Origin of the sequence: Cellulomonas olei (assembly GCF_039548315.1) — a bacterium.
Classification (GTDB): Bacteria; Actinomycetota; Actinomycetes; order Actinomycetales; family Cellulomonadaceae; genus Cellulomonas.
In genome coordinates, this window is the sequence record NZ_JBCLVN010000009.1 from 1 (window position 1) to 52,629 (window position 52,629).

Here is a 52,629-nt window from a genome sequence, read left to right on the forward strand (position 1 = left end):
CCCGCGCGGGTGCCGCGCGAGCCCCGCGGTCGCCAGCGGCGTGAGCGCCCCGAGCGCGAGCCCCGTGACGACCCGCCCGGCGAGCAGCAGCGCGAACCCGCCGGGCGCGGGCGCGGCGACGAGCAGCAGCGCGCCGGCGGTGTCCAGGAGCAGCAGCGCCGCGACGACCCGCCCGGTGCCCGCCCCGGACGCCCGCGCCGCGGTCCGCGGCCGGGCGACCACCGTCATGGCCGCGACCTGCGCGACCCCGTGGGCGGCGAACAGCACCGCGGCGGTCCACCGGGACCCGGTCTGCTCCTGCACGAGGTGGTACCAGGCCGACGGGAACGCCGAGTACGCGCCGGCGGCGGCGAGCGCCACGGCGAGCCGGGTGGTGCCGGTGGTGCCCGTCACGGCCGCACCCCCGGCAGGCACGCGGCCAGCGCCACGTCGCAGACGGCGGAGCCCGCGACGTCGAGCAGCACCGGTCCGCGCGGCCGCTCGACGAGCCCGGCGAGCAGGCGCGGCACCGCGGGGGTCGCGGCGCCCGGCCGCACGTGGTCGTCCAGCACCGGCACGCCCGGCGGCCGGTGCCACGTGCGGGCGCCGTCCAGCGCGACGACGGTCGCGTCCGGCGAGAGCGCCGCCAGGTCCGCGACGGGCGCGTCCGCGCCGGTCGCGGAGAACGCCCAGTCCGCGTCGGCCAGCACCGCCGTGTCGGTCCCGACCCGCAGGTCCGCCACGCGGGGCGCCAGCTCGGCGTGCAGCGAGCGCGCCGACGCCGCCGTCCGCACGAGCACGCGCACGGCCGCCGCCGGCTCCGAGGCGAGCACTGCGTCGAGCACCGCGCGGTTCGTGGACCCGCAGCCGACCAGCGCGACCGCGCCCGGCGGCCGGGTGGCCGCGGCACGGGCCACCGCGACGGCCGTCGCCGCCGTGCGCACCCGCGTGAACGCCATGCCGGTGACGACGGCGAGCGGGGTGCCGTCCGACGCGTCGGACACGACCACGGTCGAGGTGGACGTCCCCGGCCGGCCCGGCGCGCCCGGGGCGTACGAGGCCCACTTGGCGGCGGCCAGCCCCAGCCGCGGCACGACGCCGGCCAGCGAGAGGAAGAACGCACCGGGACCGGTGGGCAGCACGGCCTTCGGCGCCTGCGACGCCGCCCCGGTGCCCAGGTCGGCCAGGCAGCGCGCGACCTCCGCGACCACGGCGGGCAGGCTCACGCGGGCCACGTCCGCGTCCGTCAGCTCACGCACCCGTCGCCTCCCGTCCCGCACGCACGCCACCGCCGGGGTCGGCCCCCGGCAGCACGTCCGGTGCGCCGTCGGCCCCGGCGTCCAGCGCCGCGTCGCGGGTGCGGGCCTCGACGGCCAGCGCGACGACGGCGGCGACGGTCCGCAGGTACGCGGACCGGGCGGGCGGGAACGCCCGGGGCGCGCGGCTGACGAACGCGAGGTCCCCCCACACGCGGCCGTGCACGTGCAGCGGGAACATCACGCACGCGTGCAGGTCCTCCGCGGTGGACATCCGGGCGGTCACCGGGAACCGCTTGGACAGCCGCGTCATGTCGGACATCTGCACGACCTCGCCGCGGGCGTACACCTGGGAGCCCATGAACCCCTCGCTGATGGGGTGCCCGGTCGCGATGGACTGCCGCCACCGCGCGGACATCCCCGCCGACGCCACCAGCCGCGAGACGCCGCGGCCGGCGTCGTCGACGTCGAGCCGGAACACCGTCGCCGCGTCGCCGAAGCCCCGCGTCACGGCCCACTGCACGACCGTCTCGGCGATCGTCGCCGGGTCCTGCGCGGCCGGGAGCGTGTCGATCAGCGCCTGCAGCGCGTCCGCCTGCGCGTTGAGCACCGCGATCGCCTGCCGCAGCCGCTCCTCGCTGCGGTCCTCGCCGAGCTCGGCGACGGGCTGGAGGAACTGGTAGCCGAGGCCGCGCGCGGACCCGATCCACCGCGGCGCGCGCGGCGGGTCGCCGATCTTGCGCCGCAGCCGGCCGACGTGGATCCGCAGGGTGTTGCGGACGTCGCCGTGCCGCCACCCCCACACCTGCTGGGCGATCTCGTGGTGCCCCGCCACCTGCTGGGCGCGCCCCATGAGGTAGGCCAGCAGGTCGAACTCGGTCTGGCTGAGCGGCACCGGCTCGTCGTCGAGCAGGCAGCGCCGGGCCTGCAGGTCCACCCGCATCGGGCCGGCCTGCAGCCACCGCACCTGCAGCAGCGCGTCACCGGCGGCGCTGCGGCCCAGCGCCGTGAGCCGCGCCACCACCTCGCGGGCCCCGGCGCGGGGCTCGACGACCAGGTTCGCGCCCGCCCCCAGGAGCGTGAGCTCCTCGTCGGCGGTGACGTCGGTGGCCACCACGGCGAGCGGGAACGAGCCGGCCCTCCGCAGCTGCCGCACGGCCTGGTGCACCCACGCGAACGTGCTGCCCCCGACCAGCACGATCCGGGTGTCGCGGACGGACGCGACGTGCGCCGCGCGCGTGATGTCGTCGTGCACCGCCGTCGGCCACTCCGCGCGCCCCGCCCGCCCGCGCAGCCGCGACGCGGGCGACCCCGGCTCCGCGCACAGCACGGCCGGGCTGAGCACCGCGAGGTCCTGCGGGGTCAGCGCGCGGCCGAGGCCGGCCTCGAGCGGCGTCGGGGACGTGGCGGCCACCACGGCTCAGAGCACCTTCGACAGGAAGGAACGGGTGCGCTCGTGGGCCGGCGCGCCCAGCACCTGGGCGGGGGCGCCCTGCTCGACGACCAGGCCGTCCGCCATGAAGGCGACCTGCGAGGCGACCTCGCGGGCGAACGCCATCTCGTGCGTGACGACGATCATCGTCATGCCGTCGGCGGCGAGCCCGCGCATCACGTCGAGCACCTCGCCGACGAGCTCCGGGTCCAGAGCGGACGTCGGCTCGTCGAACAGCATGAGCCCGGGCCGCATCGCCAGGCCGCGCGCGATGGCGACGCGCTGCTGCTGGCCGCCCGACAGGCTGCGCGGGTAGGCGTCGGCCTTCTCGGCCATCCCGACGCGCGTCAGCAGGTCCATCGCGGTCGAGACCGCGGCGTCCCGCGAGTACCGCCGCACCCGCATCGGCGCCTCGATGACGTTCTGCAGCACCGTCAGGTGCGGGAACAGGTTGAAGTGCTGGAACACCATGCCGATGTCGGCGCGCTGCGCGTGCACCGCCTTCGGGGACAGCTCGTGCAGCCGGCCCCCGCGCTCCTCCATGCCGATGAGCCGGCCGTCGACCACCACCCGGCCCGCGTCGGGCCGCTCCAGGTGGTTGATGCAGCGCAGCAGCGTCGACTTGCCGGAGCCGGAGGCGCCGATCAGGCACAGCACCTCGCCGGCGCGCACGTCGAGGTCGACGCCGCGCAGCACCTCGTGGGAGCCGAACCGCTTGCGCAGCTCGCGCACCTGCACTAGCGCCTGGGGAGCAGCCACCGGGCCCACCTTCCGTTGCGGGTGACGTCGTCCGGGGTCCGGCGGAAGCCGGCGCCGAGCCGGGCCTCGACGCGGGACTCCACCGCCGTCAGGGCGGTGACCACGGCGAGGTACCAGAGGCACACGACGATGAGGACGGGGATGGTCTCGTACGTGCGGGCGTAGATGAGCTGGCCGGCGTACAGCAGCTCCGGCAGCGCGATCACCGACACGACGGACGAGTACTTGAGCAGGCCGATGGCCTCGTTGGCGGCCGGCGGGACGATGACGCGCAGCGCCTGCGGCAGCACGATCCGGCGGAACGTGTCGAGGCGGCCGAGCCCGAGCGCGTGCGCGGCCTCCGTCTGCCCCTTGTCGACCGAGATGATCCCGGAGCGGATGATCTCGCCCAGGTACGCGGCCTCGTTGAGCGCGAGGCCGAGGATCGCGGCCGTCCACGGGGTGATGAGGTCGTTGGTGCTCGCCGACCACAGCGTGGGGCCGAACGGCACCCCGATGCTCACCGTCGGGACCAGGATCGCCAGGTTGTACCAGAGGATCAGCTGCACCAGCACGGGCGTGCCGCGGAAGAACCAGACGTACGCCCCCGCGGTGCCGCGCAGCAGCGGGCTGGTCGACAGCCGCATGGTCGCGAGCACCAGGCCGAGCGCCGCGGCGATGACCGTGCCGATGAGCGTGAGGAGCAGCGTCGTGCGCAGGCCGGCGAGGATGCGCGGGTCGAACAGGTACCGGGCGACGACGTCCCACTGGTAGTTCGGGTTCGTGACGAAGGACGAGACCACCGCGACCGCGAGCACCGCGACCACGGCCATGCCCACCCAGCGCCACGGCCTGGGCCGCGGGACGACGACGTTGTCGGCGCCCCGCGGCGCCAGGGTGAGGTCCGGGCGCGTCATCAGAACGGCGACCCGTTGACGATCGGCTCGTCCAGGGCCCGGGACGGGATGCCCCAGTCCTCGAGGATCGCGGTGTAGGTGCCGTCGGCCATGATCGCCGCGAAGGCCTCCTCCACCTGGGCGGTGAGCTCGCTGTCCTTCGGGAACGCCGCCGCGAAGTAGCCCTCGTTGAGGTAGCCGCCGGACGTCTTCAGGTCGTCGGGGCTCTGGGACAGGATGTACGCGTTCGCGGCCGAGTCGTTCGGCGTGACGTCGATGCGACCGGACTTCAGGGCCAGCACCGTCGCGTCGAGGTCGGCGAACTCGTTGACGGTGATCGCCGGGTCGCCCGCGTCCGTGCACGCGGTCGAGGCGTCGGCGAGCAGGCCGGCCTCCAGCGCGCCGCCGGGGATGCCGACGACCTCGCCGCACAGGTCGTCCATGGACGCCACGTCGCGGAAGTCCGAGCGGGTCAGGAAGTTGTTCTCCGCGAGCAGGTAGTCGACGAAGTCGACCGTCTGCTGCCGCTCCTTGGTGTCGAACATGCCCGTGAGCGCCATGTCGTACCGGCCGGACGCCAGGCCCGGGATGATCGTGTCGAACCCGGCGCTGGTCATCTCGACCGGCCGGCCGAGCTGCTCGGACAGCGCGGCGGCCAGGTCGACGTTGATGCCCTCCCAGGTCGAGCCGTCCTCGCCGAGGAAGTTGTACGGCAGCAGGGAGGGGTCGGCGGCGGCGACGACCGGGTCGCCGCCGGCGCTCGACGAGGGGGTGTCGCCGGTCGCGTCGGCGGAGCCGGAGCAGGCCGAGAGGCCGAGCACCAGCGCCGAGGCGCCGGCCACGAGGAACCGCGTGCGGGAGGTGCGCATGGGGACTCCGTTCGGGGCGGGTCGAGGATCAGGTGGGGGGAGGGATCCCGGCACCGGGCGCCGTCCGCAGGGGGTCGGCCGGTGCCCGGCGTGCCGTGGTGACCATGAGACGGACCGGGTGTTACAGCCGCGTGACGCTGGACGGTCCGCGCGGTTTCGACCCCGCGGAACCGACACGTTCCCGACACGGAGGGCTTCCTACGATGGCCGGGACGCCCCTCCTCGCGGTCGGGCCGACATGTTCCCGACGCACGAGAGGTCCCTCGGTGCCCCCGACTCCCCCGACGCCGCCCGCCCCGACGCAGCCCCCCTCGCCCGCCGCGGGGGACGCGGTCGCCCGCATGATGGCCACCGAGACCGCCCCGGACGAGGTGGACCTCTCGATCGGCGAGCCGGACCAGCCGCTGCCCGGGGTCCTCGTGGAGGCGGCGGTCGCGAGCCTGCGCGCCGGGCGCACCGGCTACACGCCGAAGCTCGGCCTCAGCGACCTGCGGGCGCTGGTCGCCGAGGACGTCGAGGCCGGCACCGGGTTCCGCCCCGACCCCGCCGACGTCGTCATCACCGTGGGAGGGACCGGCGCCGTCGCGGTCGCCCTGGCGGCGACGTGCGCGCCCGGGGGCGCGGCCGTGGTGCCCGACCCCGCCTGGCCCAACTACCGGGTGCTCGCCGGCCGCCTGGGGATCGCGGTGCTGCCCTACCGGCAGGGCCCGTCCGGCGACGCGTTCGCCGACCTGGACGCCGTGGAGGCGGGGCTGCGCGCGGGCGCCCGCCTGGTGGTCGTGAACTCCCCGAGCAACCCCACGGGCGCGGTGGCGTCGTCCGCGGCGCTGCGGGAGGTCGTCGCGCTGGCGCGGGAGCACGACGCGTTCGTGCTGTCCGACGAGGCCTACGAGGCCGTCGTGTTCGCGGGCGGCCGCGCCCCGTCACCGCTCGCGGACGGCGGCCACGACCGCACGCTCGCGGCCCGGACCTTCTCCAAGACGTGGTCGATGACGGGCCTGCGGGTCGGCGCCCTCGTGGCACCCCCGGCCCTGCGGGAGGCCGTCGCCGCGCTGCACGGCACCACGGCGGGCTGCGCACCGGTCACGGCCCAGCTCGTCGCCGCCGAGGCGCTGCGGTCGCTGCCCGGCCGCGGCGCCGAGCTCGCAGCCGTCTACCGGGCGCGGTCCGAGCGCGCGGTCCGCCTGCTCGGGCCGTGGGCGCCGCAGGAGCCGGTCGCCGCGCTCGGCGGGTTCTACCTGTGGGTGGACGCCCGGCGCACCGGTCGCACCAGCGCCGAGCTCGTCGCCGCCCTGCGGGGCCACGGCGTCGTCACCTCGGCCGGCACCGTGTACACCGCGCAGGACGGCTACGTGCGGCTCGCGCTCACCGCGCCGGACGACGTCCTGGACGCGGCCCTCGCGACGACCCGGCGGACGCTCGACGCGCTCGCCGCCGAGGCTCCGGCGCCGCGCTGACGGCGACGCCGCTCAGCCGGCGAGCCGCACCAGCGCGCCGAGCGCGGCCGTCCCGGCGACGCCGGCCACGGTCCAGGCGACCATGCTCCCCGCCACCCAGCCGGTCAGCCGGGCGCGGCTGCCGGGCGCCCACAGCGGCGCGGGCTCGTCGCGCAGGTGGTCCAGGGCGTCGCGGACCGCGCGCAGCGGGGTGGTGGTACGGGCGGCGGTGGGCGTGACGGTGCTCATGGTGCTCTCCTCGTGGGTGGGCGGGTCGTGCAGGGGGCCGGGGTCACCGGCCGTCACCAGGATGCCCGCGCCCGGACGCCGCCGGGTGGGCTCTTCGGCCCGGGCAGCAGCACCGCGGCGCCCGCGAACCGCCCCGCGCGCAGGTCGGCGAGCGCCGCGTCGGCGCGGTCGAGCGGGTACGGCACGGCGTGCACGCGGACGCCGGCCCGGACGGCCTCCGCGAGGAACGCCCGGCCGTCCTCGCGGGTGTTCGCCTCGACCGACCGCAGGGTGCGCTCGTGGAACAGGTGGCGCCGGTAGTCGAGCGGCGGCACGTCGCTGAGGTGGATGCCGGCGACGGCCACCGTGCCGCCGGGCCGCACGGCCGCGAGCGCCACCGGCACGATCTCCCCGGCCGGTGCGAACACGATCGCGGCGTCGAGCGGCTCCGGCGGGGCGTCGGTCGCGCCGCCCGCGGACGCGCAGCCCAGCTCGAGCGCGAGGCGGCGGGCGTCGGCCCCGCGCGTCAGGACGTGCACCCGGGCGCCGCGGGCGAGCGCGACCTGGGCCGTCAGGTGCGCCGAGCCGCCGAACCCGTACAGGCCGAGCACGCCGCCGGCGGGCAGCTCCGCGCGGGACAGGGCCCGGAACCCGATGATCCCGGCGCACAGCAGCGGCGCGTGCGTGGCCGGGTCGAGCTGCTCGGGCCAGTGGTAGGCGTAGGCGGCGGGCACGGTCGCGTACGGCGCGTACCCGCCGTCGGCGTCCCACCCGGTGTAGCGCGAGGCCCGGCAGAGGTTCTCGCGTCCGGCGCGGCAGTCGGCGCACGTGCCGCAGGTGTGCCGCAGCCAGGCGATGCCGGCCGCGTCCCCGGTCGCCCACCCGGAGACGTCGGGTGCGGCGTCCACGACGCGCCCCACGGCCTCGTGCCCGGGGACGACGGCCGGGCGGTGGGGCGGCAGGTCGCCGTCGAGGACGTGCAGGTCGGTGCGGCAGACGCCGCACGCCTCGACGCGCACGAGCAGCTCCCCCGGACCCGGCGCGGGCACCGGGCGCTCGAAGCGTGCGAGCACGCCGGCCGGCCGCACCTCCCACGCCAGCACGGTCACTCCCCTCCCCGGACGACGGCGTCGCCGGCCGGCTCCGTCCCGCGGGCGGAGCCCCGGGCGGCGACCTCCGCGCGGATCCGGTCGAGCTGGCGGTCGAGCCGGTCGGCACGGTCGGCCGCCGACCGCAGCCGCGCCCGCAGGTCCTCCGGGGCGTGGTCGTCCAGCGACCGCCGGACCGCGTCCCACGCGTCCATGACCGCCGTGAGGACCTGGACCTCCACGGTGCGGGTCCCGGGGCCGCCCGGCAGCGCGACCGGCACCGCGAGCACGGCGTGCAGGGCGCGGCAGCCGGACACCGGCGGGTGGGCGAGGTGGTCGTCGACCGCCAGCAGGCCCGCGCCGGGCCCCGCGAGCAGCGCGCCGAGCACCGGCCGCAGGTCGCCGCGCGACGTGCACACGAGCCGGACCCCCGCGACGTCCGTGACCCCGCGCCGCAGCGCGCCCGGCGACGGCTCCAGGCCCCGGCGCACGGCGGCGACGACGATGCTCTCCGGGCTGCGCACCCACCACGCGACCCGCTCCACCGGGTCCGTGCCGTGCAGCTCGACGAGCCGGGCGCGGACCGCGGCGACGCGCCGGAGCGTCTCGTCCACGGCCAGCCGGGCGTCGGAGCGCAGCAGCGCGACCTCGCCCCGCAGGCGCAGCGAGGCGGCGGGGTCGGGCGCCGCCTGGCCCGTCGCGCGCTCCGCACCGGCGGACGCGGGGCGGTCCACCGGGCACCTCAGCCGCGCACGACCAGCACGGGGCACGGGGAGTGCAGGACCACCGCGTGGCTCGTCGAGCCGAGCAGCATCCGCGAGACGCCGTGCAGCCCGCGGCTGCCGACCACCAGGAGCCGCGCGCTGTCGGCGGCGGCGAGCAGTGCGCCGGCCGGGTCGGTCTCGACGAGCCGCCGCCGGACCTCCAGGCCCGGGTGCTCCTCCTCGAGCCCCGCCGACGCCGCCTCCAGCACGGCGCGGGCGTGCGCGTGCGTCGCGGACCCGAGGTCCGGCGGCACGCGGACCGCCCACAGCACCGAGGCCTCCTGCCAGGCGTGCACGACGTCGAGCACGCCGCCGGTGCGCGCCGCCTCGACCGCCGCCGCGCGGACCGCGGCGGCGCTCTCGGCCGAGCCGTCGGTCCCGACCACCACGCGGTCGGAGGCGGGGCGGGTCAGCGGGGGCACCACGGCGACGGGGCACTGCGCGCCCGCGACCACCTGGTAGGCCAGGGAGCCGGAGAACACCCGCTGGGTGGGTCCGAGCCGCCGCGTGCCGACCACGACCAGGGCGGCGCCCGCCGAGCGCTCCGTGAGGCTGCGCGCGGGGGTCTCGAGGTCGATCTCGGTGCGCGCCTTCAGGTCGGGGACCGCGGCGCAGACGCGCTCCGCCTCCCGCTCGAGCATCTCCCGGACGCCGGCGCGCACGGCCTCCTCCCAGACCTCGCCGTAGCCGGCGCGCGGCCGGCCCACGGCGTGGACGAGCACCAGCTCGGCCCCGCGCGCCGCTGCCTGCTCCCCTGCCCAGTGCACCGCGCGCTCGCTCGACAGCGTGCCCGCGACCCCGACGACGACCTCGGTCATGATGCCTCTCCCCTCGATGCGGGACGTGCGCCCCGGTGCCGCCCCGGCGGACGGCTCAGTGCGACCGGACGACCAGGACGGGGCACGGCGCGTGCAGCACCAGCGCGTGGCTCACCGAGCCGAGCAGCATCCGCGCCACGCCGCCGCGCCCGTGGCTGCCGACCACCACCAGACGGGCGGTGGCGCAGGTCGCGAGCAGCGCGGCGGCGGCGTCCGCCTGCACGAGCGTGCGCTCGACCTCCAGGTCGGGGTACATCTCCCCGAGCCCCGCGGTGGACTCCCCGAGCACGACGCGCTCCTCGTCCTGCACCGCCGACGGCAGCTCGGGCGGCACCCAGCCCACGGACGCCAGCACCGCGGGCTCCTGCCAGGCGTGCACGACCTGGAGCGAGGCCCCGACCCGGTCGGCCTCCTGCGCGGCGGCGGCCACGGCGGCGACGCTGTCCCGGGAGCCGTCGACGCCGACGACGACGCGGTTCTCCGGGACGCGCAGGGAGGGCGGGACGACCGCCACCGGGCAGTGCGAGCCCGCGACCACCTGGTACGCGAAGGAGCCGGAGTACACGCGGTGCGCGGCGGTGGTGCGGCGGGTACCGACGACGAGCAGCCGCGCGGTGCCCGACCGGCGGGTCAGCGCCCGGCCGGGGGTCTCCAGGTCGATCTCCGTGCGCACCGTCAGGCCCGGGTGGTCCTGCGTGGCGACCTCGACCTCGTGCGCGAGCATCCGCTGCACGCCGGCCCCGACCGCGTCGTCCCACACGCTCTCGAACCCGCTCACCGGCAGCCCCAGGGCGTGGACGACCACGAGCGTCGCCCCGCGGGCCCGCGCCGCGTCCGCGGCCCACCGGACCGCCTGCTCGCTCGACGGCGTGCCCGCGACGCCCACGACGACCTCGCCGCTCATCGGGTGCTCCCTCCTCCGGGGCGCGGGCACGACGACCCGGCCGACGGACCCACGGTCCCGCCCGGGAGCCGGGACCGCCCAGGGCCGAACGACCCCGCGCCCCGCCGCAGCCGACCCTCGGGCGCCGTCAGCCGTGCGAGGACAGCACGCGGGCCAGGCCCGTGCCGTGCACGCCGGGGTACTCGACCGAGATCACGTAGTCCCGGCCCCCGGCGCGACGCTGCGCCCACCCCTGCACCTCCAGCACGTCACGCGCCTCGAACACGCGGTGCACCTCGCCGGAGGGCCGGCCGTGCGCGACGAAGTCGACGCGGTAGACGGGCTGGTCGTCGTCCTCGGCGGCGTGCCGGGGATCCCGGGGAAGCGTGCGCACGGCGGTGTCCTCTCTCTGGGCGGTCGGTCCGGTACCACGGTGGTCAGGGGCGGGCACCCGGCCGGCGCCGGCGCGCCAGCCCGCGCAGCCCGCGGCGCCCGTGGTCGAACTCCTCGACCGCCTCGAGCGCCTCGTCGAACGTCCGGAAGATCGTGCCGCGCCCCTCGATGAGCTGCGGCGGCGTCCCGGTCGCGGGCACGAACACCGCCTCCCACCGCAGGTCCCGGATGCAGCGGACCTCGTAGCAGCCGTCGGCCGTCCCCGCGACGTGCGAGCTGCCCACCAGGTGCCACGCGAAGTCCGGTCCCGGACGCGGCCGGCCGACCCTCCCGCCGCCCGGCGTGCCGTCCGCGGGCGTCGTCGTCTGCTCGTGCATGGCTCACGTCCTCCCTGCCCCGGCGCCGTTCCCGTCAGCGCCGCACGACGAGCACCGGGCACGGCGAGTGCAGGACGACCGCGTGGCTCGTCGAGCCGAGCAGCATCCGCGCCACCCCGTGCAGCCCGCGGCTGCCGACGACGAGCAGCCGTGCCGAGGCCGCGGCGGCCAGCAGCGCCGCGGCGGGCTGCGCGCGCACGAGCGTCCTCTCGATCTCCAGGTCCGGGAAGTCCTCGCCGAGCCCGGCGGACGCCTCGGCCAGCACGACCTCCTCCTCCTCGCGCGTGACGTCGGACAGGTCCGGCGGCAGCCACGTGGCGCTCATGATCACGGCGGGCTCCTGCCAGGCGTGCACCACCTCCAGCACGGCGCCGGCGCGGTCGGCCTGCTCGGCGCCCGCGCGCACGGCGGCGACGCTGTCCGGCGAGCCGTCCGCACCGACCACGACGCGGTCCTCCGCCGGTCCGGTCACCGGCGGCACCACGGCGACGGAGCAGTGCGACCCGGCGACCACCTGGTACGCGAGCGAGCCCGTGAACACCCGCTCCGCGGCGGTCATGCGGCGGGTGCCGACGACGACCAGGCGCGCGGTCGCCGAGCGGCGGGTCAGGCAGCGCGCGGGCGTGTCGGCGTCCACCTCCGTGCGGATCTTCAGCTCCGGCAGGTCGTGCCGCGCCCGGCCGGCCTCCCGGTCCAGCATCGCGGCGACCTCGGCCTCGAGCATCGCGTCCCACGCCGCCTCGAGCCCCGGCGAGGGGCGACCCGTGGCGTGCACGAGCACCAGCTCCGTCCGCCGCGCCCACGCCTCCTGCGCGCCCCACTGCACCGCGCGACGGCTCGACTGGGTGCCGTCCACCCCGACGACGACCTCGTGGCCCATGCCGGACTCCCTCCGTCCCGCGCCGAGCGACGGCGTGCTTGCCGTCACCCGTGACGCTAGGACGGGCCCCTGCGGGGCGCAGGTGCCGGTCGTCCCCTCCGCGGTCGCCGACCGTCCCGCGCGCTCAGGGCCCCGCCCCGGGCGGGCGGACCGGCCCCAGCGGCACGCTCCACACCAGCCGCGTCCCGCCCTCCGGGCGCTCCCGGATGCTGAGGCCGCCGCCCAGCTCCGCGGCCCGCGAGCGCATGTTGCGCAGGCCGTTCCCGGGGACGACGGCGCCCTCGGACAGCCCCGCGCCGTCGTCGTCCACCTGCAGGGTGAGGGCGTCCGGCCGGGCGGAGACCAGCACCTGCACGGTGTGCGCCTGGGCGTGCCGCGCGACGTTCGTCAGCGCCTCCGTGAGCACGGACGTCAGGTGCCCGGCGACCGGCTCCGGCACCACGGTGTCCAGCGGCCCCTCCATGCGGATGCGCGGCTCGCAGCCGAGCGCCGGGACCACCGCGCCGACCGTCTCCGTCACCCGCCCCCGCAGCCCCTCCGCCATCCCCGGGCGCTGCAGGGCGAAGATCGCCGACCGCAGGTCGCGGATGGCCTCGTCGAGCTGGCCGACCACCTCGTCCGCCGCGGGACGCAGCTCCTGCGGCAACCGGGGGCGCATGCTCTGGACGGTGAGGCCCGTGCCGAAGATGCGCTGGATGACGAGGTCGTGCAGGTCCCGGGCGATCCGCTCGCGGTCCCGGTAGACCGCCAGCGTGCCGCGCTGCACCTGGGACGTCGCGAGCTCCAGGGCCATCGCCGCCTGCCGGGCGAAGGCGTCCACCATCGCGCTGTCGTGCTCCCCGAGCGGCGACGCGCCCGGCCGGCGGGCGACGAGCAGCACGCCCAGCGCGTGCCCGCGCGCGGACATCGGCACGATCCGCGCCGGTCCGAGCACCGGCGCGCCCCGCAGCGTGGCGGCGCGCGGGTCGGTGCGGAACTCCACGACCCCCTCCGGCGCCCCGGCGCGCAGCACCGCCCCGCTGAGCGACCGCCCGACGGGCACGCGCGCCCCCCGCACCCCGCCGGCGGCGCGCCCGCTCGCGGCGTGCACGACCAGGTCGTCCCCGTCGGGCAGCAGCACGCACACCAGGTCCGCCCGCGCGAGCTCGCGGGCCCGGTCGCAGACCAGCGTCAGCGCCGCGGAGCGGGGCAGGCCGGCGAGCAGCTGCTGCTCGATCTCGACCGACGCCTCGAGCCACTGCTGCCGGTGCCGGCCCGCGTGGTACTGCCGGGCGTTGTCGATCGCGACCCCGGCGGCCGCGGCGAGGGAGACCATGAGCTCCTCGTCGTCCGCGGTGAAGTCCGCGCCGCCCCGCTTGTGGGCCAGGTAGAGCACGCCGAAGACCCGCGAGCGCACGAGGACGGGCACCCCGAGGAACGTGTGCAGCCCGGGGTGCCGGGGCGGGTCCGCCGCGGCGGCCGGGTGCGCCGCGAGGTCGTGCACCCGCAGCGGCCGGGCGTCGTCGACGAGCGCGCGCAGCACGCCCCGCCCGCCCGGCGGCTCCCACGCGCGCTGCCCGGGGACCTCGGGCACGCCGGCCGTGACCGAGGTGCCGATGCTCAGGTCGGGGCCCACCACGGCGAGCGCGCCGTAGCGGGCGTCGGTCAGCACGCACGCGGCCTGCGCGAGCCGGCCGAGCACGTCGCGCAGGTCGCCGTCGTCCTGCACCGCGACCATCGTGTCGATGAGCGCGCGGGCGTGCCGCCGTGCCACGGCGAGTCCGTCGGCCCTCGCCGACGCCGTCCGTCCGCCGACCGTCGACATGCCTGCCCCCACCTGCTCGCTCGCCCGGGGGGGTGCCCCGGGGTGCCGGTGTGCGGTACAACACCAGCATGGCCCAGAGCGGCGCCGCTGCACAGATCCGCGTGTTCGTCCTCGACGACCACGAGGTGGTGCGGCGCGGCCTGCGCGACCTGCTCGGCCAGGAGCCGGACATCGAGGTCGTCGGCGAGAGCGGGTCGGCGGCCGAGGCGACGCGGCGCATCCCCGCGCTGCGGCCCGACGTGGCCGTGCTGGACGCGCGGCTCCCGGATGGCAGCGGCATCGAGGTGTGCCGCCAGGTGCGGTCCCAGGACCCGTCGGTCGCCGCGCTGATCCTCACGTCGTACGACGACGACGAGGCCCTGTTCGCCGCGATCCTCGCCGGCGCCGCGGGCTACGTGCTCAAGGAGATCGGCGGCGGCGAGCTGCTCGCCGCGATCCGGCACGTCGCGGCCGGGCACTCGATGCTCGACCCGGCGGTCACGGGGCGCGTGCTCGCGCGGCTGCGGGCCGGCCCCCCGGAGCCCGACGAGCTGCACGACCTCACCGAGCAGGAGCGGCACATCCTGGCGTACATCGCCGAGGGCCTGACGAACCGCCAGATCGGCGAGCGCATGTACCTCGCGGAGAAGACCGTGAAGAACTACGTCTCGCACGTGCTCGCGAAGCTCGGCGTCGAGCGGCGCACCCAGGCGGCCGTGCTCGCCGCGCGGCTGCTGCGCGACTGACCGGCACGGCCCGTCAGACGAACAGCAGCTGCGCGCCCGCCGTCTTCTCGACGAACTCCGCCGCGCTGATGATCCCCTCCAGGTCCTCGCGCAGGTCCGACTCGTCGAGCGCGAACATGTCCGCCGACATCCGGCAGCCCCACAGGTGCCCGCCGGCCGCGACGATCTGGTCGAGCAGCTCCGGGACGTCCGGGATCCCGAGGTCGCGCAGCTGGCGGCGCATCATGCGGGTCGTCACCGCCGAGACCCCGGGTGCCGGGGCCACCGCCTGGGGCAGCCGCAGGTCCCGCAGCGGCAGGTGCATCGCGGTGTTGGCGACGGGCGAGAACCGCAGGTCGTGCATCCGCGAGCGCACCACCATGTCGAAGCCCCAGAACGTGAAGAACAGGTGCGTCTCCACGCCCTCGCCGAGGGCGGCGTTGGCGATGATCAGCCCCGGGTACGCCATGTCGAGGTTGCCCTTGGAGCAGATGATGGCGATCGTCCGGTCGTCGCCGGCGTCGTCGCCGAAGTCGGGGACGATCGCGGGCCGGGGTGCGGCCGTCGTGTCGGTCACGGGTCCTCCTCAGACGCAGCCGTGCGGCTTGGGCAGTCCCGCGACGTAGGCCATCTTGCGGCCGGGCTTGCGGGGGAAGAGCGCGAACTGCTCCTTGACCGGGACGCCGCCGACCACGTCGACCCGGCGCGTCGTGGGGGTCTGGCCCCGCTCCGCGTAGTCGGCGCGCAGGAAGCGCAGCACCTCCCAGTGCCGGTCGGTCAGGGTGATCCCGATCTGCTCGGCGAGCGCCTTCGCGAGGTCCTCGTCCCACTCCTCGGGGCGGCTGAGGAACCCCTCGTCGTCGACGTGCACCGCGCGCTCGCGGATCTGCACCACGGGCATGGCGTCCTCCTGGTCAGGCCGCGGCACGGGTCGCGGCGGGTTCGCGCCGCGGGGCGCGGCTGGGGATCGGGACCGGGCGGCCGTGCAGCAGCACGTTCCAGTACAGGCGCTGCGTCGCGGCCTTCGCCCAGTGGTTCGCCCGCGTCTCGGCGAGCAGGCTGAGCGGCCCGACCACCGGCAGCGGGTACCGGCCGGGCAGCGGCTCGGCGTCGTAGCCGAAGTCGAGCAGCAGGGCGCGGCCCCGGCCCGACTCGACGAAGCAGTTCGCGTGGCCGTCGTACAGCCGGGTCATGGGCCGCCCGCGGTCGTAGGACACGAGGTTGTCGGCGAACACGTCGGCCTCGAAGTGCGCCACCGAGCCGGCCTTGGAGGTCGGCACGTCCGTGGCGTCCCCGACCGCGAACACCCCCGGGTGGGCCCGCGACATCAGCGTGCCGGGGTCGACCGGCACGTCCTGGAGCACGTCCCCCATCCCGGAGCGCGCCACGAAGTCGGCCCCGAGGTTGACGGGCACCGTGACGAGCAGGTCGAACGGGGCCTCCCGGTCGTCGACGGACACGAGGCGCCCGTCGTCGACCCGGTCGACGACGAAGTCCGTCCGCACCCGGACGCCGCGCGCGTCGAGCATGCCGCCGAGCCGCTCGCGGGCGACCGGCTGGGTGAACGCGCCGTCCAGCGGCGTGACGTACGTCAGCTCCGTGCCGGCCCGCAGGCCTCGGCGGCGCAGCGCGTCGTCGAGCAGGAAGGTGAACTCCAGGGGCGCGACCGGGCACTTGATGGGCATCTCCGTGACGTGCACGACGACCCGCCCGCCGAGCCACCGCTCGAGCCGGCGGTGCAGCGCGACGGCGCCGTCGGGCGTGTAGAACTCGTGCACCCGCCGCCGCCACTGGTCCCCGGCCATGCCCGGGGTCTGGTCGGGCCGGGGCGACGTCCCGCTCGCGACGACCAGGTAGTCGTACGGCAGGACGCGGCCGTCCTCCAGGTGCACCCGGCCGCGGGCCGGGTCGACGCCCTCGACCTCGCCGAGCACCAGCTCGACGCCCGGCTCCAGGTACCGGCGCCGGGACCGGACGAGCTGGTCGGGCGTCGCCGCCCCGAACGGCACGGTGAGCAGGCCCGGCTGGTAGAGGTGCCGGTCGTCGCGGTCCACCACGGTCAGGCGCCAGAAGTCGCGCTCCACCCGCAGCCGGTGCAGCAGCCGGTTGGCGACCATCGTCCCGGCGGTGCCGCCTCCCAGGATCAGCAGGTGCTTCATGGTCGGTCCCTTCGGGGTCGGGCGGCCGGGCGGCGCGGGGCGCGGCCCGGGTCAGGTGCGGTGACGCGGCGGTTCGTCGCCGTGGTGCACGGTCACGCCCGGACCGGGGAAGAACAGGCCCACGTGGCCGGTGTCCGACCAGCGCACGGAGTACGGCGGCGACCCGTCGGGGTGCGGGACGGCGACGATCTCGCCGTCGCGGTCCGGGGCGTCCACCTGCGGTCCGGGGACGACGATCCGGTCCCCCACTGCGGCTCTCATCGTGACCTCGCCGGGGACGGGAGCGAGGTCGTGCGCCGCGCCCCGGTGAGCGGCGCACGACCCGACCGGGGTCAGCGCAGGACGGGCCAGCGGCGGACCGCCGGCGTCTGCGCCCACCAGCGCCCGACGCCCCAGGTGTCGCCCGAGCGCAGGACCGCGCAGACGATGAGCACGAGCGCGAAGATCACGTGCGAGTCGACGGCCGGGTTGGTCGACCCCTGCGTCGGCGGCCACTCCGCGAGCCACATCAGGGCCATGAGGAGCGTGCCGGCGCCGGCGGCCACGTACAGCCCCGCCCCGGTGACGACCGCGATGCCGATGCCCGCGAGCGCGAGCATGAACAGCCAGTCGGCGACGGTCGGGTCGAGCCAGTCGAAGAACCCCTCGGCCGGGCCGGTCACCGACGCCAGGTACCCCGCTGTCGGCGACCCGCCGTCGACCCAGGCCGTCCCGAGCTGCTGCCCGTCGACGACGGCCCCCGTCGAGTAGGTGAGGCCGAACAGCTTGTCCAGGAACGCCCACAGGAAGACGAACCCGATCGCGAGCCGCGTCACGGCGAGCCACCGGCGCGCCGAGGCGGTCGAGACCAGGTCGGTCTCCACGAGGACCGTCGGGTGGACGGTCCGGTGCGAGGGCTGGTGCGCGGTGCTCATGACGTCCCCCTCCGGGTGCGTGCTCTGCCAGGTGGCACCACGCTGCCGCGGGCCGCCCGCCCGCCCCAGGGCCGAACGCCCTCAGCGCCCGGCCGAGCGACCCGTCCGGGCCGGGACCGGCGACCGGCGGTGCCCGGACGAGCCCGGATCGGGACCTTCGGTGCCCGCCGCCCGGACCGTCCGGCTCTGACGTGCGCGCACGTCCTCCCGCCACGCTGAGGCAGCACACCAGCAGCCGCGGCGCACCACCCGGTGCCGCACCGACCCGGAGGGACGACGACCACCATGACGCACACCTGGGACGTGCGGATCGACCTGTTCGAGGCCTCCGACGTCCCCGCCGCGGACCACACCACGACCACCGCCCACGCGATCCTCAGCACCTCCGCGGGCACCCGCATGAGCGGGACCGGCCGGGCGCGTCGCCGTCCGGGCGAGACCGACGTGCCGGAGATCGGCGACGAGCTCGCCGCGGCCCGGGCGCTGCGGGAGCTCGCGGACCGGCTGCTGGCGGCCTCGTCCGCCGACATCTCGGAGATCGAGCACCGCGAGGTGCGCCTGGCTCGGTGAGCCGCGGAGCAGGAGGAGGGCGTCGTGAGCCAGGACCTGTCGCCGGCACCGGGTGCCGGGATCGCGCCGGGGGTGCCGGCGCTGAGCGAGCGCGAGCGCGTCGTGCTGCGGGAGCTCCTCAGCGCGCAGACGCTCGACGAGGTGGCCGGGCGGCTGTACGTGTCGCGCAACACCGTGAAGTCGCAGGTGCTCAGCATCCACCGCAAGCTCGGCGTCACGTGCCGCGCGGAGGCCGTCGCGTGGGCCCGCGCGCACCTGCCCGACGTCGCGGGGTCCGACCGCGCCGGCGGGGGCACGGCCGGCGGGGGCGTCGCGGGCGTCGCGGCACCCCGCGGGGCGTCCGTCCCCGCCCGCCCGCTCGGGGCGCCCCGCCGCCCGGGGGCGTGACGCGGTGTCCGCGCTGGTGGTGTACGAGTCGATGTTCGGCAGCACGCGCGACGTCGCGCACGCCGTCGCCGACGGGCTGCGCGAGACCGTCCCCGTGCGGGTGGTGGAGGTCGGGGCCCTGCTCGCGGAGCCCGGCGGCACCGCGGTCCCCGAGGAGGTCACCCTGCTGGTGGTCGGCGGCCCGACCCACGCCTTCGGCATGAGCCGCGAGTCGACCCGGACGTCCGCGGCCCGGGAGGCGCGGACGGGGGCCGAGGCGCTCGTGTCCCCGCACGCCGGCATCCGGGAGTGGCTCGACGTCGTCCGCATGCCCGCGCACACGCTCCTCGTCGCGACGTTCGACACCAAGCTGCGCCGGCCGAACCTGCCGGGCTCGGCCGCCCGGTCCGCCGAGCGCGCGCTGCGGCACCGCGGCGCGGTCCCCGTCGTGGAGGCCCGGTCGTTCGAGGTGCTCGGCATGGCGGACGGCCTGGCGGAGGGCGAGCTGGCGGCCGCCCAGGAGTGGGGGCGCCTGCTGGCCGGGACGCTGCCCGCGGCCCGATGACCCCGGAGCGCGGCGGGGTGGTCGCCCCGCCGGTGGCGGCCCGCGGGCTGAGCTCCGCGGAGGCGGCGGCGGTGCTGCGCCGCGACGGCCCCAACGCGCTGCCGCCCCCGGCCCGCCCGCACCCGGTGCGCCAGCTGCTCGCGCAGATGACCCACCGGTTCGCCGTCATGCTCTGGGTGGCCGCCGTGCTGGCGCTGCTCGCGGGCATGGCGCCCCTGGCCGTGGCGGTGGGCGTGGTGGTCGTGGTCAACGGCTGCTTCGCGTTCTGGCAGGAGCACCGGGCCGACCGCGCCGCCGAGCGGCTCGCCGTGCTCGTGCCCTCCCGGGCGCGCGTGCGGCGCGACGGCGAGGTGCGCACGGTCGACACCGCGCAGGTCGTCGTCGGCGACGTCGTGCTGCTGGCCGCCGGCGACCGGGTCTGCGCCGACCTGCGCGTGCTGGAGGCGCACGCGCTGTCGGTGGACGAGTCGCTGCTCACCGGGGAGAGCGTCGCCGCGCGCCCCGGACCCGGGGACGAGCTGCTGTGCGGCACGTTCGTGGTCGAGGGCGAGGCGGAGGCCCGCGCGGAGCGCACCGGCGGCGCGACGCGGCTCGCCGGGATCTCGGCGCTGACCCGTGGGACCGGCACGACCCGCACCCCGCTGGCCCGCGAGCTCGACCGCGTGGTGCGCCTCGTGTCGTACACCGCGTTCGCGGTCGGCGTGGTGCTGGCCGGCGGCGCGCTGCTGCTGGGGCTCAGCACCGTCGACGCGCTGGTGTTCGGGCTCGGCGTCATGGTGGCGCTCGTCCCCGAGGGCCTGCTGCCGACGGTGACGCTGTCGCTCGCCCGCTCGGCCCAGCTGATGGCCGGGCGGCAGGCGCTGGTCCGCCGCCTCGACGCGGTGGAGACGCTCGGCGCGACGACGTTCGTCTGCACCGACAAGACCGGGACCCTGACGCGCAACCACATGACGGTGGCGCGCGTGTGGACGCCGCACGGCGAGGCGGCGCTCCCCGGGTCCGACTACGACCCCACCGTCCCGCTGCCCGCGTCGCCCGGCCCGGCCGGGGACGGCACCGCGGACGACGCGGTGCGGCGGGCGGCGCGGTCGGCGGCGCTGTGCGTGCAGGGGCGGGCGGTGCCCGGGCCGGGCGGGTGGACGGCGGACGGCGACCCGATGGAGGCCGCGCTCGACGTGGTGGACCGCCGGCTGACGGCGGCGCCGCGGCCGGTCCCGCTGCGCCGCTACCCGTACACGGCCGCGCGCCGGCGGTCGGCGGTGCTGGTGCCGGGCGCCGGGTCGCCGGGCGGTCCCGCGTCCCCGCCCGGCGGCGCGGGGGCCGGTGCCCCGCCGGACGTGCTGCACGTCCTCGGGGCGCCGGAGTCGGTGCTCGCGGTCTGCCTGCCCGGCGCGGACGCCGCCCGGGCGGCCGCGCGCGCCGACGAGCTCGCCGCGTCCGGGCTGCGGGTCGTCGCGGTCGCGCGGCGCGCGGCCCCCGGCCTGGCCGCCGAGGCCGACCCCGAGCACGACCTGGTGCTGACCGGCCTCCTGGCGCTCGAGGACCCGCCGCTGGACGACGTGGCCGGCGCGGTCGCGGCGTGCCACGAGGCCGGGATCCGGCTCGCGATGGTCACCGGCGACCACCCGGCGACCGCCGGGGCCGTCGCCCGGCAGGTGGGCCTGCTGCGCGGCGACGGCCCGGTGCTGGTCGGTGCGGACCTGCCCGGGGACCCCGCCGCGCTGGCCGCCGTCCTCGACGTCCCGGACGGCGCCGTCGTCGCCCGTGTCAGCCCGGAGGACAAGCTGCGCATCGCCGTGGCGCTGCAGTCCCGCGGCCACGTCGTCGCCATGACCGGCGACGGCGTCAACGACGCGCCCGCGCTGCGCGCGGCGGACGTCGGCGTGGCGATGGGCCGCGGCGGGAGCGACGTCGCGCGCGAGGCCTCGGACCTCGTGCTGCTGGACGACCACTTCGGCACGATCGTCGCCGCGGTCGAGCTCGGCCGGGCCACCACCCACAACATCCGGCGCTTCCTCACCTACCACCTCACCGACAACGTCGCGGAGCTGGCGCCGTTCGTGCTCTGGGCGCTGACCGCCGGGCAGGTGCCGCTCGCGATCGGCGTGCTCCAGGTGCTCGCGCTCGACATCGGGACGGACCTGCTGCCGGCGCTCGCGCTGGGCGCCGAGCCCCCGCACCCGCGCACCCTGCACGGGCCGGTGCGTGCCGAGCACCTCGTGGACCGGCACCTGCTGGGGCGCGCGTTCGGCGTGCTCGGGCTCGCGGAGGCGGTCGGCTCGCTCACGACGTTCCTGGTCGTCCTGCTCGCCGGCGGCTGGACCTGGGGCGCGACGCCCGGCCCGGCGCTGCTCGCGACGGCCTCCGGTGCGGCGTTCGCCGCGATCGTGCTCGGGCAGCTCGTCAACGCGGTCGCGTGCCGCAGCCGCACCCGCCCGGTCACCCGCTCGGGGCTGCGCGGCAACCCCCTGCTGCCCTGGGCGCTGGCGAGCGAGGCCGCCGCGCTCGCGCTCTTCGTGGGCCTGCCCCCGCTGGCGTCCCTGCTCGGCGGCACGTGGCCCGACGCGCGCGGCTGGGCCGGCGCCGTGGCCACCGGGGCGCTGGTCGCCCTCGCCGACGCCACGCACAAGCGGCTGCGCGCACGCCACGACGGCGCGCGCCGCGACGGCGTCGACCGGGGCGGTGCGCCCGCCGCACCGCCCGCCGGCCCCTGACGCCTCGGGTCCGGTCAGGCCCGCACCACGAGAACCGGCCGCCGGGCGTGCAGGATGACGGCGTGGCTCGTCGAGCCGACGAGCAGCCGCGAGACGCCGTGCAGGCCCCGGCTGCCGACCACGACCAGCCGCGCGTGCGAGCCCGCGGCGAGCAGCGCGGTCGCGGGCTGCGCCTTCACGAGCGTGCGCTCGACCTCCAGGTCCGGGAACCGGTCCGCGAGCCCGGCCGTGGCGTGCGCCAGGACCGCGGCCTCGCTCTCGCGCAGCCGCGCCGTCATGTCCGGCGGCACGTACCCCTGCGCGAGCAGGAGCGCCGGCTCCTCCCAGGCGTGCACCACCTGCAGCACCGCGCCGTGACGCCCGGCCTCCTGCGCCCCGGCGGCCACGGCGGCCACGCTGTCCGGCGAGCCGTCGACCCCGACGACCACGCGGTTGTCCGCCTCCACCGGCACCGCCGGGACGACGGCGACGGAGCAGCTCGCGGCCGCGGCGATCTCGTACGACCGCGACCCGGAGAACACCCGCTGCGCCGGCGTCAGCCGGCGGGTGCCGACCACGAGCAGCCGGGCGGAGCCCGAGCGCCGCACGAGGCAGCGGGCGGGCCGGTCGGCCTCCACCTCCGTGCGGATCTTCACGGACGGGCTGACCTCGCGCGCGTGCGCGGCGGCCCGGTCGAGCACGTCGCGGGCGGCGTCCGCGAGCGCGTCGTCCCACTCGACGTCACCGAGCGCGTGCACCAGCAGCAGCTCCGCGCCGCGGGCCGCTGCGGCCTCCGCGCCCCAGCTCACGGCACCCTCGCTGGAGACGGTGCCCTCCACCCCGACGACGACCTCGTTGCTCATCGGACCGCTCCTCCACCTCTCGCCCGGCTCTGCGTCCACCGCCGACGCTACGGAGGCCGGGTGCGCGCCGGGCAGGGGCCGACGGGCCGTCGCGCGCGGGACTTCGGACCCCGCCCGCCCCCGGTGCCCGTCCGTCCCGCCCCGCCCGGCCGTTCGGCCCTTCCGGTGGCGGCGCACGCCCGGTGGCATGGCGGTGCAGCGCACACACCGGGAGGGCACCGTGGAGAGAACCCCGTTCGCCGCCGTGTCCTGGCAGTCGCGCGGGGCCCTGGTCCGCCTCGAGCACGAGCACCCCGGCCGGGCGTACCTCGCGGTGCGGTCCGCGCCGACGCCGCGGGGCGACGCCGCGGCCCGGGACCTGGTCTGCGCGGCGGTGGTGCGGGCGCGGGCGGAGCGCATCAGCCACCTGGTGACCACCCTCGACGCGTCCCGCCCGGTCTGCGGCGTGGTGCTCACCGCGCTGCGGGAGCAGGTCGGCACGCACGTGCGGGACCTGGAGTGCCACCGCAGCGGCGCGAGCGTGCTCGTGTCCGTCGAGCTCCTGCCGCCGGCCGCGGACCAGGCGACCGGCGCGTCGCGCGACGCCCGGCTCCCCCCGGTCTCGCTCGCGTGGCACGTGCGGGTCTACCTGGCGGCGGCACCCGACGTGCCGTCGCGCGGCCACGGCACGACGACGGCGCACGCCGTGCTCACGGTGAGCGACGCGAAGCGCCTCACGGGGACGGGACGCGCGCACCGGCACCCGCACGACGTCGACGTGCGGGAGGTCGGCGAGGAGCTGGCCACGGCCCGCGCGCTCGCCGAGCTCGCGGACCGGCTGCTCGCCGACGCCCGGGAGCAGGCCGGCGCCGCGAGCACCGGCGGGCCCGCGGGCAGCAGCGGCACGGCGGGCACCGGCCGTGCGCCCCGCTGACCCGCCTGCTTGCCCGCCGGATACCCCCGGGGGCATAGTGGCGCAGCACCGCGCCGGCTCGCGGGGCGCTCCCCCGGGCGCTCCCGCCGGCGCCCACCACCCGGGAGGACCCCATGCCCGCCACCACCGACCCCGAGGCCGCCCGCCGCATCCTCAACCGCCTGCGCCGCGCGCGCGGACAGCTCAACGCCGTCATCGACGCCGTCGAGAACGGCGGGTCGTGCCGCGACGTCGTCACGCAGCTCGCCGCCGTCTCCAGCGCGCTCGACCGCGCCGGCTACACGGTGATCGCCACCGCCATGAAGGAGTGCCTCGTCGAGCCCGGCTCCGTCCGCACCGAGGACGGCCTCACGCCCGACGAGCTCGAGAAGCTGTTCCTCACCCTCGCCTGACGCCCGACGCGGTCGCGCGCCGTCAGTGCGTGGTCCAGCCGCCGTCGATCACCAGCTCCGCGCCGGTCACGAACTTCGACTCGTCGCTGGCCAGGTACAGGTAGCCGTACGCGATGTCCATCGGCTCCCCGGCGTGGGGCGGCAGCGGCGTGCGGCCCTGGTCGAACGCCGCCATGGCCTCCAGCGACTCGATCCCGGCCGCCCGGGCCATCCCGGTGAACACCGCGCCCGGGTGCACCGAGTTCACCCGGATGCCGTCGCCGGCGAACCACTGCGCCGCGTGCTTCGTCATCGACCGCACCGCGCCCTTCGACGCGCTGTACGCCGCGCCGTGCCCGTCCGCCTCGCCTCCGATCAGCCCCGCGATCGACGAGCAGTTCACGATGGACCCGCCGCCGCGCGCCTGCATCTGCGGGATCACCGCCTTCATGCCGAGCCAGACGCCCATGGCGTTGACCGACAGGATCCGGTCCCAGTCCTCGCGCTCGGTCTCGAGCACGCCCTTGGCGAGGAACACGCCCGCGTTGTTGACCAGCACGTCCACGCCGCCGTACGCGCGGACGGCGGTGTCCACGACGTGCGCCCACTGATCCGCCCGCACGACGTCGAGCGGTACCGCCGTCAGGTCGCCCGCGAGCCGGCCGACCTGCGCCTCCAGCACGTCCGCGACGACGTCGGTGGCCACCACCCGCGCCCCCTCCCGGGCGAACAGCTCCGCCGCGGCCAGCCCCATGCCGCTCGCCGCTCCCGTGATGACGGCGACCTTCCCGCTCAACCGGTCCATCGTGGTCCTCTCCCTCCCGCGAGCGCCGCACCGTGCGGCACGGGGCCGCGGCCCCGTGCTCGCACCGTGGCAGGGACGGGTGGGCGACCGGCACGGGCGGACGTCACGAGACCGCGGGTCCGACGTCCCGGCACCGGGCCCATCGGCTCGGGGCGACGTGCCGACCGGCCCCTGACCGGGCGCGCACGGCCGCCGTAGCGTGGGAGCACGCGGGCAGGAGGCGCTGCGATGGGTCACGAGGTCGTCGTCGGCGTGGAGGGGACGCTCTCCAGCAGGCGTGCCGTGCACTGGGCCGCCGAGGCGGCGTGGGCGCGCCGCACGGAGCTGCTGCTGGTGCACGCCGTCGGCAAGCCGGCACCCGGGCAGGAGGCCGCCTGGTCGCAGGCCGTGGACGGCGGGGTGCACGAGATGCTCCGCCGCGAGGCCGACCGGGTGCGCCGCGCCGAGCCGGGCCTGACCGTCCGGGCCGAGGTGGACCTCGACACACCCGCCCGGGCGCTCACGCAGCGCTCGCGCACCGCGCAGCTGGTGGTCGTGGGCACCCGCCGCACCACCGCCGCGCAGCGCGTGTTCTCCGGCTCGCTGTCCTACCAGGTCGCCGCCGGGGCCTCCTGCTCGGTCGCCGTGGTCCCGCCGCTGACGGGGCACGCCGAGAACCGCGTCGTCGTCGGCCTCGACCACTCGGCCGACGCCCAGGCCGCCGTCCGCGCCGGTGCCCGCGAGGCCGACCGCGTCGGTGCCCGCCTGGAGCTGCTGCACGCCTGGCAGCCGCCCGGCGAGGCCGGGGACCGGGCGCTGGTCGACGGTGCGGCCGACGACCTCGCCGACGACTTCCCGGGGCTCGCCGTGGACCGGCGGCTCGTGCAGTCCCACCCCGCGATCGCGCTGCTCACGGCCGCCGCCGGCGCGCGCCTGCTGGTCGTCGGCAGCCGCGGGACGGACGGCGTCCCGCGGATCCCGCTGGGCGCCACCAGCCACGCGCTGGTCCTGCACGCCCCCTGCCCGGTGCTCGTGGTCCGCACCTGACCCCGCGCGGGCGAGCTGCCGGTCGCGACCTGCCGGTCACGCGCGGTGCGCGCCCCAGCCGTGCCAGCGCTCGACCTCCACCACCGCGTCCCACCGGGGGCTCTCGCGGTCCGGGTACGGGTGCCCGGTGTAGTGCCGCGACAGCCGGTCGATGCCCGAGCGGTCGACGTCCTCCGTCAGCTCCACGACCCGCCCCACCAGGGTGACGTGCGTGTACCAGTCGTCGCCGTCGAGCACGGTGAGCGTCACGCGGGGGTCGCGACGCAGGTGCCGCAGCCGCACCCGGGAGCCGTCCAGGTTGAGCAGCACCCGGCCGTCCTCCCGCCAGAGGTACCAGGTGGCGGCGGACACGGGCGTGCCGTCGGACCGGAGCGTCGCCATCACGGCGGGGTTCGGGCGCCGCAGCATGGCGACGGCGTCGGGGGGCAGGGGCGGACGGGCCACGACGGGCACCTCCTCCGGGGTGAGGGGACGCGCACCAGTCTGCCGGGCGGCGCGCCGCCCCGCCTCACCAGCCCGAGACGCGCCGCAGCCCGGTCGCCGGGGTGAGCTGGACGAGAGCGGTGCCGCCCGCGTCCTCGACCTCGAGGCTCACGGCCGCCGCCCGGCCCTGCTGGTGGCGCGCCACCCACTCGAGCACCTCGAGCACGTCGCCCGCGCCCACGAGCCGCCAGCGCTCCGCCGGCCGGCCCGCCGAGGTGTGCAGGTCCACGACGTACACGGGGTCGTCGACCTGCACCCACGAGTACCGCGCACCCGCGTCCCGCACCGCCTGCATGGTCGTCCCCTCCGGTCGTCCGCGCCTGCGGCCAGTCTCGGCGCGGGCGGTGAACGCCGGACGACGGCGAGGTGGCCGGGGCGGGGCGGGTGCACGGACGGCGGGCGGACGCCGGGGCGTCGCGGCGCCCGGCGTGGCCCCGCGCTCACACCGCCGCCCGCCGCACCATCCCCGCGAGCCCGGCGCGGGCCGCCTCCTCCCGCTGCCACGTCGCCCCGGTGCCCCGGGCGAGCACCTGCTCCGCGCGCCGCTCGGCGACGGCCCGGTCGCCGGTCGCCTCGAGGGCCGGCGCGACGTGCGCGAGCAGCGCCGCCACGGCGGACCCCGCCGGCACCGGCAGCCCCGAGAGCGGGTGCAGCAGCTCGCCCGACACCCCGGACCGGCTCGCCCGCCAGGCCGCGAGCCGCAGCAGCCCCGTGTCGACGGCCGGCGCCGGCAGGCCCGCGCGCCACTCCCGGGCGGCGGTGTCGACCAGGCCGCGCGCGAGCGCCGCGACCAGCACGGCGTCCTCGACGTCCCGGCACACGTCCGCCACGCGCACCTCGACCGTCGGGTACCGGTGCGACAGCCGGGCGTCGGCGTAGAGCATGCCGGCGTCGAGCAGCACGCCGGAGTCCAGGTACCGGCGCAGCCGCTCGCGGTACGCCGCCACCGAGCCGTACAGGTCCGCCGGGCCGGTCGTGGGCCACCGCCACCACACCTGCGTGCGGTAGCCGGCGTACCCGGTGTCCTCGCCGTCCGCGAAGGGCGAGTTGGCCGCGAGCGCCGCCACGACGGGCAGCCAGACCCGCACGCGGTCGAGCACGGCGACCCCCTCCCGCGCCGACCGCACCGCGACGTGCACGTGGCAGCCGCACGTCAGCTGCTGGAGGCACGTCAGCGCGAACCGGTCGCGGATCGCCTCGTACCGGGCGTCGTGCGTCAGCGAGGGCCGGCCCGGCAGCGGGGCGGTCGCGAGCGGCACCGCCAGCACCCCCGCCGCCCGGGCGGCGCGCCCGGCGCACGCGCGCAGCAGCCGCAGGTCGTCCTCCACGGCACCGAGCGCCGTGCGCGGGGGCGTGGCGGTCTCGACCTGCTCCTGCTGCAGCTCGGAGGTCAGCAGCGGCGCCCCGGCGGCGTCGGCGGCGAGCGCGAGCACCGCCGGCGCCACCGGCACCGCCCGGCCGCTGCGGGGGTCCACCAGCAGCAGCTCCTCCTCGACGCCCACGGTCCGCACGGCGGCGGACCGGTCGGGGAACCGGTCGACGACGTGGTCCGGCACCCGCTGACCCGCGCCGTCCGGCAGCCACGCCGGCGGGCCCGCCGGCGCCTCGGGCGGCGCGTCCAGGCACGGCTCGGGGACCCGGCCCGGGCCGGGCGGGAACGTCGTCGCCGACCCGCCGGCCGTGGACGTCGGCAGCTCCATCGCAGGCCCCCTCGCGTGCGTGGGCGGGCGCGCCCCGACCACCGGGGCGCCGCACCGTCCGCCCAGCGTCACACGTCCGCGCCCGACCCGCCATCGACGTCCGGCCCTGGTCCCGCGCCCTCCTCGGTCCCGTCCTGGAGGGCCAGGTGGGCCACCAGCAGGGCGATGTCGTCGTCGGGGGCGTCGCCGGCCGTGCCGCGGCTGAGCACCGCGTCGGCCAGCCACGCGGCGTCGAGCACGGCGTGCTCCCCGGCCCGCCGGCGGGCCTCGGGCACCAGCCGTGCGACCAGCTCCGCCAGGCGGTCCAGGCCGTCCTGCAGGTGCTCGCCGCGCCGCTCCACCAGGCCGTCCGTGAACAGCAGGACGGTCGAGCCGCGCGGCACGGGCACCTGCGCGTCGGTGCGGCCGCCGCCCGCGGTGACCCCGAGCACCAGCTCCGGCTCGGTGCGCAGCTCGCGCACGGTGCCGTCCGGGGCGACGAGCAGCGGCGGCAGGTGCCCCGCGTTCGTCCAGCGCAGCGTGGTCCGTCCCGCCGCCCGGTCCTCGGCGCCCTGCTCGAGGCGCAGGACGACGGCGGACGCCATCGCCTCCACCCGCAGCCGCTCCATCGTCGTGTCGAGGGCGGTGAGCATCTGCGCGGGCGTGCCGCCGCTCGTCGCCCCGATGCCGCGCAGCAGCGTGCGGACCTGGCTCATCGCCGCCGCCGCGTGGCGGTCGTGGCCCATGACGTCGCCGATCACCAGCACCGTCGCGCCGTCCGGCTGGACGAACGCGTCGTACCAGTCGCCGCCGACCTGCGCCGCGGTCGCGGCGGGGACGTAGCGCACCGCGAGGTCGAGGTCCGGCGGCTGCGCCGGCGCGGTCAGCAGCGCGCGCTGCAGCGTCTCGGCCATCCGCCGCTGGCCCTGGTAGAGCTGCGCGTTGTCGAGCGCGACCCCCGCGCGGTCCGCCACCTGCACCAGGAGTGCGACGTCCTCGTCCGCGAGGTCCGGCTGGTCGTCGTCGAGGAACAGGGTGATGGCGCCGACGGTGCGCCCCCGGGCACGCATCGGCACCGCGTACGCGGCACGCGGGGCCAGGCCGCGCAGCACGTCGCGCGCCTCGCCGCTCAGGAGCACGGAGATCCGCTCCGTCGCGTCCGGCACGACCACCAGCTCGCCGCTGCGCAGCGCCCGGTGCAGGTAGGACCCGGGCGCGAGCGCTCCGAGCCGCAGCCGGGCGTAGCGCGCGACGGCGGGGCGCAGGTGCGGCTCGGCGTGCCAGCCCGCGATGTCGCGCAGCCGGTGCTCCTCGTCCCAGAGCGTCACCAGGCACCAGGAGCCGAACTCGCGGACGAGGTGCCGCGCGAGCCGGCCGACGGCGTAGTCCGTGTCGAGCGTCGAGCTGAGGTCGTCGCTCACGGTGGCCAGGACGGCGAGCCGGTGGGTCGCCGTGTCCGCCGCGGTGCGGGCCAGCAGGCGCTGCTCCTCGGCGCGCCGCCGGCCGGTGACGTCGTGGAAGTACACCGACAGGCCGTCCGGCCCGGGGAACGCCCGCACCTCGTACCAGGCGTCGAGCGGGGGCGGGTAGTACGCCTCGAACGACCGCGGCTCCCCCGCCGCGACCGCGCCGCGGTAGTGCTCCTCGAACGCCGAGCCCGGGGCGGACGGGAAGACGTCCCAGACCACCTCGCCGAGCAGCTCGCCGCGACCGCGGCCCAGGAGCCGCTCCGCCTCGGCGTTCACGTACGCGAACCGCCACGCGCCGTCCAGCAGGAAGAACGCCGTGGACATCGTCTCGAGCACGCGCGCGATCCGGGCGTCCGCGTCACGCTCGGCCGTCGTGTCGTACGCCGCGCCCAGCACCCGCTCCGCCGCGCCGTCCGGTCCGGCGAGCGCCAGGCCCTGCGCCTTCACCCAGCGGACCGCCCCGTCCGGGTGCACCACCCGGTACTCGGCGGTGTAGCGGGCGACGCCGTCCACCGCCTCCCGGAGCGCCGCGTGCACCCGCGGCCGGTCGTCCGGGTGCACGCACGCGGTGAACGCCTCGATCGTCCCGCCGAACGTGCCCGGCTCCAGGCCGAACAGCAGGTGGAGCTGGTCGTCCCACACGAGCGCGCCCGTGCGCAGGTCCCAGTCGAAGCTCCCCACCCCGCCCGCCGTGACGGCGAGGTGCCAGCGCACGCGGTCCGCCTCGTAGTCGACGGCCAGCGCCGAGAGCTCGAGCTCCGCGACCGCCGACGCGGCCAGGTCCACCAGCGCCGCGACCTCGTCGGACGTCCACGAACGGACGCGGGAGTCGTGGACACCGAGCGCGCCGACGACGCGGCCCCCCGACGTCACCAGGGGGACGCCCAGGTACGCGCACCACCGGCCCGCCTCGACCTCGGCGAGCCCGCGCAGCCGGACGTCGTCGCGGGCGTCGGCCACCACCAGCGGCCCGCCCAGCCGCGCGACCACCTCGGCCAGCGCCTCGGGCGCGGCGGGCGACGAGCCGTCCGTGGCGGCCGTGCTGTCCGTGGCGGCCGTGCCGTCGGACGGCACCGGGACCTCGTCGAGCAGCGTGGCGCGGGCGGACGGCGCGGACAGCAGCCGGGCGGCCAGCCGTTCCAGGCGCGCGAGGAACAGGTCCCGGGACGCCTCGGGCCCGGCGTGCGGACCGGCAGGCCTGCTCGCGTCGGCGTCCTGCCCCCGCGGCGGCAGCGGCCGTGGCGGATGCTCGGGCACGGGTCCCTCCATCCGGTCGCGTCCTCGCCCAGCATAGGCGAGACGGTCCTGCGTGCCGCGGCGAGCCGGCCCCGCTCACGACTCACGCGAGGCGCTGACCTGCACGGAGCCATCCGCGAGTACCCTGACGGCGCCCCCACTCGGCCGACCACCGGAGCCCCGCATGACCGACCACGAGGACCCCGCACCGGTCTCGACGGACTCCGCCGCGGCACCCCCCGCCACGGCGGCCACGGCGGTCCCGTCGGACCCCCGCCGGCCGCCGCGGTGGCTGCCGCGCGCGCTGGTCATGGCGGTCGCGGCCGTGTTCGCCGGCATCCTCGTCTGGCGCGCCGCGTCGATGCTCGGCAACGTCTTCACGATCCTGGTGATCTCCTGGTTCCTCGCCCTGGCGATGGAGCCGATGATCCTGTGGCTCGGCCGGCGCGGCGTGAAGCGCCCGCTCGCCACCGGCATCACGATGCTCGGCTCCCTGGTGGTCGGGATCGGCGTGCTCGCGCTGCTCGGCGGCCTGTTCGTCAACCAGCTCGTCGCGCTCGTCCAGTCCATCCCCGGCTACTACGCCGACCTGCGCGGGTTCCTCGACGACCGGTTCGAGGTCACGCTGCCGCGCACCGACGAGCTGCTCACCAACGCCGGCGACTACGTGGACGACATCGCCCCGGGCGTCATCGGCGTCGGCACGTCCATCGCCGGCGGCCTGTTCACCGCCACCGCCGTGCTGCTGGTCGTGTACTACATGGCCAGCGCCGGCCCCCGGTTCCGCGCGTCCGTGTGCCGCTACCTGGCGCCCGACCGGCAGCGCGAGGTGCTGCGGCTCTGGGAGGTCTCGCAGGACAAGGTCGCCGGCTTCATCACCTCGCGGATCGCCCTCGCGGCCATCTCGACCGCCGCGACCTGGGTGTTCCTCGCCGTGCTCGGCATCCCGTACGCGCTGCCCCTGGCGACGTTCACCGGGCTCGTCTCGCAGTTCGTCCCGACGGTCGGCACGTACATCGGCGGCGCCCTGCCGGTGCTCGTGGCGCTGTCGGTGTCCCCGCTGCGGTCGCTCGCCGTGCTGGCGTTCATCATCGCCTACCAGCAGGTCGAGAACCTGTTCCTCACGCCGAAGGTCTCGCAGCGCTCGCTCGCGCTGAACCCCGCCGTGGCGTTCCTGTCGGTGATCGCGTTCGGGGCGGTCTTCGGGCCGCTCGGGGCGTTCCTGTCGCTGCCGGTGGTCGCGACCGTGCAGGCGGTCGCCTCGACGTACGTGCGTCGGCACGAGCTCGTGGACTCCGCGCTGCTCCAGGACGAGCAGCCCGGCCGCACCCGGGCCCCGGAGGCGGAGCTGCGGCCCCCGGTCGCGCCGCCCTCCGACCCGGCCTAGCGTCGCGGCATGACCGACGGCACCGACGACTGGATCCCCGACTCCCCCGCCGACGACCCGGACGCGGTCGACGGCCCGGACGCCCTCGACCTCGGCGGGGTGGACCGCGGCGACGACGTCGCGCAGGACCTCCAGGAGAACCTCGAGGACGGCGCGCTCGGCCGCAGCCCGGCCCCGGACCCGGTCGAGCCCCCGGACTGACGGGCTGACGGGGCCGGGCACCCTCGGGCGCGACCCGACGCCCCCGGGCCGTCAGGCGTAGAACACGGCCTCGACCACCGCCCGGGCGCGGCGCGACGCCCGCAGCCACGCGTCCTCCAGCTCCTGCGCGGAGCCCGACGGGTAGCCGACCACCGCCGCGAGCCCCGTCATCACGCGCCGGTCGTGCGGCAGCACGTCGGCGTGCGCGCCGCCCGTCCGCCCGGTCCACAGCACCAGCGCGTCCCGCAGCCGGGACGCCAGCTCCCACGCCTCGACGAGCACCGCGGTGTCGTCCTCGCCGAGCAGCCCCGCGTCGCGCGCGGCCGCCAGCGCCTCGAGCGTCGAGGGCGTGCGCAGGGCGGGGTGCTCGTGCGCGTGGCGGAGCTGCAGCAGCTGCGCCGTCCACTCGACGTCCGCGATGCCGCCCCGCCCGAGCTTGAGGTGCCGCGTGGGGTCGACGCCGCGCGGCAGCCGCTCGGACTCGACGCGGGCCTTGATGCGCCGGACCTCGCGGACGCCGGCCGGGTCCAGCCCGCCCTCGGGGTACCGCAGCGGGTCGACGAGCGCCACGAAGCGCTCCCCGAGCGCCGCGTCGCCCGCCACCGGCCGCGCGCGCAGCAGCGCCTGGCTCTCCCAGACCAGCGACCAGCGCGCGTAGTACTCGGCGTAGGCGTCGAACGAGCGCACCAGCGGACCGTTGCGCCCCTCGGGCCGCAGGTCCGCGTCGACCTCGAGCGCCGGCTCCGGGCCGACCGCCCCGAGCAGCGCGCGCAGCCGCGTCGCCACCCCGGTCGCGAACGCCTGCGCGAGCTGCGGGTCCGCGTCCGGCACGGGGTCGTGCACGAACAGCACGTCCGCGTCGGACGTGTAGCCCATCTCGCGGCCGCCGAGCCGCCCCATCGCGACCACCAGCAGCGCCGTCGGGTCCGCGTCCAGGTGCCGCGCGGCGCGCTCCTCCCACGCCGCCACCCGCAGCGCGCCGGCGAGCAGCACCTCCGCCGTGACGGTGAGGCTGCGCGAGGCACGCGTGCCCGTCACGACGCCGAGCACGTCGGCGACCGCGGTGCGCGCCAGCTCGCGGCGCCGCATCGCCCGCAGCGCGCCGACGGCCTGCACCGGCTCGTCCGCGCGGGTGAGGATCGCGTCCGCCTCCGCCACGAGGCGCTCGTGGCTGCGCGGCTCCAGCTCGGCGTCCTCGTCCAGCCACACGACGGACTCGGGCGACCGGCCGAGCGCGTCGGCCACGTAGCGCGACGTCGAGAGCGCCCGCGCGAGCCGCTCGGCGGCCGTGCCGGAGTCGCGCAGCAGCTTGAGGTACCAGTGCGTGCCGCCGAGCGTCTCGGAGAGGCGGCGGAACGCCAGCAGCCCGCCGTCGGGGTCGGGTCCGTCGGCGAACCAGCCGATCATCACCGGCAGCAGCTGGCGCTGGATCGCCGCCCGCCGGGACACCCCCTCCGTGAGCGCCGCGATGTGCCGCAGGGCGCCCGCCGGGTCGCGGTAGCCGATCGCCGCGAGCCGCTCCCGCGCGGCCTCCGGGGCGAGCGCGGCCTCCTCCGTCGAGAGCTGCGCGGTGGCCGGCAGCAGCGGGCGGTAGAACAGCGCCTCGTGCAGGTGCCGCACGTCGCGGCGCACCTGCCGCCACCGCTCGAGCAGGCCCGCGGCCCCCTCCGTGCGCATCCCCACCGACCTGGCGAGGCGGCGCAGGTCCGCCTCCGCGGTCGGCATCAGGTGGGTACGCCGCAGCCGGTGCAGCTGGATGCGGTGCTCGACCGCGCGCAGGAACCGGTAGCAGACCGCGAGCTGCGCGGCGTGCTCCCGGCCGACGTAGCCACCGGCGGACAGGGCGGCGAGGGCGGTGAGCGTGTTGCCGCTGCGGATCTCCGGGTCGGACCGCCCGTGGACGAGCTGCAGCAGCTGCACCGTGAACTCCACGTCCCGCAGGCCGCCGACGCCGAGCTTGATCTGCCGGTCCGCCTCCGCCGCGGGCACGTGCCGCTCGACGCGCCGCCGCATGGCCTGCGAGTCCTCGACGAAGTTCTCCCGCCGCACCGCCTGCCAGACCAGCGGGTTCAACGCCGCGACGTAGGCGTCCCCCAGCTCCCGGTCACCCGCGAGGGGGCGCGCCTTCAGCAGCGCCTGGAACTCCCAGGTCTTCGCCCAGCGCCCGTAGTAGGACACGTGGGAGTCGAGCGTGCGGACCAGCGGCCCGTCCTTGCCCTCCGGCCGCAGCGCCGCGTCCACCGGCCACAGCTCCGGCTCCCCCGACGGCCCGGCGCACGCGCGCGCCAGCGCGGTCGCCAGGCGGGTGCCGGCGGCCAGGGCCTCGGCCTCGTCGGCCCCCGCGACGGGCTCGGCGACGTACACGACGTCCACGTCGCTGACGTAGTTGAGCTCCCGGCCGCCCGTCTTGCCCATGCCGATCACCGCGAGCCGGACCGACCGGCCGTGGTCGTCGAGCTCGGCGCGCGCCAGCGCCAGGGCAGCCTCGAGGGCGGCCGCCGCCAGGTCCGCGAGCGCGGCCGCGACGCCCGGCAGCCGGGTCAGCGGCTCCCCGCTCGTCAGGTCGGTCGCGGCGATGCGCTGCAGCCGCGCCCGGTACGCCCGGCGCATCGCGTCGACGCCGCCGGGGCCGCCCGGGTCCGCGACCGGGACGTCCGCGTCGGGGTCCGCGCCGACGGCGCGCAGCAGCTCCGCGCGCACCTCGGCCGCCGGGACGCCGGTCCCGGGCTCCTCGTCCAGCACCACGTCCAGGTGCTCGGGGTGCGCGCACAGGTCGTCCCCGAGCGCCACCGAGGCGCCGAGCACGGCGAGCAGGCGGGCTCGCGGCGCGCCGTCCTCGGTGAGCACGGCACGGAGCCGCTCGCGTCGCGCGGCGTCGTCGAGCACGGCGCCCGCGATCTTCGCCAGCGACAGCAGCGCCTGGTCGGGGTCCGCGGCCTCGGCGAGCGCCGGCACCAGCGCGGCCGGCTCGACCGGGCCGTCGGGCGCGGCACCCGGGCCGGACGACGCCGACGGGGACGTCTCCCGCGCGCCGGCCTCCCCGGCGTCCGCGTCCCGCACGGGGTCGTCCGCGCCGGCGTCCGGGTCGCCGCCCAGCAGCCGCACGAGCGCGGCGTCGGCCAGCAGCCGCTCCGCGCGCGCGGCGTCCGCGAACCCGGCGCGGGTCAGGCGACCCGCCAGCGTGCTGCCCCGACCGACCGACGTGCTGCTCACGCGCTCACGCTACCCAGCGGCAGCGCCCCCGCGCGCCGACCGTCCACCGCCCGCCCGCGTACCCGCGGGTCAGAGCATCGGCAGGAAGCGGCGCAGCTCGTACGGCGTGACCTGCGCGCGGTACTCCTCCCACTCCTGGCGCTTGTTGCGCAGGACGTAGTCGAAGACGTGCTCGCCCAGCGCCTCGGCCACCAGCTCGGACTTCTCCATCACGGCGATCGCGGCCTCGAGCGACGCGGGCAGCGGCTCGATGCCCAGCGCGCGGCGCTCGGAGTCGGTCAGCTCCCACACGTCGTCGTCGGCGCCCTCGGGCAGCTCGTAGCCCTCCTCGACGCCCTTGAGGCCGGCGGCGAGCAGCAGCGCGAACGCCAGGTACGGGTTGGTCGCCGAGTCCACGCCGCGGTACTCGATGCGCGAGGAGTTGGACTTGCCGGGCTTGTACATCGGCACCCGCACCAGCGCGGACCGGTTGTTGTGGCCCCAGCAGATGTACGACGGCGCCTCGGAGCCGCCCCACAGCCGCTTGTAGGAGTTCGTGAACTGGTTCGTCACGGCCGTGATCTCGGCGGCGTGCCGCAGCAGGCCCGCGATGAACGAGCGGGCCGTCTTGGACAGGTCCAGGTGCGCGCCGGGCTCGTGGAACGCGTTGCGGTCACCCTCGAAGAGCGACAGGTGCGTGTGCATCCCGGAGCCCGGCTGGTCGGCCAGCGGCTTCGGCATGAAGGACGCGAAGACGCCCTGCTCCAGCGCGACCTCCTTCACGACCGTCCGGAACGTCATGATGTTGTCGGCCGTGGTCAGCGCGTCGGCGTACCGCAGGTCGATCTCGTTCTGGCCCGGGCCGGCCTCGTGGTGGGAGAACTCCACCGAGATGCCCATGGACTCGAGCATCGTGATCGCGGCGCGCCGGAAGTCGTGCGCGGTGCCGCGCGGCACGTGGTCGAAGTAGCCGCCCTGGTCGACGGGGACCAGCGGCTGCGCCGGGTCGGCGGGCGCCTCGAACAGGTAGAACTCGACCTCGGGGTGCGTGTAGAAGGTGAAGCCCTTCTCGCTCGCCCGGGCCAGCGCGCGCTTGAGCACGTTGCGGGAGTCGGCCAGCGACGGCTCGCCCTCGGGCGTGAGGATGTCGCAGAACATCCGCGCGGTGCCGTGCCGCTCCCCGCGCCAGGGCAGCACCTGGAACGTCGTCGGGTCGGGCTTGGCGATCATGTCCGCCTCGTACACCCGGGTCAGGCCCTCGATCGAGGAGCCGTCGAACCCGATGCCCTCCGAGAACGCCGCCTCCAGCTCCGCGGGCGCGACGGCCACCGACTTGAGGGTCCCGAGCACGTCGGTGAACCAGAGCCGGATGAATCGGATGTCGCGCTCCTCCACCGTGCGGAGGACGAACTCCTGCTGCCTGTCCATGCGGTACATCCTGCCTGATCCGGGGCCGCCGTGGCCGCCGCACCACGCCGCCGGGGGCCGCTGGCTGCGCCCGGTCCACCCGAATAGGCTCGCGGCATGCCCGACCAGCACGACACCCGCGCGCTGCGCGTCGCCCTCGCCCAGATCGACACCTGCGTCGGCGACCTCGCCGGCAACGTCGACGCGGTCCTCGCGTGGGCGCGCCGCGCGGCCGACGCCGGGGCCGACCTCGTCGCGTTCCCGGAGATGACCGTGACGGGCTACCCCATCGAGGACCTGGCGCTGCGCGCGTCGTTCCGGCGGGGCGCGGAGCGGGCGCTGGCCGGGCTCGCGGCGTCCCTCGCCGACGCCGGCCTGGGCGACCTGACGGTGGTCGTGGGCACGGTCGGCGAGCGCACGACGCGCGAGCACGACGGCGCCCCGGCCCGACCGACCAACCAGGCCGTCGTCCTGCGCGGCGGGGCCGTGCTGCAGCGCTACGACAAGCACCACCTGCCGAACTACGGCGTGTTCGACGAGTTCCGCATCTTCGCGCCGGGCGGCGAGCCGTCCGTCGTGGACGTCGCGGGGCGCCGCGTGGGGCTGCTGATCTGCGAGGACATCTGGCAGGACGGGCCGGTCGCGGAGCTGTCCGACGACGACCTGGACCTGCTCGTCGTCATCAACGGCTCGCCGTTCGAGGAGGGCAAGGGCCACATCCGCGCCGAGCTCGCCGCCCGCCGCGCCGCCGAGGTGGCCGCGCCGGTCGCGTACGTGAACATGGTGGGCGGCCAGGACGACCTGGTGTTCGACGGCGGCTCGTTCGTCGTCGGGCCCGACGGGCAGCTGCTGGCGTCGGCGCCGCAGTTCGTCGAGCACCTGCTGGTGTGGGACGTCCCGGCGCCCGGCACCGCGCCGTCGCGGGGCGAGCTCGCTCCCCCGCTGCACCCGGACGAGGAGATCTACCGCGCCCTGGAGACCGGGCTGGCCGGCTACGTCCGCAAGAACGGCTTCCGGTCGGTCGTGCTGGGCATGTCCGGCGGCATCGACTCCGCGCTCGTCGCGGCGGTCGCGGCGGACGCGCTGGGCGGCGACCGCGTGGTGGGCGTGTCGATGCCGTCCCGCTGGTCCTCGGACCACTCGAAGGACGACGCCGCCGACCTGGCGCGGCGGATCGGCGCGGACTACCGCGTGCAGCCCATCAAGCCGATGGTCGACGCGTTCGAGGGCGAGATGGCCCTGGACGGCGTCGCGGCCGAGAACCTCCAGGCCCGGGTCCGCGGCGTGATCCTCATGGCCCTGTCGAACGCTGAGGGCCACCTCGTGCTGGCCACCGGCAACAAGACCGAGCTCGCGGTCGGCTACTCGACCATCTACGGCGACGCCGTGGGCGGCTACGCCCCGCTGAAGGACGTCGACAAGTCCCGCGTCTGGGCGCTGGCCCGGTGGCGCAACCACCACGCCGTCGACCGCGGCGAGCTCCCCCCGATCCCGGAGAGCTCCATCACCAAGCCGCCGTCCGCGGAGCTGCGGCCCGGTCAGGTCGACCAGGACTCGCTGCCGCCGTACGACCTGCTGGACCAGGTGCTCGACGCGTACGTGGAGCACGCCGAGGGCCGCGCCGAGCTGCTGGAGCGCGGGTTCGACCCGGCGATCGTCGACAAGGTGCTCTCGCTGGTGGACCGGGCCGAGTGGAAGCGGCGGCAGTACCCGCTCGGACCGAAGGTCACGGCCCTGGCGTTCGGGCGGGACCGTAGGCTGCCGATCACGACGCGCTGGCGCGAGCCGGTCGACGAGACCGCCTCCCCGGAGGCCGCCGCGCGCACCACCGGCACCACCAGCGACCCCGTGGAGCAGCACTGATGTCCCAGCACCCCGCCCCCTCACCGGTCCGCCGCGTGCGGGTGCACCACCTCGCGGAGGCCAAGCAGCGCGGCGAGAAGCTGACGATGCTGACGGCCTACGACTTCGCGACCGCGCGGATCTTCGACGACGCCGGCATCGACGTGCTGCTGGTGGGCGACTCCATCGGCAACACGATGCTCGGGCACGCCTCGCCCATCCCGGTGACCGTCGACGAGATGATCCCGCCGACGCGTGCCGTCGTGCGGGCCACGCAGCGCGCCCTCGTGGTCGCCGACCTGCCGTTCGGGTCCTACGAGTCCGGCCCGGCCCAGGCGCTCGCCACGGCCACCCGGTACCTCAAGGAGGCCGGCGCGCACGCGGTGAAGTTCGAGGGCGGCACGCGCGTCGCGCCGCAGATCCGCGCGCTCACCGAGGCGGGCGTCCCGGTGGTCGCGCACCTCGGCTTCACCCCGCAGTCCGAGAACACCCTCGGCGGGCACCGGGTGCAGGGCCGCGGCGACGAGGCGGCCGAGCGGCTCGCCGAGGACGCCGTCGCCGTGCAGGAGGCCGGGGCCGTCGCGGTGGTGCTCGAGATGGTGCCCGCGCCGGTCGCCGCCCGGATCACCGAGGTGCTCACGATCCCGACCATCGGCATCGGCGCCGGGCCGGACTGCGACGGGCAGGTCCTGGTCTGGACCGACATGGCCGGCATGTCCGACTGGTCGCCCCGGTTCGCGAAGGTGTTCGCGCCGGTCGGCGAGCTGCTCGGGCAGGCCGCTCGCGCGTACGCCGCCGAGGTGCGCGGCGGGCAGTTCCCCGACGCCGACCACTCGTTCCTCAGCTGAGCGGGACCGCGCCCGGAAGCGCACCCCGGCGACCGCGGGACGACGTCGACGCGTCGGACGCCCCGGCGGCGGGCGGGCGCCCGGACCCTGCCGGCGCCCCGCGGGCGCTCCGGCGGGTGCTCGGTGCGGTGGCCTGCGTCCTGGTCGCGGGCCTCGTCGTCGCGCTCCTCGCCCCGGACCGGCTCGGGATCGCCGGCCGGTCGCCGTGGGTGCAGCTCGTGGCCCTGCGCGGACTGGTCGGCGTCGCGCTCGTGCTGGCCGCGGCGGTGCTGCTCGCCGCGGTCGCGGGCTGGGCCCGGGTCGCCGAGAGGACGGGGCTGCGCCCGCCCGGCAGGCGGCTGCCGCTCGTGCTGGCCGCCCTGCTGGTCGCGGGCGCCGTGGGTCAGGGCGCGGTGCTGGCCGGACGCGGCATCGAGGGCGGCGGGTCCGGCACCGCGCGTGCGGACGAGCTGGTCGTGCTGTCGTTCAACACGTTCGGCACCGTGACGGCCGACGAGCTGGCCGCCCTGGTGCAGGAGCAGGACGCCGACGTGGCCGTGCTCGCCGAGACGTCCGGGCGGACCGCGCGTGAGGCCGCGCGCCTGCTCACCGACGCGGGGCGGCCCACCACCGCCCTCGCCGAGGACGCGGTGGGCCGGCGGGCCGACGGGGTCGCCGTGCTGCTGCGGGACGCGCTGGGCGGGTACCGCAGCACGACGCAGGGGCTGCCGGCGACGGACCTCGGCACGTTCGCGGCCGTCGCGACGGGCACGGGCGCGGGCTCCGGAGCGGGCACGGGCTCCGGTGCCGACGCGGGCACAGGCACCGAGGCTCGCCGCGTCCCGCCCGCACCCGGGGTCGTCGTGGCCGTCCACACCCGCGCACCGTCGGCCCGGGGCTCGATGCCGCAGTGGGTCGCGCACGTCCAGGGCGTCGCCGACGTCTGCCGCAGCACCCCCGGCGCGGTCGTCGCGGGCGACCTCAACGCCACGCTCGACCACCCCGGCCTGGCCGACCTGGGCCCCTGCGTGGACGCGGCCGCGGCGACGGGCGCCGCCGGGCTCGGCACCTGGCCCGCCGACGTGCCCCGCGTGCTCGGCGCGCCGATCGACCACGTGCTCGTCGACGCCCGCGTCTGGCGCGTCACCGGGTTCGGCGTGCTGCCGCGCACCGGCACGAGCGACCACCGCCCGGTCGTCGCGCACCTCGCGCGGCGCTGAGCGCGGCGCGCTGAGCCCGACGCTGAGTGCAGCGCCCGCACCCCCGCCTGCCGCCGGCGAACCGGGTCGGAGGTCCCGGGCGCGGGTCCCCGCGGGGCGCGGCCGTCACGGCGCGCCGCACCGCGCACGCCGGGGTTCACGCCGCGGACGCGTCCCGCCCTCTAGCCTCGTCCGCATGCGCCGCGACACCGCCGTCGACCCCTCGGGGGCGGCTCGCTCCCCCGCGGGCGCACGGACCGCCGACCGCCCGGGCGCACCCTCGGCCCAGCGGCGGCCCGGCGCACCCGCCCCGGGCCGCCGGCCCCCGGGGCCGCCGCCGCTGCGCCTCACGCGCCGCGGCCTCGTCGTGCTGGGCGTGCTGGCGCTGGCGGTCGTCGGCCTGGTGGTCGCCCTCGTGGTCGCGGTCGTGCGGATCGCGGGCGGCAGCGAGCCCGCCCCGCCGGCCGCGGTGGTCGCGCCGTCGTGCGTGCCGGACCAGACCGAGTCGCTCAACTGCTGGCCGGCCGTCGACGAGGGCGACGACCCGAGCCTGGAGGTCTCGCCCTGGGTGACCGGCCGCCTGCTGGCGGGCGACGTGCGGACCGTCCTGGACCACGTCGCGCAGCGGTTCGACACCGAGGTGGAACCCGTCGACGTGGCGAGCTCCTGGGGCTGGGCCTACCGGCCCGTGCGGGGCGAGGACGGCGAGGAGGACCGGCTGTCGAACCACGCCTCCGGGACGTCCATCGACCTGAACGCCACGGAGCACCCGCTCGGCGCCACCGGCACGTTCACCGCGGAGCAGGTCGAGGCGATCCGGTCGATCCTCGCGGAGGTCGCGCCCGTCGTCGCGTGGGGCGGGGACTTCGACGGGCGGGTCGACGAGATGCACTTCGAGATCGTGGGCGACGCCGAGGCGGTCGCGGAGGTGGCCGCGCGGCTGACCGGCGCGGCCCCGGAGGGCTGAGCCGCCGGCGGGAGGCGCGCGACCCGCCGGCGTCCCCGCTGCCGGTCAGGACCGCTCGCGGCGGTCCTCCTCGTCCCACGCCTCGGAGCGGGCGCGCGCCTTCTCGAGCGCGTGCTGCGCGGCGTCGCGCGTCGGGTACGGGCCCATGAGGTGCGCCCACGTCGACTGCTTGCCCTGCTCGACCTGGCCGGTCTGGGTGTTGTAGTAGAACTCGTCGGCCACGGCGGCCTCCCTCGGTGCGCGGGCCCGCGGTCGGCGTGCGGGCCGTCGCTTCGTAGACTGCCAGGCATGACGTCCGTCCACGCGCCGAGGCCGGCGCTCGTCCCGGGCCGCGTCGGCCCGCGGCGCCCGGTCCCCGCGTCCCTCCCGCGCCCCGAGTACGTCGACCGCCCGGCCCCCGAGCCCTACACGGGTAGCGACGTCGTCGCCCCGGAGGTCGTCGAGAGGATCCGGGTGGCCGCCCGCATCGCGGCGCAGGCGCTCGCCGAGGTCGGCCGGCACGTCGCCCCTGGCGTCACGACGGACGAGCTCGACCGCGTCGGGCACGAGTTCCTGCTCGACCACCACGCCTACCCGTCGACGCTCGGCTACCGCGGCTTCCCGAAGTCGCTGTGCACCTCGGTGAACGAGGTCATCTGCCACGGCATCCCCGACTCGACCGTCCTCGAGGACGGCGACATCGTCAACGTCGACATCACCGCGTACACCGGCGGGGTGCACGGGGACAACAACGCGACGTTCCTGGTCGGGGACGTCGACGAGGAGTCGCGGCTGCTGGTCGAGCGCACGCAGGAGGCCCTGGCCCGGGCGATCAAGGCCGTCCGCCCCGGGCGCGAGGTCAACGTCATCGGCCGCGTCATCGAGAAGTACGCGGCCCGCTTCGGGTACGGCGTGGTGCGCGACTACACCGGGCACGGCGTCGGCGAGGCGTTCCACTCCGGGCTGGTCATCCCGCACTACGACGCCGCCCCGCAGTACGACCGGGTCATCGAGCCCGGGATGGTCTTCACCATCGAGCCGATGCTCAACCTCGGCACCCCCGACTGGACGACGTGGGACGACGGGTGGACGGTGGTCACCGCCGACCTGCGCCGCAGCGCCCAGTTCGAGCACACCCTGCTGGTCACCGACACCGGAGCGGAGATCCTCACACTCCCATGAGCGCGCACACCTCCTCCCACGCCCCGAGGGCGTTCGGCATCGACATCGGCGGCTCGGGGATCAAGGGCGCCCCCGTCGACCTGACGACCGGCGAGTTCGCCGCCGACCGGGTCCGCATCCCCACCCCGCAGCCCGCGACCCCCGCCGCCGTGGCGCAGACGGTCGCCGAGCTGGTCGGCCGGTTCGACCTGCCGGACGACACCCCGGTCGGCGTGACGTTCCCGGCCGTCGTGCAGCACGGCGTCGCGCGGTCCGCCGCCAACGTCGACGTCTCGTGGATCGGCACGAACATCGAGCACGTGCTCGGCGAGGCGGTCGGCCGCCCGGTGCTCGCCGTCAACGACGCCGACGCCGCCGGGTACGCCGAGACGCTCTACGGCGCCGCGCGGTCCACGTCCGGCGTGACGTTCATCTGCACGCTCGGCACCGGCATCGGGACCGCGATGGTCGTGGACGGGGTGCTCGTGCCGAACCTCGAGCTCGGGCACCTCGAGATCGACGGGCACGACGCCGAGACCCGTGCCTCGGACGCGGCGCGCGACCGCGAGGGCCTCGACTTCGAGCAGTGGGCCGAGCGGCTGCAGCGCTACTTCGGCGTCATCGAGGACCTGTTCTGGCCGGACCTCATCGTCGTCGGCGGCGGCGTCAGCAAGCACCACGAGAAGTTCCTGCCGCTGCTGCACCTGCGCGCCCCGATCGTGCCCGCGCAGCTGCGCAACGCCGCCGGCATCGTCGGTGCCGCGGCGCTCGCCTCCCGCGCCGCCCGGGCCGCGGCCGGCGCCGCCGCCTCCTGAGCCACCCGCCCCGGCCCCCGCACCACGTGCGCGGGCCGGGGCCCGGCCGTACCGTCCCCGCATGGGACTCGTGGTGAGCCAGCTCTGCATCGACGCGCGCGACCCGGTCGCCCTCGCCCGCTGGTGGCAGCAGGTGCTGGGCTGGCGCGTCGACGAGGACGAGGACGAGGTGGCGCTGGAGCCGCCGGACGCCGCCACGCCGGCGTGGCTGTTCCTCCGCGTCCCCGAGGACAAGCAGGTCAAGAACCGGCTGCACGTCGACCTGCGGCCGCCGGACGGCTCCGACCAGGCCACCGAGCTGGACCGCCTGCTGCGCCTCGGTGCCGTCCCGGTCGACGTCGGTCAGGGCCCCGACGTCACCTGGCACGTGCTCGCCGACCCGGAGGGCAACGAGTTCTGCCTGCTGCGCAGCACGCCGTCACAGCTCGCCGCGCTGCTCGCCGCGGAGGACGCCGCTCGGGATGCGGGCGGAGCGGACCCGGCTTAACGTCGAAGGGCCAGGTCACCGCAGCGCAAGGAGGATCTCATGGGACTCGACGACAAGATCGCGAACGCCGCGGAGAAGGTGTCCGGCAAGGCCAAGGAGGCCGCCGGCCGCGCGAGCGACGACGAGCGTCTCGAGGCCGAGGGCCGGACCGACCAGTCGAAGGCGGACCTCAAGGACGCCGGCGAGAAGGTCAAGGACGCCTTCAAGCACTGACCCCCGCGCCGTGACAGGTGCCCCGCCCCGGTCCCCGGGCGCGGGGCACCGTCGCATCCGGCCCGGTGCCCGGGACTCAGACCGGGTCGTCCCGCAGAGCGGCGGGACGCACCGGTGTGCGGAACCGGGGGGCGCCGTCCTCGCTCGGCTCCGGCGTCCACCGCCCCGTCGCGCTGAGGCCGACGACGTCGAGGTGCACCTGGGCGATGTCCTCCAGCGGGAGCGGGTAGTTCGGCGCCGAGGTGCGGCTCTCCGCGAGCGGCACGTCATCCTCCGCGAGCAGCGTCAGGGTCCACGTCACGGCGTCCGCGCCGGCGTGCACCGGCGAGTGCACCAGCAGGTGCCGTGCGCGGCCCGCCTCGGGTCCGCTCAGTGCCGCGATGCGCGGCAGCCGCCGTCCGGTCGTCATCGGTGCCCCCTGCTCGCTCGAGGCCCGGGATTCTCCAGCCCGGTCCAGGGTGGGTCCCGCTGCGGCGCGCCGCCGGGACCTCCGTCCCTGGTGCACCCGCCGGACGGGTGGGTGGGCGGGCGCCGACCTCGCGCTACAGCCGCTTCTCGAGCAGCAGCACGTCCCGCCACTGCCCCGCCAGCGGCCCGTGGGACATCAGCCCGAGCCGCTCGCGCCGCCCGACCACGCGGAACCCGGCGGCCTCGTGGAGAGCGAGGCTCGCGGCGTTCTCGGGGAACACGCCGGACTGCGCGGTCCAGACCCCGGCCGCCGCCGCGGCCTGCAGCAGCGCGTCCATCAGCAGCCGCCCGACACCGCGCCCGCGGGCCGCCGACGCGACGTACAGCGAGACCTCCACGACCCCCGCGTAGACGCACCGCCCGGACACGGGGCTCGCGGCCACCCAGCCCAGGACGGACCCGGAGCCGTCGACGGCGACCAGCCGGAGGTCCTCCCGGTGGCCCGTGTCGAACTCCTCCCACGTCGGGGGCTCCGCCTGGAACGTCGCGTGACCCGTCGCGATCCCCTCGGCGAACACCGCCAGCACGGCGTCGGCGTGGTCGCCGGTCATCGGCTCGACGTGCACGGTCGCAGCGAGGTGGGTGGCGTTGCCCATGCGGTCCTCCGGTCGTGGTCGTGGCGCGTCCCCATGGTGCCACCGGAGTTCACCCGCACCTCGGCGGCGCCCCGCCGTGCCGCCCCGGACCGCGTGCCGGACACTGCCGCCGTGGACCTCGCGCAGACCGTGCCGGGCGGGCTGTCCCTGCTCCGCGCCGCCGTCCCCCTGCTGAACGCGCTGCCCGTGCCTCCCGGCGAGCACCACGACGTCGACCGGCCCGTCCCCGTGACCGTCACGCTGCGCTGGGCGACCGGGGCCGAGCGGCTCGACACGGTCGCCGTGGAGTGGACGCGGACGCTGGTGCGGGTGCGGATCGCCGACCTGCGCGTGATGACGGGGGCGGTGTGGGTGCCGGCCTCGGACGTGCGGCGGCGGGCGTGCGCGGGAGGGCGCGGCTCACGCGCGGGCTGAGGCCGGCGGGCGCGGCTCACGCGCGGGCCGGCCGCGGCCACTGCTCAGCGCGCCCGCCGGGCGTCGGCCCCGCTCAGGACAGGCGCTCCAGCGTCACGGCCGCGTGGTGCTCGCGCGGCGAGCCCGGACGGGCGCCCCACGACAGCACCCCGCGCTCGACGGCTCCCACGGTGTCCGGCACGGCGCCCTCGTAGCGCGCGCTCGGGTCGTGGGCGAGCCGCTCCGCGAGCTCCGCGACGCCACGGGCGTCCGCCGCCTCGTCCGCCGCGATCCGGGTCATCCGGAAGAGTGTGTCGGTCATCACAGCTCCTTCGTCGGGCCGGTCAGCCCAGGCTACGATCCGGGCGGGCCGGCCGCTCGGCGGCAGCCCCCGCCGGGCGCACCACGCCGGCACGTCCCACCGCACCGCCCCAGCAGACCCCGACCGCCGGCGACCGCCCGGTCGTGCGACCGCCGTCCCGGGAGGACCCCCGTTGCGCCAGCGCCTGCGGCTCACCAGCACCCTCGCCCTCGCGGGCCTGCTCGCGGCCACCGGCCCCGCGGCCGCCCTGCCCGCGGTCGCCGCCACGGCCCCGGCGGTGACGGCCGTGCCCGCCGCGACGAAGCCCCCCGTCACCAACGCCGACGCGTCCGAGAAGACCATCCTCCAGCGCACCAACGCGCTGCGCTCCGGAGCCGGCAAGCGCCCGCTGGTCCGCAGCGCGAAGATGGACGCCGTGGCCGCCGCGTGGGCCACCCGCATGGCGGCCACGGGCGACTTCCGCCACAACCCGAGCTTCTCCCGGCAGATCCCGTCCGGCTGGCGCATGGCGGGCGAGAACATCGCGATGAACTCCACGAGCGGTGACCGGCTCTACACCCAGTGGCAGAACTCAGCGCCGCACCGCGCGAACATGCTCCACGCGTCGTACAACCGCATCGGCATCGGCGCGGTGAAGATCGGCAACCGGTACTACGGCGTGCAGGTGTTCGGGGCGTACTGACGGGGTCGCCGTCCGGGACGCCGCACCGGGCGTCACCGGGCGTCCCGGTCAGGGCAGGCGGTCGGGCTCCTGCACGGGGAGCACGAGGCCCCGGGTCCGCACGGCCTCCGCGATCTCCTGCGTGAACCGGTCCATCGCGACCAGCGTCTCCCGGTCCCACGGGTCCACGACGTCCGCGTAGAGGTTCAGCGCGAGCGTCGACTCGGCGTCCACCAGCGCGGGCAGCGCCGCCGCCGACCGGAAGCCCCGCTCGAGCGCGACCGTCCGCCACGCCGGCCAGCGCTCGTCCGCGGCGATGTCCAGCACCAGCTCCCCGCGCAGCTGCTGCAGGGCCGACACGCAGGGCCCGTCGGCCTCCTCGACCTCCACCCGGTCGCACTCCGCGGCCCGCTCGCCGCTGCTCGCGACGTACTGCAGCAGGTCGTGCTGCCGCAGGATGATGCTGCACTCCGTCGGCACCCCGACGCGCTCCGCGGCCTGGCGGGCGAACGCGTCCAGGAACGCGAACGTCTCGTCGCGGTCGTCCATCTCGGGCACGGGGCACCTCCAGTCGGGGAGAGGAGTCTCCCACGGCTCCGGAGGGTCGGATGACACGGGCAGCGGCGACGCGGAGACACCACGCCCTCCTGCGCCGTCGCCGACCGCGCCCGCGCCCGGGCGAGGCGGATGTGCGAGGCGACGACGGCGCTCCCTGGGACGGAGGGCCGCCCGCGCAGCGCCGCGGACGGTCGGCCGGTCAGCGCCGCGACAACGCCACCGTCGCGACCAGGACGATGCCGACGGGAACCGCGAGCGCCGCCGCCACGACGCCGACGACGAGCGTGATCGTCGGGGCCACCGCCCACCCGATCGCGAGCAGCAGGACGACCGCGAGGGTGATCGCCCACGGTCGTCCCGTGCCTCGCCGCTCCATCCCGCCATCATCGCAGAGTCGTCGCGTGGGCGTGCGTGTTCCGGCGCGTCCGGTCGGGTTGAGCGCCGACCCGACGGCTGCCACGGTCGGCGCGCGGGTCGGCGACCGGACGGTGCGGATGAGCTGGCCGGTACGCCGGGTTCTGTCCCCGTGCGCGGTTGCCCCCGCACGGGTGGCGGCCATCCATCTACGACGCACGTCGCCGTGCGCCTCCAGCGGCCTACCCGGGAGCTCGGGCGGGCAGCCCTCGAACGCTCCCTGTCTGGCCTTGCTCCGGGTGGGGTTTACCGAGCCGTGCCGGTCACCCGGCACGCTGGTGGTCTCTTACACCACCGTTTCACCCTTACCCCCTCACGGCCCGGAGGTCGTGCGGGGGCGGTCTGTTCTCTGTGGCACTGTCCCGCGGGTCACCCCGGGTGGGTGTTACCCACCACCCTGCCCTGTGGAGCCCGGACGTTCCTCGGCGAGCCTTCCGGCTCGACGCGGCCGCCTGGCCAGCTCATCCGCGGCCCCAGCCTACCCGGTCCGCGGACCCGCCGAGCGCCGCCTACAGTGCGGGGCGTGCTGATCCTCCTGCCGCCCTCCGAGGGCAAGACCGCTCCCGTGCGGGGCGACCGCCTGGACCTGTCCGCCCTGTCGGAGCCGGTGCTGACGCCGGTGCGGGAGCGGGTGCTGGACGCGCTGGTCGCGGTGAGCGCGCGGCCGGACGCGGCGGAGGTGCTGGGCGTGGGTGCGGGGATCGCGGACGAGGTCGCCCGCAACACCGCCCTGCGGGAGGCTCCGACGGCGGCGGCGAAGCGGGTGTACACCGGCGTGCTGTACGCGGCGGCGGGGCTGGACCGGCTGACGCCCGCGGCGCGGCGGCGCGCGGCCGCGTCGGTCCGGGTGGTGTCGGGGTTGTGGGGGCTGGTCGGCCCGGAGGACCCGATCCCGGCGTACCGGTTGTCGATGGGCGTCGACCTGCCCGGCGCCGGGCCGCTCGCGGCGACCTGGCGGGAGCCGCTTCGGGGGGTGCTGGACCCGCGCGCGGCGTCCGGGGAGCTGGTCGTGGACTGCCGGTCGGCGACGTACCTCGCGGCGTGGCGCCCGGCGCGGGACCACCAGTCGACGTGGGTGCAGGTGCGGGTGCTGCGTGAGGTGGCGGGACGGCGGTCGGTGGTGTCGCACCACGCGAAGCACACCCGCGGGGTGCTGACCCGCCACCTGGTCACGCGCCGCGGGCGCGAGCCACGGACGGCCCAGGAGCTCGCCCGGGCGGCGTCCGAGCTGGTCGGGACCGAGCTGCTCGCGGTGGAGCTGGACGCGCCGGCGACGGGCGCGGCGACGCTGTCGCTCGTCGTCGCCTGACGCGGCGCGCAGGGAGCGCCCGGCTCAGCCCCGCCCGGTCCACCCCTCGCTCGGCGCACCGGCCACGGCGACCTCGTCCCGCTTGTCCTCGAACAGCCGGATGATGCTCACGGACGCCGGGGCGACGCGGAGCTGGCTCCACGAGCCGGGCTGCGCGCCCATGGTGCGACCGAGCGCCGCGCGGATCGCCACGGCGTGCGAGACGACCACGACGGTCCGGTCGGTGCCCGCGGCGAGCAGCCCGTCGAGCCCCGCGCCGATGCGCCGCCCGACGTCCGCGATGGACTCGCCGCCCTCGGGCCGCACGTCCGCGCGGGTGTGCCACGGCTCGAGCTGCCCGGGCCAGCGCTCCTCGATCTGCTCGGCGGTGAGCCCCTGCCAGGCACCGAAGTCGGCCTCCTGGAACGCGGCGTCGACCCGCGGCGTGAGGCCGAGCTTCCGCCCGATCACGGCCGCCGTCTCCTGCGTCCGGACCATCGGCGAGGCGATCAGCTCGGTGGGGAACGGGATGTCGCCCCACAGGTCGTGACCGACGCGGCAGACCAGCTCCCCCGCCGCTGCAGCCTGCTCCCGGCCGCGGTCCGTCAGCGACGGGCCGGGCTCCGACGAGCCGGAGTACCCGCGCGAGACCGTCATCTCGGTCTCGCCGTGCCGGACGAGGATGACCGTCGTCGGCAGCGCGTCGTCGAACCGCACGCCGGCGCCGGACGGCCGGACGGGCCGCCGCGACGGCGCGGGGCTGCCGGCCCCGGGCTCCAGCGGCGCGGACGTGCTGCCCGGGCCCGGTCCGTCGGCCGCCATCAGTACGCGTCCTCGCCGCGCACGAGGATGCGGCCGGAGTCCTCGCAGTACACGATCTCGTCCTCGGGCGTCGCCTTGATCTTGGCCAGCTCGGTGGCGGGGACCGGCAGGCCGCTGCCCTCGGACCGGCCCCGGCGCAGCGCGGCCACGGCGACCCCGCCGAGCCGCGAGCGCAGCCGGTCGTACAGCTGGATCAGCCGCTCCTCCAGGGGCGCGGCCATCGCGTCGCGCTCGGCCCGCACCTGCACGGCCTGCTGGTCGAGCACCTCGACCTCGGCGTCCCGCTCGGCGGCGACCCCGGCCCGCTCGTTGAGCAGCGCGGCGTGGGCGGTGGTGAGCTCGCCGAGCGCCGCCTCGTGGGCCTCGAGCCGCTCCATCGCCTCCAGCTCGACGTCCTCCAGGTCGCCCTGGCGGCGGGCCAGCGACGCCAGCTCGCTCTGCAGCGCCTGGAGGTCCTTCGCGGAGCCCGCGCCGGAGTCGAGCCGGGCCTGGTCCCGTGCGGCGCGGTCGCGCACCTGCTGGACGTCCGCCTCGGCCTTGGTGACCTCGCGGCGGATGTCGCCGACGGCGGTGCGGGACGCGGCGATGGCGGTGTCCAGGTCGGCGAGCTGGGCGTCGAGCTCGGCGATCCTCGCGTGCTTCATCAGCGCGGCCCGCTTGTGCGCGATCTGGTCGAGCCGGGTGTCGAGCGCCTGGAGGTCGAGCAGCCGCTTCTGGTCCTGCGGGGTCGCCTTGGTCACGGGTGGTGTCCTTCCGACGGGTCGGTGCTGCGGGGGTCCGCCGGGACGCGGCCGGTCCACGGGTCGGTGCGCACGGTGCTGACGCGCGTGTCCACCGTAGTGCCGTGCGCGGCCAGGTCGGCGCGCAGGTCACGCTCCGCCCCGGGCAGCCACGGCCACTCCGACGCGAAGTGCGCGGCGTCGACGAGGTACGGCGGGCTGGCGGCGGCGCCGCGGGCGGCGAACTCGGCCTGCTCGCGCAGCTCGGACGCGGGGTGGTGGCGCAGGTCGGCGGTGACGTAGACGTCGGCGCCGGACTCGCGCACCGCGTCGAACAGCGAGTCGCCCGCGCCGCCGACGACGGCGACCGTGCGGACCGTCGCGTCGCGCGGCCCGGCGTAGCGGATGCCCTGGACGGTGGCGGGCAGCGCCGCGGCGACGCGCTCGGCGAACCGGTGCAGCGTGAGCGGCTCGGGGAGGTGCCCGACGCGCCCCGTGCCGGTGGCGCCGTCCCGGCGCGCGAGCTCCAGCACGTCGAACGCCGGCTCCTCGTACGGGTGGGCGGCCCGCATCGCCGCCACGACGGCCGCCCGCGACCGGCGCGGGGCGACCATCTCGACACGCGCCTCGACGACGTGCGCGGCCTCGCCCACCCGGCCGATCGTGGGCGACGCCCCCTCGGTCGGCGTGAACGTCCCCTCGCCGGTGGCGGTCCACGCGCACCGGCGGTACTCCCCCAGCGCGCCGGCGCCCGCGGCGGCCAGCGCGTCCACGAGCCGCTCCGCGTCGGCCGCGGGGACGAAGACGACGTGCTTGTCCAGCGCCTGCGCCGGCGCGGGGACCAGCGGGCGCGCGTCCTGGAGGCCCAGCAGCCGGGCGAGCTCGTCCGCGACCCCGCCGACCGCCGCGTCCGCGTTGGTGTGCGCGGCGTACAGCGCGATGCCGGCGCGGATCAGCCGGTGCAGCAGCGCGCCCTTCGCGGTGGTCGCCGCGACGGAGTGCACGCCGCGCAGCAGCAGCGGGTGGTGCACGACGACGAGGTCCGCACCCCACGCGACGGCCTCGTCGACGACCGCCGCGACCGGGTCGACCGCCAGCAGCACCTTGCGCACCGGCTGGTCGGGGTCGCCGGTGACGAGGCCGACGCGGTCCCAGGACTCGGCGGAGCCCGGCGGGTACCGGCGCTCCAGCAGCCGCACGACGTCGGCGAGCGTCGCGACGGGCGCGCTCGCGGCGCCGGAGGTCGGGGTGGGAGGGCTGTCGTGCTCGGGCTGGTCCACGTCGCCGAACCTACCCGCGGACGCGGGCCCGCGGCGCGTGGTCCCCAGGGCGGGTCAGGGCAGCAGCATCGACTTGATCGCGCGCCGCTCGTCCATCGCCGCGTAGCCCTCGGCCACCTGGTCCAGCGGGAGCACCAGGTCGAAGACCCTCCCCGGCGTGATCGCCCCGGACCAGACGTCGCGCGCGAGCTCCTCGAGGTGCGCGCGCACCGGTGCGACACCGCCGCAGACGCCGACGTTGGTCCCGAACATCTGCTGCACGGGCAGCTCCGGTCCGCCGGCGGGGACGCCGACGAACCCGATGCGCCCGCCCGGCCGCGCCGTGTCGAGCGCCTGCTGCATGGACTCCTTGGTCCCGACGCACTCGAGCACCTGGTCCGGGCCCACGCCGCCGAGCAGGTCCAGGACCGCCGCCGCGCCCTCGTCGCCGCGCTCCGCGACCACGTCGGTCGCGCCGAACTCGCGCGCCAGCGCCTGCCGCGGGGCGTGCCGGGACATCGCGACCACCCGCTCCGCACCGAGCCGGCGCGCCGCGAGCACGGCGCACAGGCCGACCGCGCCGTCCCCGACCACCGCGACCGTCGAGCCGGGCCGCACGCCCGCCGACAGGGCCGCGTGGTGCCCCGTGCCCATCACGTCGGTCAGCGCCAGGACGCTGGGCAGCAGGTCGGCGTCCGGGTGGTCGGGCATCGCGACGAGGGTGCCGTCGGCGAGCGGCACGCGGACGTACTCGCCCTGGCCCGCGTCCGTGAACACGCCCTCGGCGTCCGGCCC

At 77.1% G+C, this 52,629-nt stretch carries 60 protein-coding genes and 1 other RNA gene (1 of these 61 only partly in view); 22 read left to right on the top strand and 39 right to left on the bottom strand.

From position 1 onward, the window contains the following. The 6 genes from AAHH18_RS04620 to AAHH18_RS04645 all read right to left on the bottom strand — a co-directional run. A partial coding sequence (locus AAHH18_RS04620) for a hypothetical protein (RefSeq protein ID WP_343300753.1) occupies nucleotides 1-393 on the bottom strand: 393 nt, incomplete at its 3' end. Continuing rightward, nucleotides 390-1,238 (bottom strand): hypothetical protein, encoded by an 849-nt coding sequence (locus tag AAHH18_RS04625; RefSeq protein WP_343300754.1) that lies wholly within the window; start codon nucleotides 1,236-1,238, stop codon nucleotides 390-392. The genes AAHH18_RS04625 and AAHH18_RS04620, both read right to left, overlap by 4 nt. Beyond that, nucleotides 1,231-2,652: a winged helix-turn-helix domain-containing protein gene (locus AAHH18_RS04630; RefSeq protein ID WP_343300755.1), complete on the bottom strand. Its 1,422-nt coding sequence runs from the start codon at nucleotides 2,650-2,652 to the stop codon at nucleotides 1,231-1,233. The genes AAHH18_RS04625 and AAHH18_RS04630 overlap by 8 nt, the downstream gene beginning before the upstream one ends. A gap of 3 nt (nucleotides 2,653-2,655) precedes the next feature. Then, on the bottom strand, nucleotides 2,656-3,426 hold the full coding sequence (locus AAHH18_RS04635; protein WP_283320639.1) for an amino acid ABC transporter ATP-binding protein: 771 nt from the start codon (nucleotides 3,424-3,426) through the stop codon (nucleotides 2,656-2,658). Further along, complete coding sequence (locus AAHH18_RS04640; protein ID WP_283320640.1) at nucleotides 3,405-4,322, bottom strand: amino acid ABC transporter permease; 918 nt, start codon at nucleotides 4,320-4,322, stop codon at nucleotides 3,405-3,407. The genes AAHH18_RS04635 and AAHH18_RS04640 overlap by 22 nt, the downstream gene beginning before the upstream one ends. Continuing rightward, nucleotides 4,322-5,170, bottom strand: coding sequence for an ABC transporter substrate-binding protein (locus AAHH18_RS04645; RefSeq protein WP_343300756.1), 849 nt, complete (start codon nucleotides 5,168-5,170; stop codon nucleotides 4,322-4,324). The genes AAHH18_RS04640 and AAHH18_RS04645 overlap by 1 nt, the downstream gene beginning before the upstream one ends. A gap of 341 nt (nucleotides 5,171-5,511) precedes the next feature. On the opposite strand from AAHH18_RS04645, the gene AAHH18_RS04650 reads away from it, so the two are divergent. Next, nucleotides 5,512-6,627, top strand: coding sequence for a pyridoxal phosphate-dependent aminotransferase (locus tag AAHH18_RS04650; RefSeq protein ID WP_343300757.1), 1,116 nt, complete (start codon nucleotides 5,512-5,514; stop codon nucleotides 6,625-6,627). A 12-nt stretch (nucleotides 6,628-6,639) separates the two neighbouring features. Here AAHH18_RS04650 and AAHH18_RS04655 read toward each other — a convergent pair whose 3' ends face one another. The 9 genes from AAHH18_RS04655 to AAHH18_RS04695 all read right to left on the bottom strand — a co-directional run bounded on the left by AAHH18_RS04655 (nucleotide 6,640) and on the right by AAHH18_RS04695 (nucleotide 13,790). Then, nucleotides 6,640-6,855, bottom strand: a complete 216-nt coding sequence (locus tag AAHH18_RS04655) for a hypothetical protein (RefSeq protein WP_343300758.1) — start codon at nucleotides 6,853-6,855, stop codon at nucleotides 6,640-6,642. A gap of 53 nt (nucleotides 6,856-6,908) precedes the next feature. After that, the gene (locus tag AAHH18_RS04660; RefSeq protein ID WP_343300759.1) at nucleotides 6,909-7,943 is read right to left on the bottom strand and encodes a zinc-binding alcohol dehydrogenase family protein; all 1,035 of its coding nucleotides are present in this window, start codon (nucleotides 7,941-7,943) and stop codon (nucleotides 6,909-6,911) included. Continuing rightward, entirely contained in the window at nucleotides 7,940-8,656 is a 717-nt protein-coding gene (locus tag AAHH18_RS04665; RefSeq protein ID WP_343300760.1) for a GTP pyrophosphokinase, read from the bottom strand. The genes AAHH18_RS04660 and AAHH18_RS04665 overlap by 4 nt, the downstream gene beginning before the upstream one ends. Nucleotides 8,657-8,664: 8 nt before the next feature. After that, nucleotides 8,665-9,504, bottom strand: a complete 840-nt coding sequence (locus AAHH18_RS04670; RefSeq protein WP_343300761.1) for a universal stress protein — start codon at nucleotides 9,502-9,504, stop codon at nucleotides 8,665-8,667. A gap of 55 nt (nucleotides 9,505-9,559) precedes the next feature. Further along, nucleotides 9,560-10,408: a universal stress protein gene (locus AAHH18_RS04675; protein ID WP_283320647.1), complete on the bottom strand. Its 849-nt coding sequence runs from the start codon at nucleotides 10,406-10,408 to the stop codon at nucleotides 9,560-9,562. 127 nt (nucleotides 10,409-10,535) lie between these two features. Next, on the bottom strand, nucleotides 10,536-10,781 hold the full coding sequence (locus tag AAHH18_RS04680; RefSeq protein WP_283320648.1) for a hypothetical protein: 246 nt from the start codon (nucleotides 10,779-10,781) through the stop codon (nucleotides 10,536-10,538). Between the two features lie 43 nt (nucleotides 10,782-10,824). After that, nucleotides 10,825-11,157, bottom strand: coding sequence for a hypothetical protein (locus tag AAHH18_RS04685; protein WP_343300762.1), 333 nt, complete (start codon nucleotides 11,155-11,157; stop codon nucleotides 10,825-10,827). 34 nt (nucleotides 11,158-11,191) lie between these two features. Continuing rightward, the gene (locus tag AAHH18_RS04690; protein WP_283320650.1) at nucleotides 11,192-12,037 is read right to left on the bottom strand and encodes a universal stress protein; all 846 of its coding nucleotides are present in this window, start codon (nucleotides 12,035-12,037) and stop codon (nucleotides 11,192-11,194) included. Between the two features lie 124 nt (nucleotides 12,038-12,161). After that, nucleotides 12,162-13,790, bottom strand: coding sequence for a sensor histidine kinase (locus AAHH18_RS04695; protein ID WP_343300763.1), 1,629 nt, complete (start codon nucleotides 13,788-13,790; stop codon nucleotides 12,162-12,164). A 119-nt stretch (nucleotides 13,791-13,909) separates the two neighbouring features. Here AAHH18_RS04695 and AAHH18_RS04700 point away from each other — a divergent pair, with 119 nt between their 5' ends. Then, on the top strand, nucleotides 13,910-14,566 hold the full coding sequence (locus tag AAHH18_RS04700) for a response regulator (protein WP_283320652.1): 657 nt from the start codon (nucleotides 13,910-13,912) through the stop codon (nucleotides 14,564-14,566). A gap of 13 nt (nucleotides 14,567-14,579) precedes the next feature. Here the strand turns inward: AAHH18_RS04700 and AAHH18_RS04705 are convergent, their stop codons facing one another. The 5 genes from AAHH18_RS04705 to AAHH18_RS04725 form a co-directional block, all read right to left on the bottom strand. Then, nucleotides 14,580-15,122, bottom strand: a complete 543-nt coding sequence (locus AAHH18_RS04705) for a DsrE/DsrF/DrsH-like family protein (RefSeq protein ID WP_283320653.1) — start codon at nucleotides 15,120-15,122, stop codon at nucleotides 14,580-14,582. Nucleotides 15,123-15,131: 9 nt separating this feature from the next. After that, complete coding sequence (locus AAHH18_RS04710; RefSeq protein ID WP_283320654.1) at nucleotides 15,132-15,446, bottom strand: TusE/DsrC/DsvC family sulfur relay protein; 315 nt, start codon at nucleotides 15,444-15,446, stop codon at nucleotides 15,132-15,134. Between the two features lie 13 nt (nucleotides 15,447-15,459). Further along, nucleotides 15,460-16,704 (bottom strand): type III sulfide quinone reductase, selenoprotein subtype, encoded by a 1,245-nt coding sequence (sqr, locus tag AAHH18_RS04715; RefSeq protein WP_343300764.1) that lies wholly within the window; start codon nucleotides 16,702-16,704, stop codon nucleotides 15,460-15,462. Between the two features lie 51 nt (nucleotides 16,705-16,755). Beyond that, a complete protein-coding gene (locus AAHH18_RS04720; protein WP_222172173.1) occupies nucleotides 16,756-16,965 on the bottom strand; it encodes a DUF1918 domain-containing protein in 210 nt (69 codons plus the stop codon). Nucleotides 16,966-17,036: 71 nt separating this feature from the next. Continuing rightward, complete coding sequence (locus AAHH18_RS04725) at nucleotides 17,037-17,618, bottom strand: DoxX family protein (protein WP_343300765.1); 582 nt, start codon at nucleotides 17,616-17,618, stop codon at nucleotides 17,037-17,039. Nucleotides 17,619-17,903: 285 nt separating this feature from the next. Here AAHH18_RS04725 and AAHH18_RS04730 point away from each other — a divergent pair, with 285 nt between their 5' ends. From AAHH18_RS04730 to AAHH18_RS04745, 4 genes are read left to right on the top strand one after another with little or no spacing between them, the layout of a single operon-like run. After that, nucleotides 17,904-18,188 carry a dsRBD fold-containing protein gene (locus AAHH18_RS04730; RefSeq protein WP_283320657.1) on the top strand — a complete coding sequence of 95 codons (285 nt, stop codon included), beginning with the start codon at nucleotides 17,904-17,906 and terminating at the stop codon, nucleotides 18,186-18,188. 24 nt (nucleotides 18,189-18,212) lie between these two features. Next, nucleotides 18,213-18,575, top strand: coding sequence for a helix-turn-helix transcriptional regulator (locus AAHH18_RS04735; protein ID WP_343300766.1), 363 nt, complete (start codon nucleotides 18,213-18,215; stop codon nucleotides 18,573-18,575). 4 nt (nucleotides 18,576-18,579) lie between these two features. Continuing rightward, the gene (locus AAHH18_RS04740) at nucleotides 18,580-19,119 is read left to right on the top strand and encodes a flavodoxin family protein (RefSeq protein ID WP_343300767.1); all 540 of its coding nucleotides are present in this window, start codon (nucleotides 18,580-18,582) and stop codon (nucleotides 19,117-19,119) included. Further along, the gene (locus AAHH18_RS04745; protein ID WP_343300768.1) at nucleotides 19,116-21,833 is read left to right on the top strand and encodes a cation-translocating P-type ATPase; all 2,718 of its coding nucleotides are present in this window, start codon (nucleotides 19,116-19,118) and stop codon (nucleotides 21,831-21,833) included. Before AAHH18_RS04740 ends, AAHH18_RS04745 begins: the two co-directional genes overlap by 4 nt. 14 nt (nucleotides 21,834-21,847) lie before the next feature. Here the strand turns inward: AAHH18_RS04745 and AAHH18_RS04750 are convergent, their stop codons facing one another. Continuing rightward, the gene (locus AAHH18_RS04750; RefSeq protein WP_343300769.1) at nucleotides 21,848-22,675 is read right to left on the bottom strand and encodes a universal stress protein; all 828 of its coding nucleotides are present in this window, start codon (nucleotides 22,673-22,675) and stop codon (nucleotides 21,848-21,850) included. 220 nt (nucleotides 22,676-22,895) lie between these two features. On the opposite strand from AAHH18_RS04750, the gene AAHH18_RS04755 reads away from it, so the two are divergent. Next, nucleotides 22,896-23,588: a dsRBD fold-containing protein gene (locus AAHH18_RS04755; protein WP_343300770.1), complete on the top strand. Its 693-nt coding sequence runs from the start codon at nucleotides 22,896-22,898 to the stop codon at nucleotides 23,586-23,588. Nucleotides 23,589-23,701: 113 nt separating this feature from the next. Then, nucleotides 23,702-23,980 (top strand): metal-sensitive transcriptional regulator, encoded by a 279-nt coding sequence (locus AAHH18_RS04760; RefSeq protein ID WP_283320662.1) that lies wholly within the window; start codon nucleotides 23,702-23,704, stop codon nucleotides 23,978-23,980. 22 nt (nucleotides 23,981-24,002) lie between these two features. On the opposite strand, the gene AAHH18_RS04765 is transcribed toward AAHH18_RS04760, so the two are convergent. Beyond that, entirely contained in the window at nucleotides 24,003-24,764 is a 762-nt protein-coding gene (locus AAHH18_RS04765; protein ID WP_343300771.1) for a glucose 1-dehydrogenase, read from the bottom strand. Nucleotides 24,765-24,992: 228 nt separating this feature from the next. On the opposite strand from AAHH18_RS04765, the gene AAHH18_RS04770 reads away from it, so the two are divergent. After that, entirely contained in the window at nucleotides 24,993-25,790 is a 798-nt protein-coding gene (locus tag AAHH18_RS04770) for a universal stress protein (RefSeq protein ID WP_343300772.1), read from the top strand. A gap of 36 nt (nucleotides 25,791-25,826) precedes the next feature. Here AAHH18_RS04770 and AAHH18_RS04775 read toward each other — a convergent pair whose 3' ends face one another. From AAHH18_RS04775 to AAHH18_RS04790, 4 genes are all read right to left on the bottom strand, one after another. Further along, nucleotides 25,827-26,234: a TIGR03618 family F420-dependent PPOX class oxidoreductase gene (locus AAHH18_RS04775; protein ID WP_283320665.1), complete on the bottom strand. Its 408-nt coding sequence runs from the start codon at nucleotides 26,232-26,234 to the stop codon at nucleotides 25,827-25,829. 64 nt (nucleotides 26,235-26,298) lie between these two features. Next, nucleotides 26,299-26,568, bottom strand: coding sequence for a hypothetical protein (locus tag AAHH18_RS04780; protein ID WP_283320666.1), 270 nt, complete (start codon nucleotides 26,566-26,568; stop codon nucleotides 26,299-26,301). Between the two features lie 145 nt (nucleotides 26,569-26,713). After that, nucleotides 26,714-27,973, bottom strand: a complete 1,260-nt coding sequence (locus AAHH18_RS04785; RefSeq protein WP_343300773.1) for a carboxylate-amine ligase — start codon at nucleotides 27,971-27,973, stop codon at nucleotides 26,714-26,716. Nucleotides 27,974-28,041: 68 nt separating this feature from the next. Beyond that, on the bottom strand, nucleotides 28,042-30,678 hold the full coding sequence (locus AAHH18_RS04790) for a SpoIIE family protein phosphatase (protein WP_343300774.1): 2,637 nt from the start codon (nucleotides 30,676-30,678) through the stop codon (nucleotides 28,042-28,044). 163 nt (nucleotides 30,679-30,841) lie between these two features. On the opposite strand from AAHH18_RS04790, the gene AAHH18_RS04795 reads away from it, so the two are divergent. Together AAHH18_RS04795 and AAHH18_RS04800 are read left to right on the top strand one after the other, a co-directional pair. After that, a complete protein-coding gene (locus tag AAHH18_RS04795; RefSeq protein ID WP_343300775.1) occupies nucleotides 30,842-32,044 on the top strand; it encodes an AI-2E family transporter in 1,203 nt (400 codons plus the stop codon). 9 nt (nucleotides 32,045-32,053) lie between these two features. After that, complete coding sequence (locus tag AAHH18_RS04800) at nucleotides 32,054-32,245, top strand: hypothetical protein (RefSeq protein ID WP_343300776.1); 192 nt, start codon at nucleotides 32,054-32,056, stop codon at nucleotides 32,243-32,245. 51 nt (nucleotides 32,246-32,296) lie between these two features. Here the strand turns inward: AAHH18_RS04800 and AAHH18_RS04805 are convergent, their stop codons facing one another. Continuing rightward, nucleotides 32,297-35,458, bottom strand: coding sequence for a bifunctional [glutamine synthetase] adenylyltransferase/[glutamine synthetase]-adenylyl-L-tyrosine phosphorylase (locus tag AAHH18_RS04805; RefSeq protein ID WP_343300777.1), 3,162 nt, complete (start codon nucleotides 35,456-35,458; stop codon nucleotides 32,297-32,299). A 69-nt stretch (nucleotides 35,459-35,527) separates the two neighbouring features. Beyond that, on the bottom strand, nucleotides 35,528-36,865 hold the full coding sequence (locus tag AAHH18_RS04810; RefSeq protein WP_283320672.1) for a glutamine synthetase family protein: 1,338 nt from the start codon (nucleotides 36,863-36,865) through the stop codon (nucleotides 35,528-35,530). A gap of 96 nt (nucleotides 36,866-36,961) precedes the next feature. Here AAHH18_RS04810 and AAHH18_RS04815 point away from each other — a divergent pair, with 96 nt between their 5' ends. The 4 genes from AAHH18_RS04815 (at nucleotide 36,962) to AAHH18_RS04830 (ending at nucleotide 41,679) form a co-directional block, all read left to right on the top strand. Next, nucleotides 36,962-38,707 carry an NAD+ synthase gene (locus tag AAHH18_RS04815; protein ID WP_343300778.1) on the top strand — a complete coding sequence of 582 codons (1,746 nt, stop codon included), beginning with the start codon at nucleotides 36,962-36,964 and terminating at the stop codon, nucleotides 38,705-38,707. After that, nucleotides 38,707-39,534, top strand: a complete 828-nt coding sequence (panB, locus tag AAHH18_RS04820; RefSeq protein ID WP_283320674.1) for a 3-methyl-2-oxobutanoate hydroxymethyltransferase — start codon at nucleotides 38,707-38,709, stop codon at nucleotides 39,532-39,534. Before AAHH18_RS04815 ends, panB begins: the two co-directional genes overlap by 1 nt. Before the next feature lie 128 nt (nucleotides 39,535-39,662). Then, the gene (locus tag AAHH18_RS04825) at nucleotides 39,663-40,733 is read left to right on the top strand and encodes an endonuclease/exonuclease/phosphatase family protein (protein ID WP_343300779.1); all 1,071 of its coding nucleotides are present in this window, start codon (nucleotides 39,663-39,665) and stop codon (nucleotides 40,731-40,733) included. 175 nt (nucleotides 40,734-40,908) lie between these two features. After that, nucleotides 40,909-41,679 (top strand): M15 family metallopeptidase, encoded by a 771-nt coding sequence (locus tag AAHH18_RS04830; protein ID WP_343300780.1) that lies wholly within the window; start codon nucleotides 40,909-40,911, stop codon nucleotides 41,677-41,679. Between the two features lie 45 nt (nucleotides 41,680-41,724). Here the strand turns inward: AAHH18_RS04830 and AAHH18_RS04835 are convergent, their stop codons facing one another. Further along, nucleotides 41,725-41,901: an SPOR domain-containing protein gene (locus AAHH18_RS04835; protein WP_283320676.1), complete on the bottom strand. Its 177-nt coding sequence runs from the start codon at nucleotides 41,899-41,901 to the stop codon at nucleotides 41,725-41,727. A 66-nt stretch (nucleotides 41,902-41,967) separates the two neighbouring features. Here AAHH18_RS04835 and map point away from each other — a divergent pair, with 66 nt between their 5' ends. The 4 genes from map (at nucleotide 41,968) to AAHH18_RS04855 (ending at nucleotide 44,334) form a co-directional block, all read left to right on the top strand. After that, a complete protein-coding gene (gene map, locus AAHH18_RS04840) occupies nucleotides 41,968-42,840 on the top strand; it encodes a type I methionyl aminopeptidase (protein WP_459349086.1) in 873 nt (290 codons plus the stop codon). After that, the gene (gene ppgK, locus AAHH18_RS04845) at nucleotides 42,837-43,634 is read left to right on the top strand and encodes a polyphosphate--glucose phosphotransferase (protein ID WP_343300781.1); all 798 of its coding nucleotides are present in this window, start codon (nucleotides 42,837-42,839) and stop codon (nucleotides 43,632-43,634) included. Before map ends, ppgK begins: the two co-directional genes overlap by 4 nt. A gap of 61 nt (nucleotides 43,635-43,695) precedes the next feature. Then, nucleotides 43,696-44,121: a VOC family protein gene (locus AAHH18_RS04850; protein ID WP_283320678.1), complete on the top strand. Its 426-nt coding sequence runs from the start codon at nucleotides 43,696-43,698 to the stop codon at nucleotides 44,119-44,121. Nucleotides 44,122-44,160: 39 nt separating this feature from the next. After that, on the top strand, nucleotides 44,161-44,334 hold the full coding sequence (locus AAHH18_RS04855; protein ID WP_283320679.1) for a CsbD family protein: 174 nt from the start codon (nucleotides 44,161-44,163) through the stop codon (nucleotides 44,332-44,334). A gap of 76 nt (nucleotides 44,335-44,410) precedes the next feature. On the opposite strand, the gene AAHH18_RS04860 is transcribed toward AAHH18_RS04855, so the two are convergent. Both AAHH18_RS04860 and AAHH18_RS04865 read right to left on the bottom strand, forming a co-directional pair. Beyond that, nucleotides 44,411-44,743: a hypothetical protein gene (locus AAHH18_RS04860; RefSeq protein WP_283320680.1), complete on the bottom strand. Its 333-nt coding sequence runs from the start codon at nucleotides 44,741-44,743 to the stop codon at nucleotides 44,411-44,413. Between the two features lie 133 nt (nucleotides 44,744-44,876). After that, nucleotides 44,877-45,398, bottom strand: coding sequence for a GNAT family N-acetyltransferase (locus AAHH18_RS04865; RefSeq protein ID WP_459349087.1), 522 nt, complete (start codon nucleotides 45,396-45,398; stop codon nucleotides 44,877-44,879). A 111-nt stretch (nucleotides 45,399-45,509) separates the two neighbouring features. Here AAHH18_RS04865 and AAHH18_RS04870 point away from each other — a divergent pair, with 111 nt between their 5' ends. Next, on the top strand, nucleotides 45,510-45,812 hold the full coding sequence (locus tag AAHH18_RS04870) for a hypothetical protein (RefSeq protein ID WP_283320681.1): 303 nt from the start codon (nucleotides 45,510-45,512) through the stop codon (nucleotides 45,810-45,812). 73 nt (nucleotides 45,813-45,885) lie between these two features. Here the strand turns inward: AAHH18_RS04870 and AAHH18_RS04875 are convergent, their stop codons facing one another. Then, nucleotides 45,886-46,113, bottom strand: coding sequence for a hypothetical protein (locus tag AAHH18_RS04875; RefSeq protein WP_283320682.1), 228 nt, complete (start codon nucleotides 46,111-46,113; stop codon nucleotides 45,886-45,888). A 172-nt stretch (nucleotides 46,114-46,285) separates the two neighbouring features. On the opposite strand from AAHH18_RS04875, the gene AAHH18_RS04880 reads away from it, so the two are divergent. Continuing rightward, complete coding sequence (locus AAHH18_RS04880) at nucleotides 46,286-46,795, top strand: CAP domain-containing protein (protein ID WP_343300782.1); 510 nt, start codon at nucleotides 46,286-46,288, stop codon at nucleotides 46,793-46,795. A 48-nt stretch (nucleotides 46,796-46,843) separates the two neighbouring features. Here the strand turns inward: AAHH18_RS04880 and AAHH18_RS04885 are convergent, their stop codons facing one another. The 3 genes from AAHH18_RS04885 to rnpB all read right to left on the bottom strand — a co-directional run bounded on the left by AAHH18_RS04885 (nucleotide 46,844) and on the right by rnpB (nucleotide 48,210). Beyond that, the gene (locus AAHH18_RS04885; RefSeq protein WP_343300783.1) at nucleotides 46,844-47,332 is read right to left on the bottom strand and encodes a GAF domain-containing protein; all 489 of its coding nucleotides are present in this window, start codon (nucleotides 47,330-47,332) and stop codon (nucleotides 46,844-46,846) included. 199 nt (nucleotides 47,333-47,531) lie between these two features. Beyond that, complete coding sequence (locus AAHH18_RS04890) at nucleotides 47,532-47,708, bottom strand: hypothetical protein (RefSeq protein ID WP_343300784.1); 177 nt, start codon at nucleotides 47,706-47,708, stop codon at nucleotides 47,532-47,534. A 115-nt stretch (nucleotides 47,709-47,823) separates the two neighbouring features. Then, an RNA gene (rnpB, locus tag AAHH18_RS04895) (RNase P RNA component class A) lies at nucleotides 47,824-48,210 on the bottom strand. Between the two features lie 59 nt (nucleotides 48,211-48,269). On the opposite strand from rnpB, the gene AAHH18_RS04900 reads away from it, so the two are divergent. After that, nucleotides 48,270-49,055 (top strand): YaaA family protein, encoded by a 786-nt coding sequence (locus AAHH18_RS04900; RefSeq protein WP_343300785.1) that lies wholly within the window; start codon nucleotides 48,270-48,272, stop codon nucleotides 49,053-49,055. Between the two features lie 24 nt (nucleotides 49,056-49,079). Here the strand turns inward: AAHH18_RS04900 and AAHH18_RS04905 are convergent, their stop codons facing one another. The 4 genes in view from AAHH18_RS04905 to AAHH18_RS04920 are tightly spaced (at most 54 nt apart) and all read right to left on the bottom strand, a layout consistent with a single transcriptional unit that may run on beyond the window. After that, on the bottom strand, nucleotides 49,080-49,856 hold the full coding sequence (locus AAHH18_RS04905; RefSeq protein ID WP_343300786.1) for a histidine phosphatase family protein: 777 nt from the start codon (nucleotides 49,854-49,856) through the stop codon (nucleotides 49,080-49,082). Then, nucleotides 49,856-50,596, bottom strand: a complete 741-nt coding sequence (locus AAHH18_RS04910) for a zinc ribbon domain-containing protein (RefSeq protein ID WP_283320688.1) — start codon at nucleotides 50,594-50,596, stop codon at nucleotides 49,856-49,858. Before AAHH18_RS04910 ends, AAHH18_RS04905 begins: the two co-directional genes overlap by 1 nt. Then, on the bottom strand, nucleotides 50,593-51,855 hold the full coding sequence (locus AAHH18_RS04915; RefSeq protein ID WP_459349088.1) for a Nif3-like dinuclear metal center hexameric protein: 1,263 nt from the start codon (nucleotides 51,853-51,855) through the stop codon (nucleotides 50,593-50,595). The genes AAHH18_RS04910 and AAHH18_RS04915 overlap by 4 nt, the downstream gene beginning before the upstream one ends. A 54-nt stretch (nucleotides 51,856-51,909) precedes the next feature. Then, a protein-coding gene (locus AAHH18_RS04920; RefSeq protein ID WP_343300787.1) for a zinc-dependent alcohol dehydrogenase family protein crosses the window boundary here: on the bottom strand, nucleotides 51,910-52,629 show its 3' portion. Its footprint extends 330 nt past the window's final position; the window shows 720 of its 1,050 coding nt (coding positions 331-1,050); its start codon lies off the right edge, out of view; the stop codon is at nucleotides 51,910-51,912.

What these genes read in the sequence shown, in the direction of transcription:
- AAHH18_RS04725 (WP_343300765.1), bottom strand. Translation starts at nt 17,618, where the DNA reads ATGAGCACCGCGCACCAGCCCTCGCACCGGACCGTCCACCCGACGGTC.
- AAHH18_RS04730 (WP_283320657.1), top strand. Translation starts at nt 17,904, where the DNA reads ATGACGCACACCTGGGACGTGCGGATCGACCTGTTCGAGGCCTCCGAC.
- panB (WP_283320674.1), top strand. Translation starts at nt 38,707, where the DNA reads ATGTCCCAGCACCCCGCCCCCTCACCGGTCCGCCGCGTGCGGGTGCAC.
- AAHH18_RS04670 (WP_343300761.1), bottom strand. Translation starts at nt 9,504, where the DNA reads ATGACCGAGGTCGTCGTCGGGGTCGCGGGCACGCTGTCGAGCGAGCGC.
- AAHH18_RS04800 (WP_343300776.1), top strand. Translation starts at nt 32,054, where the DNA reads ATGACCGACGGCACCGACGACTGGATCCCCGACTCCCCCGCCGACGAC.
- AAHH18_RS04865 (WP_459349087.1), bottom strand. Translation starts at nt 45,398, where the DNA reads ATGGGCAACGCCACCCACCTCGCTGCGACCGTGCACGTCGAGCCGATG.
- AAHH18_RS04860 (WP_283320680.1), bottom strand. Translation starts at nt 44,743, where the DNA reads ATGACGACCGGACGGCGGCTGCCGCGCATCGCGGCACTGAGCGGACCC.
- AAHH18_RS04795 (WP_343300775.1), top strand. Translation starts at nt 30,842, where the DNA reads ATGACCGACCACGAGGACCCCGCACCGGTCTCGACGGACTCCGCCGCG.
- AAHH18_RS04645 (WP_343300756.1), bottom strand. Translation starts at nt 5,170, where the DNA reads ATGCGCACCTCCCGCACGCGGTTCCTCGTGGCCGGCGCCTCGGCGCTG.
- AAHH18_RS04655 (WP_343300758.1), bottom strand. Translation starts at nt 6,855, where the DNA reads ATGAGCACCGTCACGCCCACCGCCGCCCGTACCACCACCCCGCTGCGC.
- AAHH18_RS04750 (WP_343300769.1), bottom strand. Translation starts at nt 22,675, where the DNA reads ATGAGCAACGAGGTCGTCGTCGGGGTGGAGGGCACCGTCTCCAGCGAG.
- AAHH18_RS04810 (WP_283320672.1), bottom strand. Translation starts at nt 36,865, where the DNA reads ATGGACAGGCAGCAGGAGTTCGTCCTCCGCACGGTGGAGGAGCGCGAC.
- AAHH18_RS04770 (WP_343300772.1), top strand. Translation starts at nt 24,993, where the DNA reads ATGGGTCACGAGGTCGTCGTCGGCGTGGAGGGGACGCTCTCCAGCAGG.
- sqr (WP_343300764.1), bottom strand. Translation starts at nt 16,704, where the DNA reads ATGAAGCACCTGCTGATCCTGGGAGGCGGCACCGCCGGGACGATGGTC.
- AAHH18_RS04710 (WP_283320654.1), bottom strand. Translation starts at nt 15,446, where the DNA reads ATGCCCGTGGTGCAGATCCGCGAGCGCGCGGTGCACGTCGACGACGAG.
- AAHH18_RS04685 (WP_343300762.1), bottom strand. Translation starts at nt 11,157, where the DNA reads ATGCACGAGCAGACGACGACGCCCGCGGACGGCACGCCGGGCGGCGGG.
- AAHH18_RS04640 (WP_283320640.1), bottom strand. Translation starts at nt 4,322, where the DNA reads ATGACGCGCCCGGACCTCACCCTGGCGCCGCGGGGCGCCGACAACGTC.
- AAHH18_RS04690 (WP_283320650.1), bottom strand. Translation starts at nt 12,037, where the DNA reads ATGGGCCACGAGGTCGTCGTCGGGGTGGACGGCACCCAGTCGAGCCGT.
- AAHH18_RS04890 (WP_343300784.1), bottom strand. Translation starts at nt 47,708, where the DNA reads ATGGAGCGGCGAGGCACGGGACGACCGTGGGCGATCACCCTCGCGGTC.
- AAHH18_RS04720 (WP_222172173.1), bottom strand. Translation starts at nt 16,965, where the DNA reads ATGAGAGCCGCAGTGGGGGACCGGATCGTCGTCCCCGGACCGCAGGTG.
- AAHH18_RS04650 (WP_343300757.1), top strand. Translation starts at nt 5,512, where the DNA reads ATGATGGCCACCGAGACCGCCCCGGACGAGGTGGACCTCTCGATCGGC.
- AAHH18_RS04700 (WP_283320652.1), top strand. Translation starts at nt 13,910, where the DNA reads ATGGCCCAGAGCGGCGCCGCTGCACAGATCCGCGTGTTCGTCCTCGAC.
- AAHH18_RS04785 (WP_343300773.1), bottom strand. Translation starts at nt 27,973, where the DNA reads ATGGAGCTGCCGACGTCCACGGCCGGCGGGTCGGCGACGACGTTCCCG.
- map (WP_459349086.1), top strand. Translation starts at nt 41,968, where the DNA reads ATGACGTCCGTCCACGCGCCGAGGCCGGCGCTCGTCCCGGGCCGCGTC.
- AAHH18_RS04815 (WP_343300778.1), top strand. Translation starts at nt 36,962, where the DNA reads ATGCCCGACCAGCACGACACCCGCGCGCTGCGCGTCGCCCTCGCCCAG.
- AAHH18_RS04855 (WP_283320679.1), top strand. Translation starts at nt 44,161, where the DNA reads ATGGGACTCGACGACAAGATCGCGAACGCCGCGGAGAAGGTGTCCGGC.
- AAHH18_RS04875 (WP_283320682.1), bottom strand. Translation starts at nt 46,113, where the DNA reads ATGACCGACACACTCTTCCGGATGACCCGGATCGCGGCGGACGAGGCG.
- AAHH18_RS04905 (WP_343300786.1), bottom strand. Translation starts at nt 49,856, where the DNA reads ATGGCGGCCGACGGACCGGGCCCGGGCAGCACGTCCGCGCCGCTGGAG.
- AAHH18_RS04830 (WP_343300780.1), top strand. Translation starts at nt 40,909, where the DNA reads ATGCGCCGCGACACCGCCGTCGACCCCTCGGGGGCGGCTCGCTCCCCC.
- ppgK (WP_343300781.1), top strand. Translation starts at nt 42,837, where the DNA reads ATGAGCGCGCACACCTCCTCCCACGCCCCGAGGGCGTTCGGCATCGAC.
- AAHH18_RS04760 (WP_283320662.1), top strand. Translation starts at nt 23,702, where the DNA reads ATGCCCGCCACCACCGACCCCGAGGCCGCCCGCCGCATCCTCAACCGC.
- AAHH18_RS04745 (WP_343300768.1), top strand. Translation starts at nt 19,116, where the DNA reads ATGACCCCGGAGCGCGGCGGGGTGGTCGCCCCGCCGGTGGCGGCCCGC.
- AAHH18_RS04850 (WP_283320678.1), top strand. Translation starts at nt 43,696, where the DNA reads ATGGGACTCGTGGTGAGCCAGCTCTGCATCGACGCGCGCGACCCGGTC.
- AAHH18_RS04765 (WP_343300771.1), bottom strand. Translation starts at nt 24,764, where the DNA reads ATGGACCGGTTGAGCGGGAAGGTCGCCGTCATCACGGGAGCGGCGAGC.
- AAHH18_RS04780 (WP_283320666.1), bottom strand. Translation starts at nt 26,568, where the DNA reads ATGCAGGCGGTGCGGGACGCGGGTGCGCGGTACTCGTGGGTGCAGGTC.
- AAHH18_RS04675 (WP_283320647.1), bottom strand. Translation starts at nt 10,408, where the DNA reads ATGAGCGGCGAGGTCGTCGTGGGCGTCGCGGGCACGCCGTCGAGCGAG.